Source organism: Rathayibacter sp. AY1C4 (genome assembly GCF_002932195.1).
GTDB lineage: Bacteria > Actinomycetota > Actinomycetes > Actinomycetales > Microbacteriaceae > Rathayibacter.
Map to the genome: position 1 here is coordinate 1 of NZ_PSWE01000027.1, position 50,241 is coordinate 50,241.

The following is a 50,241-nucleotide window of genomic DNA, read 5'->3' on the forward strand; positions in this document are numbered from 1 at the left end:
GTCGCTCCGCTGGCCTTCGCCGTGATCGAGGCGCGGGAGCCGGCTCCGGAGCCGGGGGATCGGGCGTCGGCTCCTGGGTCGGCTCGGGCGCACTGGTCGGCCGGGGAGCTGCGGGAGGCGCGGGGCGCGGGGGAGGAGCGAATCCGCTGCCCGGCTCCGGGACGAGCGGCTCGCGCGCCTCGATCACGGCGAAGGCCAGCGGAGCGACCGCGGCTCCCGAGGCGAGAGCGCTCCGGAGCTGCTCGACCGCGTCGGTCAGCACCGCCCGCCGGGACGTCGATCCGCGACCGGAGGCGAGGGTCGACGTGGCGAGGCCGAGCACGCGCTCGGCCAGCGCCGTCCGCTGCTCCCCGGCCGCGGTCGTCGCGGTGGTGATGGCGTCGGCCGAGACTCCCTCGAGCGCTGCGTTCAGGGATCCGATCGCCACCAGCAGATCGGTGCGGGCCGCGCCCGCGACGGTGCCGTCGGTCGCGGTGAGGAGCGCGAGCGAGTCGTTCCGCAGCGCGAGGCCGGCCTCGCGCGCGGCGGTGTAGGCCGGAGGCGCGGCGACGTCGATGGACGTCTCGCGGAGAGTCGGGGTCGCCTGCGTGCCCTCCGCGGAGGGCGTGCATCCGGTGAGCGCGCCGGCGGCGACGAGCAGGGCGATCGCGGCCGTGGCGCCCCGGAGGAGCGGGCGCGCACCCCCGCGCCGCTCGGCTCGCCCTCGACTCCGCATCACTGCACCCTAATCGGGGGACGGCCGCCGTGGGCGCCGGTCAGCGGGGCGGTTCGCGCATCCGAGACCCGGGTCGGCCGCACCTCCGGGCCGCACCGGCGGCGCTCGACCGGTGGGAAGGGGGGCCGGCGCACGCCCGTCGAGGGCGGGGGACGGCGCGCGCGGAACGGCGGGGCGCCCGCCGCCGCGCCGCCTAGCATGGGGCGGGTGACCGACCAGCAGGAGCCTCCCGTCCGCCTCCGCCCCGAGATCCTGGCGCTCCCCGCCTACAAGCAGGGCCGCGCGGCCGCCGCCGACGCCTTCAAGCTCTCCTCCAACGAGAACCCGTTCGACCCGCTGCCCTCCGTGCTCGCGCGGGTCCGCGAGGTGGACGACTTCAACCGGTACCCGGACGCGGCGGCGACCGCCCTGCGCACAGCGCTCGCCGCGGAGTACGGCGTCCCGATCGAGGAGGTGATCGTCGGAGCCGGCTCCGTCGCGGTCATCGCCCAGCTCATCACCGCGGCGGCGGGCCCGGGCGACGAGGTCGTCTACGCCTGGCGCTCGTTCGAGGCGTACCCCTCGCTCGTCACGACCGCGGGCGCCACCAGCGTGCGCGTGCCGCTCCGCGCCGACGACACCCACGACCTCGACGCCATGGCGCAGGCCGTCACCGAGCGCACCCGCCTGCTGATCGTCTGCAGCCCCAACAACCCCACCGGCACCGTCGCCACCGCCGACGACGTCGAGGCGCTCCTCGAGCGCGTCCCGGGAGACGTCCTCGTACTCCTCGACGAGGCGTACGCCGAGTTCGTCGACGACGAGCGGGCCGTGGACGGCACCCGCCTGCTCGGCCGCTACCCCAACCTCGTGATCGCTCGCACCTTCTCCAAGGCGTACGGCCTCGCCGGCCTCCGCGTCGGCTACGCGATCGGCCACGCGCGGATCCTCGACGCCGCCCGCTCCACCGCCATCCCGCTCTCGGTCACCCGGTTCGCCGAGACCGCGGCGGTCGCCTCCCTCGAGCACCGCGAGGAGCTCCTCGAGCGCGTCCACCGCATCACCCGCCTCCGCGACGACCTCTGGCGGGCGCTGCTCGATCAGGGCTGGACGATCCCGGAGTCGCAGGCGAACTTCCTCTGGTTCGACACCCGCGAGGACACGGCGCGGGCCGCCGAGGTCTTCGAGCGCGCGGGAGTCGTGGTCCGCGCGTTCCCGCCGGAGGGGATCCGCGTCTCCGTCGGCGAGGCGCGCTCTGTCGACAAGCTCCTCAGCGCGGCGGCCGAGATTGTGGCTTCCCTCCCCGAGGGCCACCCCGCGAGACGGATAGGTTAGTCGGGTGGTAGCCACCAGCACGGAGTCGCCGACTGTCCAGTTCCTCTCCGCGGACGGGCGGTTCTCGCCGACCCCCGCGGCCGAGCAGTACGCCTCCTACCTCGACGGGGTGGACGAGGCGCAGCACCGCTCCTTCTACCGCGAGATGGCGGTGGTCCGCCGCTTCGACACCGAGGCCGCGAACCTGCAGCGCCAGGGCCAGCTCGGACTGTGGGTCCCGAGCCACGGCCAGGAGGCGGCGCAGGTCGGCTCCGCGTTCGCGATGCGCCCGCAGGACCACGTGTTCCCCTCCTACCGCGAGCACGTCGTCGGCAAGATCCGCGGCATCGACCTGCTCGGCGTCCTCGCGCTCCTGCGCGGCACGACGCACGGGGGCTGGGACCCGACCGACCCGACGAACGGGAACTTCCACCTCTACACGCTGGTGCTCGGCTCGCAGGCCCTGCACGCGACCGGCTACGCGATGGGCCTCACCTTCGACGGAGCGACCGGCACGGGCGACCCCGAGAAGGACGCGGCCGTCGTCGTCTACTTCGGCGACGGCGCCTCCAGCCAGGGCGACGTCAGCGAGGCGATGGTCTTCGCCGCGAGCTACCAGGCTCCCGAGGTCTTCTTCCTCCAGAACAACCACTACGCGATCTCGGTCCCCGTGGCCACGCAGTCGCGCAGCCCCCTCTACCTCCGCTCCTCCGGCTTCGGCATCCCCGGCGTGCAGATCGACGGCAACGACGTGCTCGCGAGCTACGCGGTCACCGCCAAGCACCTGCAGGACGCGCGCTCCGGCGGCGGTCCCCAGTTCATCGAGGCGCTGACCTACCGGATCGGCGCGCACACCTCGAGCGACGACCCGACGAAGTACCGCACCGACGACGAGCTCGCCTCGTGGGTCGCGAAGGATCCGATCACCCGCTTCGCCGCGTTCCTGCGGAGCGAGGGCGTGGAGCAGTCCTTCTTCGACGAGGTCGACGAGGAGGCGAAGGACTTCGCGTCCGACATCCGCCGCCGCCTCCTCGCCCTCGAGGTCCCACCCACGGGCGTCATGTTCGACCACGTCTACTCGGAGCCGCACGTGCTCGTCGAGGAGCAGAAGGCGTGGCTGCAGCGCTACGAAGAATCGTTCGGAGGCGAGTGATGACGATCGACACCAGCACGACGGCCGCGCAGCCGCCCCTCACCGGGTCGCAGCTCGAGTCCATGTCCATGGCCAAGGCGCTCAACGCCGGCCTCCGCCGAGCGATGACGCAGGACGACCGCGTCCTCCTGATGGGCGAGGACATCGGCCCCCTGGGCGGCGTCTTCCGCATCACCGAGGGCCTGCACGCCGAGTTCGGGGCGAAGCGCGTGCTCGACACGCCGCTCGCCGAGTCCGGCATCGTCGGCACTGCGATCGGGCTCGCGATGCGCGGCTTCCGCCCGGTCTGCGAGATCCAGTTCGACGGGTTCATCTACCCGGCGTTCGACCAGATCACCTCGCAGCTGGCCAAGATGACCAACCGCCACGAGGGCGCGATCACCATGCCCGTCGTCATCCGCGTGCCCTACGGCGGGCACATCGGAGCGGTCGAGCACCACCAGGAGAGCAACGAGGCGTACTTCGCGCACACCGCGGGCCTGCGCGCGGTCAGCCCGTCGACTCCCAACGACGCCTACTGGATGATCCAGGAGGCCATCGCCTCGGACGACCCCGTCATGTTCTTCGAGCCCAAGAGCCGCTACTGGCCCAAGGGCGACGTCGACCTCAGCGGGTCCGCCGCGCCGCTGCACGCCAGCCGCGTCGTCCGCCAGGGCACCGAGGTCACGCTGGTCGGCTGGGGCCCGATGGTCGCCGTCCTCCTCCAGGCCGCCGAGCTCGCGGGCGAGGAGGGCACGAGCGTCGAGGTCGTCGACCTGCGCTCGCTCTCCCCGATCGACTGGGAGCCGCTGCTCGCGTCTGTCCGCAGGACCGGCCGGCTCGTCGTCGCGCAGGAGGCGTCCGCGAACGTGAGCCTCGGCTCCGAGATCGCGGCGACCGTCACCGAGCGCGCCTTCTTCTCGCTGGAGGCGCCGGTCCTCCGGGTCGCCGGCTTCGACACCCCCTTCCCGCCCGCCAAGGTCGAGAAGCTCTTCCTCCCCGACGTCGACCGCGTGCTCGAGGCCGTCGACCGCTCGCTCGCGTACTGACGCGCGCGACATCCGCCCGCACGAGCCCACAGGAGTCCCCCCGATGACAGAGCAGTTCCTCCTCCCCGACGTCGGCGAGGGTCTCACCGAGGCCGAGATCGTGGCCTGGAAGGTCAAGGTCGGCGACGAGGTGGCCGTCAACCAGGTCCTCGTCGAGATCGAGACCGCCAAGTCGCTCGTCGAGCTCCCCTCGCCGTTCAGCGGCACCGTGGTCGACGTGCTCGTTGACGAGGGCCAGACGGTCGACGTCGGCACCGCGATCATCACCGTCCAGGCCGGAGCCGGCTCGATCGGCTCCGAGGTGCCCGCGATCCCGGCCCGCCTCCGTGCCGGCCGCCGCCGCGCTCCCCGTCATCGCGAAGCCGCCGATCCGCAAGCTCGCGAAGGACCTCGACGTCGACCTCCTCGAGGTGCAGGCCACCGGCCTCGCCGGCGAGGTCACCCGCGACGACGTCATCCGCCACGCCTCCCAGGCCAGCGTCTTCCGCAACATCCAGACCCCCGCCTGGGGCGACGACCGCGAGGAGCGCATCCCCGTGCGCGGCGTCCGCAAGGCGATCGCCGCCGCGATGTCGACGAGCGCGTTCACCGCGCCCCACGTCAGCGTCTTCGTCGACGTCGACGCGACCCGCACCATGGAGTTCGTCAAGCGCCTCAAGAACTCGCCCGACTTCGCCGGCGTCAAGGTCTCGCCGCTGCTCATCATGGCCAAGGCCATCATCTGGGCCGTTCGCCGCAACCCCACCGTCAACTCCGCCTGGACCGACACCGAGATCGTCGTCCGCCACTACGTCAACCTCGGCATCGCTGCGGCCACCCCGCGCGGACTGCTCGTCCCCAACGTCAAGGACGCCCAGTCGATGAGCCTCCTCGAACTGGCCCAGGCCCTCGAGAAGCTCACCCTCGACGCCCGCGACGGCAAGACCACCGCCGCCGACATGCAGAACGGCACCATCACCATCACCAACATCGGCGTCTTCGGGATGGACACGGGCACACCGATCCTCAACCCCGGCGAAGTCGCGATCATCGCCCTCGGCACGATCAAGCAGAAGCCCTGGGTCGTCGACGGCGAGGTCCGCCCCCGCTTCGTCACCACGGTCGGCGGCTCCTTCGACCACCGCGTCGTCGACGGCGACGTGGTCAGCCGCTTCGTCGCCGACGTCGCCAGCGTGCTGGAGGAACCGGCGCTGCTCTTGGATTGAGCGGATTCCTACTCCGTCGTCATCCGCTCCGCGGTCGGCTTTCCGAGGGGCGCGTTTCGTGGAGCGGGGAGCGTGCCGCTACGGCGAATCGCTGGAACGCGATTCGGCGGTGAGCTCGGCGGTGCTCGATCGAGCGGATTCGTCCTTCGTCGTCATCCGCTCCGCGGTCGGCTGTCCGAGGTGGGGCGTTTCGTGGAGCGGGGAGCGTACCGCTACGGCGAATCGCTGGAACGCGATTCGGCGGTCAGCTCGGCCCTGCGGGCGAGCGTGCGCTGACGTGGCTCGGCCCTGCGGGCGAGCGTGCACGGATGCGGCTCGGCCCTTCGCTGTCGAGGGAGAGCGGGTGGTCTCCGCTGAGGGTGCGGGGCACGGGCCGCGGCTGCGCCGGCGGGAGCGGGAGAGCGGGGGAACGGCAGCGGTCAGCGGGGGGCGACCGCGAAGGAGTGCAGGGCGAGGGAGTCGCTCAGGCGGGCGGCGACGCGGGCGCCGCGGACGCTGGTGCCCTGGGGGTCCAGCGGCGGGCTGACGACGGCGGCGCCGAGGCGGCCGGGAGCGGAGAGGACGAGGGCGCCCGAGACGCTCGACTTGGCGGGGACGCCGACCGCGCGCATCCAGCGGCCCGAGCCGTCGTAGACGCCGCACGTCGCCATGACCGCGACCACGTCGCGCGCGACCGAGGCCGGCACGACCCGCTCGCCGGTCCCCGGGTGCACGCCGCCGAACGCGAGCGTCGCGCCCATCGCGGCCAGGTCGCGGACGTCGACCAGCACGGCGCACGCCCGGGCGTACGCGGAGACGGCGTCGTCGGCGCTGCGGTGCAGGGTGCCCTCCGCGCGCATCAGGTGCGCGAGGGCGTGGTTCCGGTCGCCGAGCAGGTGCTCGTCGGCGGCGACGCTCTCGTCGACGGAGAGCGGGCGGCCGGCGAAGGCGGAGAGGCCGCGGAGGATCCGCTCGCTCCGGCCGTCGGCGTCGCCGCCGTCGACCAGGGCGGCGGTCAGCAGCGCTCCCGCGTTGACCATCGGGTTCGGCGGGCGCCCGGTGCCGCTCTCGAGCTTGAGGGCGTCGAAGGCCTCGCCGGTGGGCTCGATGCCGACGCGGTCGAGCGCGTCACCGCCGGTGTCGAGGAGCGCGAGCGCGAACAGGAACGGCTTGACGGCCGACTGGATGCTGAACCGCGCCTCCGCGTCGGCGCTCGCGCGGACGGACCCGTCGGGCAGGACGAGCGCGATCGCGCAGAGTCCCGGGTCGGCGTCCGCGAGCGCGGGGATGCTGTCGTCGACCTCGCCCCCGTCGTCCGGCAGCACCTCCCGGCGCAGCGCCTCGAGGTCGAAGGCCAGGGGATCGGGGAGGGGGCTCATCCGTCCACTCTGTCAGGGCGGGGAGCCCGTCGCGTCCCGGGCCTCAGACGAGCTCGAACTCCGCGTCCAGCGCGTCCAGCTCCGCGGCGAACGACGCGCGCAGACTCTCCTTCTCGTCGGCGGGCAGCCAGGAGGCCTCCGCTCCGGTGAGCGCCATCGCGCGCAGCTGCGCGGCGGTCGCACCGATCGGGCCGGCGGCGAGGCGGTACTCGTCGGCGAGCGTGGTCGGGAACATTCCGGGATCGTCGGAGCACGGCACGACCCGCAGTCCCGCGTCGAGCATCGCCCGGATGGACGCGCGCCGCCAGGGCCGCCAGGAGCGGCGCGAGGTCGTCGAGGCGACGGTGAACACGACGCCCTGCTCGCGGACGCGCTCGACGACGGCGGGGTCCTCGAGGACGAAGTAGCCGTGGTCGATCCGGTCGCAGCCCAGCAGATCGAGGCAGGTCGTCGTGTTGGCCGCGGTCGGGGCGTGCTCGGAGGAGTGGGCGGTCCGGCCCAGGCCGGCCTCCGCGGCGAGGCGGTAGGCGTCGGCGAAGCGCTCGGGCGGACCCGCCGTCTCGAGGTTGTCGAGCCCGATCCCCGCCACGTACTGGTGGGGGTGGCGGACGACCTCGCGGACCAGCTCGAGCGCCTCCTCCCCGCTGCGGCCCGCGGCCTGAGCCGAGACGGTTGCCGACGGGGCCCGCGGGACCGCGCGGCTCCGGGAGGCCGGACGCGGTCCCGCGGGTCGGACGTCGCTACGCCGTGAGCGCGACCGCCGTCCACGAGACGGGCGGGAGGGTCAGCGTCAGCACGCCGTCCTCGAGCGTCGCCGGGGCCTCGCGCAGGCGCACGCGGTTCTGGTCGTCACGCGTGTTCTTCGCGTAGGGGTCCTCGTCGAACAGGGCCACCGCCTCCGTGATGCTCGAGACTCCGAGGCCGCTGACGTCGACGGTGACCTCGATCGGCTCCGTCTGCGACCGGTTCACCAGGAAGACGGCCGCGCGGCCCTCGTCGACGGTGGCGACGGAGTCGATGAGCGGAGCGTCGCCGTGGCGGGCGGTCGAGTAGGTCCCCGCGTCGATCCGGGGGCGCAGCACCGAGCCGGAGGCCAGACGCGCGGTGGTCGAGAACGGGAAGAACGTGGTCTGGCGCCACGCGGCTCCGCCCGGCTCGGTCATGATCGGCGCGATCACGTTGACGAGCTGCGCGAGGGAGGCGGAGGTGACCCGGTCGGAGTTCTTCAGCAGCGTGATCATCAGGTTGCCGAGGACGACGGCGTCGGCGACGGAGTAGACGTCCTCGAGCAGGCGCGGGGCGTAGGCCCACTCGCGGGTGCTCTGGTCGCCCTCGGCGTCGGCCTTCTCCTTGGCCTGCCACTCCTCGAGGTACCAGACGTTCCACTCGTCGAAGGAGAGCTTGATGTCCTTCGTCTTCTTGAGCTTGAACTTCACGTGGTCCACGGTCGCCGCGACGGTGGCGATGAAGTACTCCATGTCGAGGGAGGAGGCGAGGAAGGAGCCGAGGTCTCCGTCGTACTCCTGGTAGTAGGCGTGGCACGAGACGTACTCGACGTCGTCGTACGCGTGCTCGAGGACCACGCGCTCCCACTCGCCGAAGGTCGGCATCGACGAGCTCGACGAGCCGCAGACGACCAGCTCGAGCGAGGGGTCGGCGATCTTGAGGGCCTTGGCGGTGCGGGAGGCGAGCTTGCCGTAGTCGTCGGCGCTCATGTGGCCGACCTGCCAGGGACCGTCCATCTCGTTCCCGAGGCACCACATGCGGATGTCGTAGGGCTCGGTCCCGCCGTTGGCGATGCGCTGGTCGGCGAGAGCGGTGCCGGCCGGTCCGTTGGCGTACTCGAGGACGTCGAGCGCCTCGAGGACGCCGCGGGTGCCGAGGTTGACGGCGTACATGATCTCGCTGCCGGTCAGCTCCGCCCACTTCGCGAAGTCGTCCAGCCCGACCTCGTTGGTCTCGAGCGAGTGCCAGGCCAGGTCGCGGCGGCGGGGGCGCTCGGAGCGCGGGCCGACGCCGTCCTCCCAGCGGTAGCCCGAGACGAAGTTGCCGCCGGGGTAGCGGATCGTCGTGGTGCCCAGCTCCTTGACCAGCTCGACCACGTCGAGGCGGAAGCCGTCCTCGTTCGAGGCGGGGTGGCCGGGCTCGTAGATGCCGTCGTACACGCAGCGGCCGAGGTGCTCGACGAACGAGCCGAAGAGGCGCGGAGTGACGGGTGCGACGACCGCGGCGGGGTCGAGGCTGATGCGCGCGGTGGCGGCGGTGGCGTCGGTCATGAGGGCCTTTCGGGCTTCGGGCTCCCGCAGCGGGCTCGGCGGCGAGCGGTCTTTCTAACGTTGTACACGATGGTCCGCCCCGCCTCCGCTGCTGTCAAGAGCGGCACGGGGCCCACCCGCCTCGCTGCGTGCCGCTGCCGAGGTCGGCCGACCTCCTCGCGCGTCGGCCCTCCCCGCCGCCGCTCAGCGCACCTGTGCTCGACTGGGCGGGTGCCCTCCTCCGATGCCGTCACCGACGCCTGCTCCGAGCTCGCCGACCGCGCCGACGCCCTCGCGGCGTCGCATCCCCGCCCGCGCGCGTTCCTCGCGGCCGTCGCGAAGGACGTCGCCGGCATCCGCAGCGCCCCGCTCGGCGCCCTCGACCTGGCGCACGGCGGCCGCAACCGGGTCCGGGGGAAGGGCTTCCGCCGCCCCTACGACGACGGCACCCGCGGCCAGGCCCGCCACTTCGCCGGCGTCGCGGGCGCCACGCTGTACCTCGGCGGCCCGCTCGCGCACCTGTTCCTCCGCACCGTCGGCGGCGACGTCCGCGGCTCGGCCGACGACCGGCTGACGACGCGGGCCGTGGAGTGGAGCCGGCTCCTCCGCCGCGGCGAGCTGGCCGTCGCGGACGCGGGCGCGTGGATCCGCCGCGAGATCTGCGGCAGCGGGACCTGCGCCTAGGCCCCGGCCGACGCCCGGCCGACCGACGGGTCCTCCGCGATCGGACGGCCCGCGGTCGACTCCCGGGCGACCACGGTGAACGCCGCCTCGTGGAGCGTCCCCGGGCCGGTGCGGGTGCCCTCGATCCGGGCCTGCAGCACCTCGACCGCGGTCCGCGCGATCTCGTCGCGCCCCGAGTCCACACTGGAGAGGCTGGGGGAGGAGTAGCCCGCCTCGTCGATGTCGTCGAAGCCGATCACCGCCACCTCCTCGGGGACGCGGACCCCCGCCTCCTGGAGCGCGCGGACAGCGCCGAGCGCGAGGGTGTCGTTGAGCGCGAACACGGCGTCGAAGTCGAGCCCGGAGGCGAGCACGCGGCGCATCGCCTCGGCGCCGCCGGAGCGCCGCCACGGGCCCGAGACGCCGATCATCCGCTCGTCGTAGGCGATGCCGGCCTCGGCGAGCGCGGCGCGGTAGCCCTCGAGGCGGAGCGACGCCGAGCTGACGGCGGCGTCGGGGTGGGTCCCGAGCGCCACGATCCGGCGCCGGCCGGAGGCGAGCAGGTGCGCGGTGGCAGCGTGCGCCGCCGCCGTGTTCTGCATGGTGACGTGGTCGACCAGCCCGGTGAAGATCCGCTCGCCGAGCAGCACCAGGGGGAAGCCGACCGCGAGTGCGTCCTCGTCGGCGAGGCCCAGCGGGCTGAAGAGCAGGCCGTCGGTGAGCTGCCGGCGCTCGCTCGCCAGGACGCTCCGCTCGCGCTCGGGGTCGCCGCCGGTCTGCTCGATCAGCACCGTCAGGCCGCGCTCGTCGGCGGCGCGCATCACGCTGTCGGCGAGCTCGGCGAAGTAGGGGAGGCTCAGCTCCGGCAGGGCGAGGCCGATCACGCCGGTGCGGCCGCGGCGCAGGCTCCGCGCGGAGAGGTTGGGGCGGTAGCCCAGCTGCGCGATAGCCGCCTGCACCCGGGAGCGGGTGGCCGGGCGCACGTGCGGATAGTCGTTGATCACGTTCGAGACGGTCTTGATCGAGACGTCGGCGGCGCGGGCGACGTCGTGCAGCGTGACGGCCACGGTCCTCCCTCCGCTCGGCCCTCACGCTACCCCGGGGCTCCGCTCCGGCCTGTCGCGGATCGACGCCGGGGCGGCGTGCGGGCGGGGCGCGCCGCCGGAGCAGGACGCGCCCCGCGGCCGATCAGGTGTACCAGCTGGGCTCGGGGACGGTGTCGAGCAGGGCGAAGACGCCGACCTCGCGGCGCTTGTAGGGCAGCGGATCGTGCAGGGAGTGGGTGCGGAGGTTCCGCCAGTAGAGGTCGAGTCCGACCGAGCTCGCGGAGGCGCGGGCGCCGGTCAGCTCGAAGACGCGGGTCGCCGTCGCGAGGCCGTCCTCCACGATCCGCGCCTTGGCCGCGGCGATCCGCACGGCGATCTCGCCGCGGCGCCGAGGCGTCAGCTCCTCGCGCGGAGCGTGCAGCGCGGCCGAGAGCGCGGCCCCCGTCGCGTCGATCAGCGCCTCGTCGGCCCAGAGCCGGGACTGCAGGTCGCCGTATCCCTCGAGCACGTACCACTCGTCGCCGGCGCGCTCCTTGTCGTCGCCGCCGTACGGCCAGGCCCGGGTGCGCTCGCGGGTGTACTGCGCCGCGCGCTCGAGCGCTCCCTGCGCGATGCCGAGGTAGAACTCGGCGAAGACCTGCTGGATGACGGGCACGTTGAGGGTGTTGTAGACGAGCGGACGGTAGACCTTGTCGACGAAGCCGGCCGCGGCCGCCCACGGCACGCGGACGCCGCGGATCTCGACGGAGCCGGACTCGGTGAGGCGCTGGCCGAGGCTGTCCCAGTCGCGGCCGAAGACGATCCCCTCCTGATCGGTGGGGACGATCGCGAAGAGGTGGGTGTCCGTCCCCTCGAGCACCCCCTCGAGCACGGTCAGGTCGCTGACCACGCCGCCGGTCGAGAACGACTTGCGGCCGGTGAAGACCAGCTCGTCGCCCTCCTCCCGCACGGTGAGGTCGGAGTCGCGCGGGTTCACCGCGCCTCCGTAGAGGAGGTCCCCCTCGGTCGCGAGCTGCTCGACCGCGATGATCTGCTCAGGGGTCCCCACGAGGCGGGCCGCCCAGGCCCAGAGGTAGTGGTAGCCGAGCAGCTGGCCGATCGAGCCGTCGCCGCGCGCGACGGTGCGGACGACGCGGAGGGCGGTGGTCCACTCCTGGGCACCGCCGCCGTGCTCGGCGGGCCCGAGCAGCGTGACGAGGCCGGCCGCCTTGAGCAGGGCGACCTCGGCGAAGGGGGCGGCGCCGGCGCGGTCGCGCTCGAGGGCGTCGGTCGCGAGCACGGCGGCGACCTCCTCGGCGCGGGCGAGCCAGGCGTCGGGGGAGTCGGGCCGGGGGGCGGCCGACCAGTGCTCGGCGGCGGCGCCGATCGTCGTCGCGGCGTCGGTGCCGATGGTCGTCGGTGCGGTGGTGGTCACGGTGTCCTCGTCTCGTCGGGGGCGGTGTGCAGCGACTGTGCCAGGGGCGAGGTGCCCGGAGCGAGGCGCGTGTCGCCCCGTGTCCGCGTGTGTCGGCGGATGACCGGCGGGCGCCTCCGCACGATTTTGACAATCGTTATCAATAGCCGTTAGCGTGGGGGCACCCGCCCGGCCCCTGACCCAGATCGGCTCACCGTGAAGACCCGCCTCCTCGCCCTCACCGCCCTCCTCGGCGGCACCGCGCTCGCCCTGAGCGGCTGCTCCGGAGCGGGCAGCGCCTCCGACAGCTCCTCCGCCGCCGCCGCGGGCGGGCCCGTGAAGGTCGTCGCGTCGACGAACGTCTACGGCGACCTCGTCTCGAGCATCGGCGGCGACCTGGTCGAGGTGACCAGCATCATCGACAGCCCGGACAAGGACCCGCACGAGTACGAGGCCACCGCCCGCGACCAGCTCGCTGTGTCCGGCGCGACCCTCGTGATCGAGAACGGCGGCGGCTACGACCACTTCCTCGACACCATGATCAGCGCGGCCGGCACCGAGGCCCCCGTCATCACGGCCACCGTGATCGCCGGCCTGGAGGACGTCCACGACCACGCGGAGGAGGAGGAGTCGGAGGGCGGGCACGAGCACGCGGAGTTCAACGAGCACGTCTGGTACGACCTCTCGGTGATGAAGGAGGTCGCGGGGCGGATCGGCGACGAGCTCGCCGCGCTCGACCCCGACAACGCCTCCGCCTACTCCGCCAATCTCGCCACCCTCGACGAGGGGCTCGACGCCCTGATCGCCCGCGAGGGCGGGCTGAAGGGCACGCTCTCCGGCCGCTCCATCGCGATCACCGAGCCCGTCCCGCTGTACATGACCGATGCGCTCGGCCTGACCGACGCGACTCCCGAGGCCTTCAGCGAGGCGGTCGAGGAGGGCACCGACGTCCCCGCGACCACGCTCCAGGAGACGCTGGCGCTGTTCTCCGGCGAGGCCGTCGACGCGCTGATCTACAACGAGCAGACCGAGGGCGCGCAGACGGACGCGGTGCTCGACGCCGCGAAGGCCGCCGGGATCCCGGCCGTCCCCGTCACCGAGACGCTGCCCGAGGGCGACGACTACACCGGCTGGATGACCGCCAACCTCGACGCGATCGAGGGAGCCCTCTCCCAGTGAGCCACGACTCCCCGACCAGGCCCGTCTCCCCGGAGGCGGGCCCTTCGGCGTCCGTGCTGCGGCTGCGCGGCGCCGGCCTCCGCTTCGGCGACCGCGAGCTGTGGAGCGGCGTCGACCTCGACGTGCGCGCCGGCGAGTTCGTCGCGGTGCTCGGCGCGAACGGCTCCGGCAAGACGAGCCTCCTGCGCGCGGTGCTCGGCCAGCAGCAGCTGAGCGCGGGGGAGCTGCAGGTGCTCGGCGAGCCCGTGCACCGCGGCAACCGGCGCATCGGCTACATCCCGCAGCAGAAGCTCGCCGACGAGGGCACTCCGCTGCGCGCCCGCGATCTGCTCGGGCTCGGGATCGACGGCCACCGGTTCGGCCTGCCCCTGCCCTCCCGCTCCCGGCGCGCGGCCGTCGACGCGCTGCTCGAGGCCGTCGGCGCCACCGCCTTCGCCGACGCCCCCATCGGCAGCCTGTCCGGCGGCGAGCAGCAGCGCGTCCGCGTCGGCCAGGCGCTCGCGGGCGACCCGGCGCTCCTGCTCTGCGACGAGCCGCTGATCGCGCTCGATCTCGCCCACCAGCGGGCGGTCAGCGAGCTGATCGACCGGCACCGCCGCGAGCGGAACCTCGGCGTCCTCTTCGTCACGCACGACGTCAATCCGGTGCTCGGCATGGTGGACCGCGTGCTCTACCTCGCCGGCGGCCGGTTCCGGATCGGCACCCCCGACGAGGTCCTGCGCTCGGAGGTGCTCAGCGAGCTCTACGACGCACCCGTCGACGTGATCCGCGCCCGGGGCCGGGTCATCGTGGTCGGCGCACCCGACCACTCGCACGTGCACGAGCACGAGGAGGGGCAGTCGTGACGGACGTCTGGTCGCAGATCTTCGACTTCTCGGACTACGGAGCGCTGCTGTCGCTGCTGACGAACTCGGTGATCGCCGGCGCGGTCCTCGGAGTGGTCGGCGGGCTCATCGGCGTCTTCGTGATGTCGCGCGACATGGCCTTCGCGGTCCACGGCATCAGCGAGCTCTCGTTCGCGGGGGCGTCCGCGGGGCTGCTGCTGGGCGTCGGCGTCGTCGAGGGATCGATCGTCGGCTCGCTGATCGCGGCCGTCCTGATCGGCGTGCTCGGCTCGCGCGCCCGCGACCGCAACTCGATCATCGCGGTGCTGATGCCGTTCGGACTCGGCATCGGCATCCTCTGCCTGGCCCTCTACCCGGGCCGCAGCGCGAACAAGTTCGGCCTGCTCACGGGTCAGATCGTCGCGGTCGACGACCCGCAGCTCGGGTGGCTGATCGGCATCTCGGTGGTCGTCCTCGTCGGTCTCGCGCTGATCTGGCGCCCCCTCACCTTCGCGAGCGTCGACGCCGACGTGGCGGCCGCGCGCGGCATCCCCACCCGGGCGCTCTCGATCGCGTTCATGCTCCTGCTCGGCCTCGCTGTCGCCGTCTCGGTGCAGATCGTCGGCTCGCTGCTCGTGCTCGCGATCCTGGTGACGCCGGCGGCCGCGGCGCTGCGCCTGTCCGCCTCGCCGGTGGTCGTGCCGCTGCTGAGCGTGCTCTTCGCCGTCGGCGCGCTGGTGGGCGGGATCCTGCTCGCGCTGGGCGGATCGATCCCGATCAGCCCCTACGTGACGACGATCTCGTTCGCGATCTACGCGGTCTGCCGGATCATCGGCCGCAAGGGCATCCGGCGCTCCCGGCTGGCCGTCGGCGGGGGGCGGTAGCGTGGCCCGGGTCGTGCGGAGTGGAGGTGGTCCAGTGGTCAAGCGCAACACGTGGCAGCGCGAGGCGGTGCGCGAGGCCCTCGGGCGTCGCGAGGACTTCGTCAGCGCCCAGGGCCTGCACAGTGCGCTGCACGCCTCCGGCTCGCCGATCGGGCTCGCGACGGTCTACCGCGCGCTCTCGGACCTGGCCGTGGAGGGCGAGGCCGACTCGCTGCAGTCGCCCGAGGGCGAGAGCCTCTACCGCGCCTGCACGCCGGGGACGCACCACCACCACCTGATCTGCCGCCGCTGCGGGCTGACGGTCGAGATCGCGGCCGACGAGGTCGAGGAGTGGGCGCGCTCGGTCGCGTCGCAGAACGGATTCACGGACGCGCACCACGTCGTGGACGTCTTCGGGCTCTGCGCGGCCTGCACCGCGGAGCTCGCCGAGGCCTGACGCCGGTCCGGCCGGGAGCCCGTCCGCGGGCGACCCTGGCCCGGCGTTCGGCTCAGGCCGGGAGGAACACGCCGATCGACCGGTCCTTGACCACGGAGCCGGCGGGCAGCACCCGTCCGCTCATCGCGAGGTAGACGCCCGGCGGCAGCAGCTGCACGGCGGCCACCGCGGTGCCGAGGTTGAACGCGGCGTCGCTGTCGAGCATCCGTGCGGGCTGCATCGCGCCGGTGAGGACGACCACCCGATCGCGGACGACGCCGAGGGCCTCGGCCGTCGCGGTCATCGTGTCGGTGCCGTGGGTGAGGACGATCCGGTCCTCCTCGGCGGCGAGCACCCGCTCGCGGATGAGGGCCCGATCGGCGTCGTCGAGCTCGAGGCTGTCCTTGGCGAGGACCTCCTCGACGCGGAACTCGAGCGTGGTGAGCACCGGGGCGAGCAGGCGCGGCACCATCGGGGCGCCGATCTCGAGCTCGCCCGCGAGCGAGTACTCCTTGTCGACGGTGCCACCGGTGGTGAGGACGAGGATGCGGTCAGTCACGCGATAAGACTAGGCGCCGCCTCCGACACCGGCACGTTCGTGCGCAGTGGCCGCGCCACGGCGGCGGCGGCGGCCCGCATCGGGAACGATGGAGCGCATGACATCCTCCTCCCCGTCCCTCCTCCGCACCGGCGCCAAGGTGCTCCTCGGCTCCGCCCTCCTCTTCGCGGGGGTGAGCCACCTCACCCGCAAGCGGGAGGAGTTCCAGGCGCAGGTGCCCGAGTGGGTGCCGCTGGACAAGGACGCGGTCGTGCTCGCCTCGGGCGTGGTCGAGATCGGCCTGGGCGCCTCGCTGGTGCTCGCGCGCCGACGGGCGCCGCTGGTCGGAGCCGCGGCCGCCGCCTTCTTCACCGCGATCTTCCCGGGCAACGTCTCGCAGTGGGTGACGCGGACGAGCGCCTTCGGCCTCGACACCGACCGCAAGCGCGCCGTGCGCCTCGCGTTCCAGCCGCTGCTGGTGGCCTGGGCGCTCTGGTCGACCCGGCGTCCGCGGGGCTGATCCCACTCGGCGGGCGGCACGGAACCGGCCGCGAGCGCGTGCCGTCCGCCGCCGGCCGCGGAGGATTCCCTTCAGACGTCGTGCTGCGCCTCGGCCAGCAGCGGCGCGAGCAGCTCCTCGATCCGGCGCCGCGCCCCCTCGGCGTCACCCGCGGCGATCGCCTCGACCAGCTCGGCGTGCTGGCGGGCGTGCACGTCCTCCTCGCCGACGACGTCCTCCTCCAGCACCGACTCGAACATGCCGGTGAGGCCGTCGTAGAGCTCGACGAACAGGTCGTTGTGGGTCGCGACGACGACGGCCCGGTGCAGCGCGGTGTCCGCGGCGATCCGCTCGGCGAGCTCCGGCGCCTCCCACGAGCGGGCCCGGCGGGCCAGCAGGGCGCGGAGGGCGGCGACGTCCTCCCCGGTGCGGCGCTCGGCCGCCAGCGCGGCCGTCGCCCCGTCGATCGCGAACCGCAGCTCGAGGCCCTCCCGGCGGGCGGCGCTCGGGATGCGGCGGCGCAGCGACTCGGCGAGCTGCGAGCGCGCGGTGACGAACGTGCCGCGCCCCTGCTCCCGCCGCACGAGGCCCGCCTGCACGAGGGCCTGGACGGCCTCGCGGACGGAGTTGCGTCCGGCGCCGGTCCAGCGGGCGAGCTCGGCCTCCACCGGGATCCGCTCGCCGACGGCCCAGCGGCCGGAGCGGATCTCCTCGTGGAACAGCGCCGTGACGTGGTCGATCACGCTCTCGCGCTGGAACGGCGCCGCGGGGCTAGACTCGCCAGGATTCATCCCATCATCCTATCTCTCGGGGACTCCATGACCGCAGCACCGACGCTCCGCGCCACCGCCCTCCTGGCCCTCGCCGCCATCGCGATCACCGCGCTGAACCTCCGCACCGCCGTCACCGGCTTCAGCCCGCTGCTCGACACGATCGGCGCCGATCTCGGCTTCGGGCCCTCGCTCTACGGGGCGCTGGGGACGATCGTCACCGCCTCCTTCGCCGTCTTCGGCTTCGTCGCCGCGGCCGTCTCGCGCCGGATCGGCCTGGAGCGCACGCTCGCGATCGCGACGCTGGTGACCACACTGGGCATCGCCCTCCGCGCGCTCAGCCCGAGCCCGGTCGCTCTGGTGCTCTCGACCGTCGTCGCCTTCGCGGGCGTGGGCACCACGAACGTGCTCATCGTGCCGATCGTGAAGCGGTACTTCGCCGAGCGGATCAAGACGGTCAGCTCGCTCTACCTGGCGCTGCTGCAGGTGGGCCAGTTCGTCGCTCCGCTGGTCGCGGTGCCGCTGGCCTCGACGGCGGGGTGGCGCTGGGCGATCGGGATCTGGGCCGTGATGACGGCCGCGGCCTGCCTGCTCTGGGCGGCGCTCGCGGCCCGCGGAGGAGGCGGGGCGGCTCCGGCCGCCGCCGGCGGCCGCGTGGACGGGGCCTGGCGCACGCCGCTGCTCTGGGCGATGGTGCTGATGCTCGGGATGACCGGTCTGCACACCTACGGGATCATCACCTGGCTGCCGACGATCCTCGTCGACGCGGGCGCGGATCCGGCGCAGGGCGGTGCGCTGCTGGCGCTGTTCTCGGTGTTCGGCCTCGCCGCCGCCTTCGTGGTGCCGCCGCTGACGCTGGGGATGCGCAACCCGGTCGTGGTCGTGGTGGTGTGCTGCGCGCTGCTCGCCGTCGGATACGCCGGCCTCGTCGTCGCTCCGCTGGAGGGTGCCGTGGCGTGGGTGGTCTGCCTCGGGCTCGGCGTCAGCACGTTCCCGATGACGCTGACGCTCGTGAACGCGCGGACGCGGACGACCACCGGCTCCTCGACCCTCTCCGGCGCCACGCAGGGGCTCGGCTACGGGCTCGCCTGCCTCGGTCCGCTGCTGATCGGCGTGCTCTACGAGGCGCAGGGGGACTGGAGCGGCGCGTACGCGCTGCTGTTCGCCGGAGTGGCGGTGCTGCTGGTCAGCGGGATCGTCGCGTGCCGTCCGCGGTTCCTCGAGGACGAGGCGGCGCTCCGCCGGGCCTGAGCGGCGGCGCTCAGCGCGACGCGGCCGGAGCGAGCGCGGAGACGATCCGCCCCAGCCCGAAGCGCCAGGCGCTCTCCACATCGCCGCCGAGGGTGAAGGCGCCGGTGATCTCCATCCCGATGAACCCCGTCGCCCAGGCGGTCAGCATGCGCGCCGCCTCGAGGGCGTCCTCCTCGCCCGCCAGCTGCGCGGCGAGGTCCAGGAGGCGGGCGCTCGCCGCGTCGCGGTACTCCTGGGTGGCGACGGGCATGCCGGGAGCGGGGGCCGTCACGAGGAGGAACGCGGCCGGCCGGTCTCTGGCCGGAGCTCCTGGCCGAGCTGCGCGCGATGGGCCGCACCCTCGACGACGTGCGCGGCGTCGTGCTGACCCACGGCGACTCCGACCACGTGGGCTTCGCCGAGCGCCTGCGCCGCGATCACGGCGTGCCGGTCCACGTGCACGCCGCCGACGCCGAGCGGGCGAAGGGCGGGGCGAAGCCGAGGACCGCGACACCGCGGCTGCGCGTCCTGCCGCTCCTCGGCTTCGCGGCCTACGCGCTGCGGAAGGGCATCGCGAAGGTCCCGCCGCTCACCGAGGTCGTCGAGGTGCACGACGGGCAGACGCTCGACCTGCCGGGCGCTCCCCGCGTGATCGCGCTCCCGGGTCACTCCCCGGGGAGCATCGCCGTGCACGTGCCGCTGGCCGACGCGGTCTTCGTCGGCGACGGGCTGACCACCCGCCACGTGCTCACCGGCCGCACGGGTCCGCAGCCCGCGCCCTTCACCGACGAGCCGGAGCAGGCGCTCGCGTCGCTCCGGGCGCTCCTGCCCACCGGGGCGCGCTGGGTGGTGCCGGGTCACGGAGCGCCGTGGAGCGGCGGGATCGAGGCGGCGGTCCGGCTGGTCGAGAGCGCCTGAGGCACGGAGCCGCTCAGGAGGCGGGGACGAGCTTCCAGCGGTCGGCGAGGATCTCGAGGCCCTTGTCGAAGGTCGCCGACCACGCCGTGACGTCGTGGGCGCTGTCCGGCACCTCGAGGTAGGTGGCGCTCATGCCGGCGGCGACGGCCGCGGCGTAGACGGTCTTCGCCCCGGGGAGGAACGAGGTGTCCTCGGCGCCGACTCCGAAGATCGCGACGGTGCCGGTGTAGGGGGCGTTCGCCGCGAGGACGTTCACCGGCTTCGCGGTCTCGTAGGCGGCCTGGTCGCCGCCGAACCCCTGCGCGACCGTCGCCGCCTCGCTGCCGAGGGTCGGCGCGAGCTCGCCCGAGGCGTCGACGATGTTGCCGAAGAGCGACGGGTGGCCGGCGCCGAGCTGGATCGAGCAGGTCCCGCCCTGCGAGAGGCCGCCGATCGCCCAGTGCTGCGCGTCGCCGAGCACCGGCAGGTTGGCGCGGATCCAGTTCGGGACGTCGACGGTGAGGTAGGTGGCGGACTTCCCGAGCGGCGAGTCGACGCACATCGGGTTCCTGTCCGGATCGCCCAGCTGGTCGGGCGACACGACGATCGGCGCGAGGCCGGCGTGAGCGGCGGCGTAGGCGTCGAGGGTCTGCTGGAACTTCTCGGTCGAGAGCGGATCGGAGGGCGACCCCGGCTGCCCCGAGAGCATGATCATCACCGGCAGCAGCGGCGGTGCCGCGGTGAGGGCCGCGGGCGGGAGGTAGACCACGGCGTCGCGGGCCGGGAAGCCCGACGCGGTGGCGGGGATGGCGACCGTCGAGACCGAGCCGACGGCGGGCATCCCGGCCGGGGCGGTCCAGGTCGCGAGGTCCGAGTGCGGTCCGTCCGCGGCGGCGACCGGCACTGAGGAGTCGGAGTACGCGCTGATCCCGAGCGCGCTGCGCACCGTGGGGTACTGGCCGAAGTCGATGTTGACGGTCATCGCGGCCGCCGCGACGACGAGCACTCCGGCCGCGAGCGATGCGAGAACCCCCCGCGCGCGGCGGCGGGCGATCGCGTGCCCGAGGACGACCAGGGCGACGCCCAGCCCGCCGATCCCGAGGCCGATCGCGACCCGGGTGACCGGCGTGAAGTCGACGCCGAACGGGCCGTCGGGCCCGTCGACGAGGGCGGCCAGGGCGGCACCGCCGATCAGGCCCAGGAGGAGGACCGCGACGGCGATCCCGCCGCGTCGGGAGCGCCCGCGGCGGGGAGCGCGGACGTGGGCGGCGAGCAGGAGGAGGAGCGCTCCGATCGCGAGCACGTAGACGGCGACGACGAGGGGGCCGGAGACGAGGCTCAGGTCGAGGAGAGAGGTCATGCGTCGATCCGGTCGGAGGGTGCTCGGGCGGGCGTCAGTCTGGCGGCGGTCTCTGGAGGAGAGCCGGGAGCTGTCGGGAGCGATTCTCCTCCCCGGGCGCGGATCCACCGAGCTCTCCACCGATCGGGCGCAACCCCGCGCGCCGCGCCGCCGCTCCCGCCTAGCGTGGGACTCCCGACGCACACCGCGCCCTCACGAAGGAGCCCGCACCATGACGCAGCACCCCCGCCTCGAGACCTCCTCCCGCGAGGCCCGCGCATGAGCCGCGGAGTCGCCGTCGTCACGGGCGGCACGGCCGGGCTCGGACGCGCCACGGTCCGCGAGCTCGCCTCCCGCGGCTGGGACGTCGCCGTGCTGGCGCGCGGCGAGGACGGACTGGCGGCCACGGTCGCCGAGATCGAGCAGAAGGGCCGGCGCGGGCTGGGCATCCCGACCGACGTGGCCGACCGCGAGGCCGTCGAGTCGGCGGCCGACCGGGTCGAGGCCGAGCTCGGCCCGATCGAGCTGTGGGTCAACGACGCGATGGTCGGCGTCTTCGGCGAGTTCCTCTCGACCGAGCCCGCCGACTTCGAGCGCGCCGTGGGCGTCAACTTCTTCGGCTTCGTCAACGGCACCCGCGCAGCCCTCTCCCGGATGACCCCGCGCGACCGCGGGCACGTCATCCAGGTCGGCTCCGCCCTCGCGCACCGGGGCATCCCGCTTCAGGCCGCGTACTGCGCCTCCAAGTTCGGCGCCCGAGGCTTCAGCGAGGCCGTCACCGCGGAGCTGCTGCACGCGAAGAGCCGCGTGCGCCTGTCCGAGGTCGACATGCCGGCGCTCAACACCATCCAGTTCAACTGGGTGAAGTCGCAGCTGCCGCACCACCCGCAGCCCGTGCCGCCGATCTACGAGCCCGAGGTGGGCGCGATCGCGATCGCCGACGTGGCCGACAAGCCGCGCCGCCGCACCTGGGTCGGCGAGCCGACCGCGGGCACCATCCTCGGCGACCGCTTCGCCGGGCGCTTCATGGACTGGTACCTCGCCCGCAGCGCCTTCGACGGTCAGCAGGCCCCCGACAAGACGGAGCCGATGCTGCCGAACAACGTCTACGAGCCGGTCCCCGGCGATCACGGCGCCCGCGGCCTCTTCAGCGACCGCGCGCACACCATGACGCCCCAGATCTGGATGATCCGCCACCGCGCCCTGAGCTACGCGGGGGCCGCCGCGGCCCTCGCCGCCGGCGCCGCGGGCGTCGTCTCGGCCCTGCGGAGGAAGTGACCGTGGTCGACGCCGTCGTCATCGGGGCGGGGCCCAACGGCCTCGCCGCCGCGGTCACGCTCGCGCGGGCCGGGCTCTCGGTCACCGTGCTCGAGCGCAACGAGACGATCGGCGGCGGCGCGCGCACGGCGGAGCTGACGCTGCCCGGCTTCCACCACGACGTCTGCTCGGCGGTGCACCCGATGGCGCTCGCGTCCGGCTTCTTCCGCGCCTTCGGGCTCGACCGGCGCATCGAGCTGGTCGTCCCCGAGATCTCGTACGCGCATCCTCTCGACGGCGGCCGCGCGGGCATCGCCTACCGCGACCTCGACCGCACGGTCGAGGCGCTGGGGCGCGACGGAGCGGCGTGGCGCGCCCTGATGGGACCTCTCTCCGAGCGGGCCGACCGCGTCGCGGGCTTCACCAACGACGCGCTGCTGCGGATCCCGACGGACCCGAGCGTGCTGATCCGCTTCGGACTGCGGGTGCTCGAGCAGGGCACCCCGGTGTGGAATCTGCGCTTCCGCGAGGACGTCGCCCCGGCGATGTTCTCCGGGGTCGCCGCGCACTCGATCCGCCCGATGCCGAGCCCGTCGACGGCCGCGGCCGCCCTGGCGCTCGGCGCCTACGCCCACGCGCGCGGCTGGCCGGTGCCGATCGGAGGCAGCCAGTCGATCGTCGACGCGCTCGCCGACGACCTCCGGGCGCACGGCGGCACCATCGAGACCGGCGTCGAGGTGACCTCGCTCTCCGAGCTGCCCCCGGCCCGCGCCGTGCTCGTCGACGGCACGCCGACGGCGCTGCTCGCGATGGCGGGGGACCGGCTGCCCCCGGCGTACGCCGCGGCCCTCCAGCGCTTCCGCTACGGCAACGGCGTGGCCAAGGTCGACTTCGCCCTCGACGGGCCGGTGCCGTGGACGAACCCGGAGCTCGCCGGCGCAGGCACGTTGCACGTGGGAGGCAGCCGCGCCGAGATCGCGGCCGCCGAGCGCGACGTGAAGCGCGGCCGGCACAGCCGCAGCCCCTACGTGCTGGTGGCGCAGCCCTCGATCGTCGATCCGACCCGGGCGCCCGAGGGCAAGCACGTCCTCTGGGCGTACACGCACGTCCCCCGGTACTCGCCCGCCGACCAGCAGGAGGCGATCACCGCCCAGATCGAGCGCTTCGCCCCCGGGTTCCGCGACCGCGTGATCGGCGCCTCCTCGATGACCGCCCGCGACATGCAGGCCTACAACCCGAACTACCTGGGCGGCGACATCGCCGCCGGCGCCGCGAGCGTCGCGCAGCTGCTCTCGCGCCCGGTCCCCACGACCGACCCGTGGCGGACGCCCGCGAAGGGGCTCTACCTCTGCTCCTCGTCCACCCCGCCCGGGCCGGGCGTGCACGGCATGGCCGGCTGGCACGCCGCCCGCAGCGCGCTGCGGCACGAGTTCGGGGTGCGCGAGTCGCCCGACCTGTCGCCGGAGGCGCGCCCGGCCTGAGCCGCCGCTGTTGCGCTGCGCCCGTCGCCGCCCCCGGCCTGCCAGGCTGAGGGACGGCGCCGCCACGCGCCCCACCACCACTCGAAGGAGCCCGCGATGTCCCGCACCACCCGCGTCGTCCACTGCCCGCCCGAGTCCGTCTTCGCGGTGCTCGCCTCCGGCTGGCTGTTCCCGAGCTGGGTCGTCGGCGCGTCGCGGATGCGGAAGGTCGACGCCGACTTCCCGCACGTGGGCTCGCAGCTGCACCACTCCTTCGGCCTCTGGCCGCTCGTGATCGACGACCGCACCACGGTCCTCGAGTGGGACCCGCCGCGCCGGATGGTCATCCAGGCCGCCGGCTGGCCGCTCGGCGAGGCCCGGGTGCGCGTCGAGGTCGAGCCGCACGCGCGCGGCGCGAAGGTGCGGATGCACGAGGCGCCCGTGAAGGGCCCGGGCACGCTCGTCCCGAAGCCGCTGATGCACTCGTTCCTCTGGATCCGCAACCGCGAGGCCGTGCGCCGGCTCGCCCACATGGCCGAGGCGGGAGCCGCGGGCCGCACGCTCGCGCCCGCCTCGCTCCCCTCGCCCGCCGACCGCGCCGGGATCGACCGGCCGAAGCACGTCTGGGCGCGCCTGACCGGAGCGATCGGGTCGATCGCGGTCGGAACGCTCGTGGTCCGCGGCGTCCTCGCGGCCGTGCGGCGCGCCCGGAGCTGACGGGCCCGGACCCGACGGCGCCCGGAGTCGGCGGCGCCCCGGAGACGACGGCGCCCGGGTCGGACGCCGCTCGGCTCGGACGCCGCCCGGGTCAGACGATCCGCTCGACCAGCCGCACGTGCTGCACCGCGACGCGCTTCGGCTCGCCCGCGAAGGCGGCGTCGCGCTCGGGCGAGGCCAGGTACGCCCGCTCGACCTCGGCGAACGCGTCGGCGTCGCCGGCCGTGCTGACCGCCCAGACGAACTCGTTCACCTCGCGGTCGGCGTAGGCGAACTCGATCCGGAAGCCGTGGGCCTCGCGCGCCGGCACGATCCGCTCGGGGAACCAGGCGAGGAAGTCGTCCATCACCGCGTCCATCAGCTCGTAGCGTCGGAGTTGGATCGTCCTGGTCTCGGCTGCAGCGCTCATGCTGCGACGGTACCCGCCCGGCGGCCGCGCCGTCGCCGCGCTACGCTCGCCGCCGACAGCCCCACGCCGAGGAGGACAGCACGGACCCCCGCCACCGCTCCCTCGCGCTGCTCGTCGCCGGCTGCTTCTTCATTAAGAACCTCGACGCCACGATCGTGACGACCGCCGCGCCCGCGATCGCCGCCGACCTGGGCGTCGACTCCGCCGCGGTCTCGATCACCGTCACCGCGTTCCTCCTCACCGTCGCCGTCCTCATCCCGGCCTCGGGCTGGCTCAGCGAGCGCTTCGGCGTGCGCCGCGTCTTCACCAGCGCGATCGCCGTCTTCACCCTCGCCTCCCTGCTCTGCGCGCTCAGCCCCACGCTGCCGCTTCTGGTCGGCGCCCGGGTCCTGCAGGGCGTCGGCGGCGCGCTGATGGTGCCGGTCGGCCGGCTCGCGGTGCTGCGGGCGACTCCGCGGGAGGGGATCATCCACGCCATCGCGATCCTGGTCTGGCCGGGACTGGTCGCCCCCGTGATCGCGCCGTTCCTCGGCGGGCTGCTCACGACCGTCGCCTCCTGGCACTGGATCTTCCTGATCAACCTGCCCCTCGGGGTCGTCGCGTTCGCGATCGCGCGCCGGATCGTCCCCGCCACCTCCGAGAGCGCGCCGCCCCCGCTCGACGTCACGGGGCTGGTGCTCGTCGCGGTCGGGCTCGGCGCGCTGGTCGGAGCGGCGGGGCTCCTCACCGGCTCCGAGCTCGACGGGCGGGCGGTGGCGCCGCTGCTCGTCGGCGCGGTCGTGACGGCTCTCGCCGTGCGGCACCTGCGCCGCGCCGAGCATCCGCTCGTGCGGCTCGACGCCTTCCGCTTCCGCACCTTCCGGGTCGCCAACGCGAGCGGATCGCTCTACCGGGCGACTGTGAACGCGGTGCCGTTCCTGCTCCCGCTGCTGTTCCAGGACGCGTTCGGCTGGAGCCCGGTGCAGGCCGGCTCCGTGGTGCTGGCGCTCTTCGCCGGCAACCTGGCGATCAAGCCGGCCACGACTCCGCTGTTGCGGCGCCTCGGCTTCCGCGGGGTGCTGGTCGCGGCGAGCGCGGTCGGGGCGGCGTGCATGGCGGCGATGGCGTTCCTCGAGCCGGCGACTCCGGTGGCGCTCGTGGTGGCGCTGCTGGTGCTGAGCGGAGTGGCCCGCTCGGCGGGCTTCACGGCCTACAACACCGTCACGTTCGCCGAGGTCCCGCAGGAGGGGATGTCGGGCGCGAACACCCTCAACGCCACCACGCAGCAGATCGCGGCCGGACTCGGAGTCGCGGCGGGCGCGGTGGCGCTCGCCGTCGGCACCGCGATCGGGCCCGGCCTCGTCCCCTACCGCGTCGCCTTCCTCGCCCTCGCGGTGCTGACCCTCGTGCCGCTCGCCGCCGCCGCCCGGCTCCCGCGCGACTCCGGGAGCGCCCTCACCGCCTGACCCGCGCGCGCGTCAGGCGAGGCCGAGCGCGATCCCGTCGAGGATGTCGTGCGCGGTCGAGCGGACCCGGTCGACGCCCGGCGACGCCTCGTGGACCGCGCGGAGGACCTCTCCCCAGACCAGCGCGCCGGCCGCCAGCACGTCCTCGCGCCCCGGGCGCACCCAGGGGAGGGCCGCCGTCCCCTCCGGAGACAGCGCGGCGAGCTCGTCGCAGGCGGCGAGGACGTCGGAGAGGGGGAGGGACGTCTCGAGCGCAGCGCGGTCGGTGGTGCGGAGGACGTGCGCGGTGATCGTGAGCACGGTCGCGGCGACGCCGACGACGCTCCGGGCCTGCGAGAGGTCGACGGAGGAGGCGGCCAGCGCGGCGCCCACGTCCGCCCGCATCGCCGCGCGCTCGCCCTCCGTCGGTTCGGCGGCCCGGCGGTGGCGCTCGGTCAGGCGGACGCTGCCGACGTCCATCGAGTGCGCCTGCTCCGGCTCCGCTCCGCCGAGCACGAGCTCGGTCGAGCCGCCGCCGAGGTCGACGACCAGCACGGGCCGGGCGGAGTCGACGGCCGAGACCGCGCCGCGGAAGGAGAGCCGCGCCTCCTCCTCGCCGGAGATCGTCTCCGGGGTGACGCCGAGGATCCGCTCGACGGCGGCGAGGAAGTCCTCGCGGTCGGCGGCGTCGCGGGTGGCCGAGGTGGCGACGAAGCGGAGGCGCTCGGCGCCGGCCTCCTGCGCGGCGGCCGCGTACTCGCGGGTGACGGCGAGGGTCCGTTCGAGCGCGGCCGGGTCGAAGCGGCCGGTGCGGTCGACCCCGCGGCCCAGCCGCACGAGCTCGGTGCGGCGCTGGACGTCCCGGAGGCGCCCGCCCTCCACATCGGCGATCAGCAGGCGGAGGGAGTTGGTGCCGCAGTCGAGCGCCGCGACGCGCGTGGGGGAGGACATCCGCCCATTCTGCCCGCGCGGCCGGGGCCGGAGGCGGGCGATAGCCTGGGGGAGAGACGAAGGAGCCGCCCGTGCACGAACACCACGTCCGCGTCCACCGCAGCGACGAGGAGCTCCCGCGACACGGGCAGCTCGCCCACGCGATCGCCGAGGTCGCCGCCGATCCGGTCGAGATCGACGACGAGGTCGCCGAGATGGTGGTCAACCGGGTCATCGACAACGCCGCCGTCGCCACCGCGTCGCTCCTGCGCCGCCCGGTCGTCGCCGCCCGCGCGCAGGCTCTCGCGCACCCCGCCTCCATCGGCGGCCAGGGCTCGGTCGTCCTCGGCGTCGACCCGGCCCGCCGGGTCTCGCCCGAGTGGGCGGCCTGGGCCAACGGGGTCGCCGTGCGCGAGCTCGACTACCACGACACGTTCCTGGCGGCCGAGTACTCGCACCCGGGCGACAACATCCCTCCGCTGATCGCCGTCGCCCAGCACGCGGGCATCGGCGGGGCGCAGCTCGTCCGCGGCATCGTCACCGGATACGAGGTCCAGGTCGACCTGGTGCGCGCAATCAGCCTGCACCGGCACAAGATCGACCACGTCGCGCACCTCGGCCCCTCGGCCGCCGCCGGGATCGGCACGCTGCTCGGCCTCGACGTCGCGACGATCGAGCAGGCCGTCGCGCAGGCCCTGCACACGACGACCGCCACGCGGCAGTCGCGCAAGGGCGAGATCTCGAGCTGGAAGGCGTACGCGCCGGCCTTCGCGGGGAAGATGGCGATCGAGGCGGTCGACCGGGCGATGCGCGGCGAGACCAGCCCGTCGCCGATCTACGAGGGCGAGGACGGCGTCATCGCCTGGATGCTCGACGGCGCCGACGCGAGCTACGACGTCCCGCTGCCCGACCGCGGCGAGGCCAAGCGCGCGATCCTCGACACGTACACGAAGGAGCACTCGGCCGAGTACCAGGCGCAGGCGCTGATCGACCTCGCCCGCCGCCTGCACCGCACGCACCCCGAGGCCGCCGATCCCGAGCGCGTCGAGCGGATCGTCCTGCACACCTCGCACCACACGCACTTCGTGATCGGCTCGGGCGCGAACGACCCGCAGAAGTACGACCCGGCCGCGTCCCGCGAGACGCTGGACCACTCCGTGCCGTACATCTTCACGGTGGCGCTGCAGGACGGCGCCTGGCACCACGTGCACAGCTACGCCCCCGAGCGGGCCGCCCGCGCCGACACCATCGCGCTCTGGCACCGGGTCACGACGCAGGAGGACGCGGAGTGGACGCGCCGCTACCACTCCACCGATCCGGGCGAGAAGGCGTTCGGCGCCCGCGTCGAGATCCTGATGACGGACGGCACGACGATCGTCGACGAGATCGCGGTGGCGGACGCGCACCCGCTGGGCGCGCACCCGTTCAGCCGCGAGCAGTACGTGTCGAAGTTCCGCACGCTCGCCGCCGACGTGCTCGAGAAGTCCGAGATCGAGCGCTTCCTCGACCTCGCGCAGCGCCTGCCCGAGCTGACCCCGGAGGAGGTCGGCCGCCTCAGCGTGATCGCCGCTCCCGGCGTCCTCGCCTCGATCGAACCCCCGCGCGGCCTGTTCTGATCCCGCCGCGGGAGGGTCGTCCGCACGCACGGTGACGCGCGCACGGACGGCCTCCCGCGGCGGGGAGCGCCGTCGTCAGGCGGTCTGCTCGGCGACCCAGTCCTGGATCTCGGCGATGAAGCGCCGGCGCGAGAAGACCCGGCTCCGGGCCCGGAAGGCGTCGACGTCGAGCGCGAGCGCACGGCGCAGCAGGTCGCTCCAGTCGGGATCGCCCTCGAGGTCCGCGATGACGCCCCCGCCGGCGAGGGACACGCTCTCGCGCACTCCGCCGATGTCGGTCCCGATGACCGGCGTCCCGCAGGCCATCGCCTCGACGGGCATGATCCCGAAGTCCTCGACCGCGGGGAAGACGTACACGAGCGCCTGCGCGTAGAGCGCGCGGATCAGCTGGTCGGAGGGCGAGATGACGAAGGTCACGTCGGCCCGGATCTCCTCGGCGTAGGCGCGGAGCCGCGCCTCCCAGGGGCCGTGCCCGGCGATGACGACCGGCAGCCCGGTGCGGGCTCCGGCGTCCATGACCTTCTCGAGGCGCTTGTAGGGGACGAACCGCGAGGCGCCCAGGATGAACGGCCGGGCGAGCGAGTCGAGGAGGCGCAGCTCGTCGTCGTCGAGCGGGGAGCGCCAGTCGGTGATCGTCGAGAGCAGCTCGGTGTTCACCGGCGGGTAGATGACCCTCGACGGCTGGTGCCACGCGTCGCGCACCCGCTGCCCGGTGAAGAGGCTGTTCACCGCGATGGAGGAGGCCTCGGCGGCGCGGAGGCGGTCGATCGGCTTGAGGAGCAGGCTCGCGGTGCGGGCGGCGAGGCTGCTGCCGCGGCCGTCGCGGTCGGGCTCCCAGATGTAGCGGGCCGGGGTGTGCGCGTAGACGAGCTTGCGGGTCGGTCCGCTGGTGCGGACGTGGTGGGCGAAGAGGTGCGAGCTGACCAGCACCCACTCGCGGGAGGCGCCGACCGGGAGCCTCCACGTGGGCAGCATCGCCGGCAGAGCGAGGACCTTGTGGCGGCGCAGCGGCGTGCGCGCCAGCCAGGACTCCGAGACGGGCCTGCCGACGACCTCGGCGCAGTCGCTCCAGAGGACGCGGACGTCGGCGTCGGCGAAGGCCTCGGTCATCGCCTCGAGCACGCGCTCGGCGCCTCCGCGGCGCTCGACCCACTCGTGCACGATCAGGCCGGGACCGACCGGGGGGACGGATCGGGAACGGGTGGTCGCGTCGATGACGGCAGTGATGATGGGCCCCTTCCCCCGGGCGTGCGGTGAGGATCGGGCGGCCATCCGGAGACGGGAGCGGCTCCGAATGCTTATCCGTCGTCGGTGACCGATCAGCAGTGCAGTAGAAGCTAAGCGGCTCGTGGAGAAGGAATCGAAAGGCGAGTACGAGTCGTCGCAGAACGACGGGGAAAGAAGAGTCCGATGATCCGGATAAGCCGCGAGTGGAATGGCGAGGATCGTCTGGAGTTCGTCGCGGAGGTGCTATTCCCTCGGAGATCACAACGATGGAGAAGAGTCGCGGAGAAGAAGAAGTCACTCTTTCAGTGACGCCGTGCCGGAAGGATCAGGAGACGCCGATGCGCTGCAGGGTCTGCCACCGCCACTGGTCGCGGACGCCCTCGCGCACGGTGCGCACCGCCCGCCAGCCCAGCTCCCGCTCGGCGCGTGCCGGGTCGGCCCAGCTCGCGGCGAGGTCGCCCGGCCGGCGCCCCACGGCCCGCCACCGGACCGTCTCCCCGCTCGCCCGCTCGACCTCGTCGATCAGCTCGAGGACGCTCGTCGGCGAGCCCGTGCCGAGGTTGTAGACGCGGTGCCCGGGCCGCGCGCGCTCGAGCGCCGCGACGTGCCCGGCCGCGAGATCGCAGACGTGGATGTAGTCGCGCAGCCCCGTGCCGTCGGGGGTCGGGTAGTCGTCGCCGAGGACGTCGACGCACCGGGAGGGGTCGCCCGCGGCCCGCGTCAGCACGGGCAGGAGGCTCCCCGGCGCCGTGGCCGGATCCTCGCCGATCCGCCCCGACGGGTGCGCGCCGATGGGATTGAAGTAGCGGAGGCTGACCGCGCGCAGGAGGGGATCGGCGCGCGCGGCGTCGCCGAGGATCTCCTCGATGACGCGCTTGGTCGCGCCGTAGGGGCTCGCCGCGCTGAGCCCGGCGGGGGAGTCCTCCCCGACCGGCATCGCGCCGCCCGGGCTGTAGACGGCCGCCGAGCTCGAGAACACGACGGTGCGGATCCCCGCCTCCGCTGCGACCGAGAACGCCGCGGTGGCGAGCCCGACGTTGACCGTCCAGTACTCGACGGGCCGCCGCACCGAGTCGCCGACCGACTTGAGCCCGGCGAGCAGGACCAGGGCGTCGACCGGGCCGTGGGCGGCGAGGAAGCGGGTCAGTGCGGCCGTGTCGCGCGCGTCGGCGATCAGGCGGGGGACCACCGAGCCGGTCAGCTCCTCCACCGTGTCGAGGGTCCGCTCGCTCGCGTGCGAGAGGTCGTCCACGACCAGCACCTCGTGGCCGCTCTCGAGGAGCGCGACGGCGGTGTGGCTCCCGATGTAGCCCGCTCCGCCCACCAGAAGGACTCGCATGCGGGGGAGCCTAGATCGGCTCCCGCACGGCGTTGGCGCCGCTGTCGGGCCCGCGGATCCGTCGATCCGCGCCGCCGTCACCCGTGCGCGGGACGCCCTCTGCCGCGGTCGTAGCCCGCGATCGCTGCGGACTCGACGGCGAGCGCGACCAGCTTCTCGCCGACCGGGCGGGGCACCACTCCGAGCGCGGCGTCCGCGAATCCCGCGACCAGTGCCGTCCGCCGCTCGCTCCCGTCGCGGGCCAGGAGGCGCACGGCTGCGTCCCACGCGCCGGCTGCGGGCACCGCCTCCCGCACCTGCTCGGGGTGCAGCCGCTCGAAGGTGCGGCGGGCCGCCCCCGAGAGGAACGCGCGCCGGCTGCGGACCGCCGCCGAGACGGAGGCGCCGTGGTGCAGGGCCTCGGCGCCGGGCTCGATCCGCACCGGCACTCCCAGGCGGTGCAGCCGGTAGCCCCAGTCGACGTCCTCCCAGCCGTACTCGCGGTAGTCGGTGCTGTAGCCGCCGACCCGGTCGTACGTCGCCCGCGTCACCGAGACGTTGCCGCCCCAGTAGCGCCAGGAGGCGTCGGAACCCGCCGCGTAGGCGCCGCGGCGGAAGCGCTCGCCGGCGGGCCGGCCGTAGGCGCGGGAGTAGGCGGTGCCCGGGTCGACGTCGGGGCAGAGGCCGACGACGCCGATGACCGCGTCCCGGTGGGCCGCGACGTGCGCGGCGGCCCAGCCCGGGCCGGGCTCGAGGTCGTCGTCGCAGCGGATCAGCACGTCGCCCCGCGCGGCGTCGAAGCCGGCGGTGAGCGCGGCGGAGCGCCCCCGGTTCTCGGGGAGCACGACGCGGCGCACGGGCACGGGGGAGGCGTCGAGGGCGGGCTCGCTGGCATCGACGACGCCGTCGAGGACCACGACCACGTCGAGGTCGCGGTGGGTCTGAGCCGCGAGGGCGGCGAGGAGGCGGGGCAGGCGGGCCGCCCCCGCGTAGCTGGGGACGACGACGCTCGCGACACTCATCGGGACTCCTCGCCGCGCGGGCTGCTCTCGACCAGGAGCAGCTCCTCCAGCCCGCTCAGCACGCGCGCCAGGTCGTCGGCGATGGCGCCGGGATCGGTGGTGTGGAGGCGGGCGAGCCGGTCGGCCAGGCCGGAGAAGTCCTGCGGCTCGTCGTCGAGCGCGCGCCAGGTCGCGGCCACGCTCTCGCGCAGCGCGTAGGGGCTGCCCATCGGGGAGACGTCCAGCGGGAGCACCAGGACGCGCCCGTTCAGATCGACGGAGGCCGTGTCCGGGCGGCGCCGCCAGAGAAGGAGCCGGGGGTCCTCTGCCATCTTCTCCGCGTCCTCTCCGCTGATCACCGCCAGTGCGAGTAGAAATCCGCCAGCGCCTCTTATCGCGACGCCTCTCTCGCTATGTTTGCCGCCGACGCGCCAAGGGGTGCACGTCGAGCGACAGCACCGGAGGGCCGCCAATGTCGGAGTCTAATCCGCTCGCATCCAGCGATATCAGCGATAAGAGCGAGAAGAAGAGCGCGAATTCCGCGGGCGTCTTCGCACGGCGGACGGTCGTGGCCGGAGCGGTCTGGTCGGTGCCCGCGGTGATGCTGGCGCAGTCCGCCTCCGCTGTCTCGATCAGCTGCTTCCCGGTGGGGACGGTCTTCCAGGCGGTCGCCCGCGGACGCCTCCTCAGCGGCTTCCTCGGCGGCGTGAACCTCGACACCGTCGCCGGTGTCGCGGGCGTGACGGCGATCGCTCCCGACCAGGGCAATCCGGCCGTCGTGACCGGCGGCGTCAACGCCACGGTGCTGAACGGCATCGCCGTGAACGCGACCGGGCTGACCGGCACGCTCTCCTCCCTCCTCACGCTGGCGGCTCCCGCCGGCGTCGGCACCCTCAACCAGTACGCGGAGGCGAGCACCACCGGCACCGTCCGCGGAGCCTCCGGTGCGATCACCAATGCCGGCCAGCTGGCGCTGACCCCGACGTCGGGGAGCTACCCCGACTTCGGCACCGTCAACCTGCAGGCGATCCTCGCCGCCGTCGGCGGGCCTGGTCTGTCTGACCTCCTGACCAACGTTGCCGGGCTCACTCTGCAGATCGGCGCCGTCACCGGACGCGCAGCTCTTCAGTCGGCCTGCGTGCCCGGGTCGGACAACCTGCAGCGCGACTACCAGATCACCAGGCTGAACCTGGTGCTCACGTCGACGGCGCTGACAGCTCTCGTCACTCAAGTGACGACCGCCCTGACGACGATCGGCAATATCGGTCTTGTCACCGTCGACACCGCCGCCATCCTCGCGGGGAACCTGCCGGGTGGAGGTCAGCCGATCCAGGCGAGCCTCGGGACGACTCCGGCGACACTGACCATCGATCTCGCCTCCCTCCTCGGGCCGGCTCCCGGGCAGCCCGGGAACACGCAGTTCGGCTCCTACTCCGCCTTCCTCAACAACCTCCCGCCGAACTCGACGCTCCTCGTGGACAGCGGACTCGGCGTTCCGGCGGCGGCCCTGACCGCCTTCACGACGTCGCTGGTCACCGTGCTCACACAGCGGCTGCGCGAGAACATCAGGATCCTCGGGATCCCGCTGAACGGCGCTGGCGTGCTCGCCAGCGTCTTGACCCTGGTCCTGAACGTGCTGAACCCGCTGCTCGCGGCCCTGCCCGCTCTTGTCGGAGCCGTTGTCACCACCGCGATCACCCCGGTCTTCGCCGCGCTGCGGGACGTCATCCAGATCGACGTCAACGCGCAGAACCGCTCGACCAACCCGACCGGGCCCGCCGCCCTCGAGGCGCTCCCCGTCGGCCGCTACGACGTCGCGGCGCTCTACATCCGCGCGGTGGGGCTCGTGAACCTGCTCGACCTGTTCATCGCCCGCGGCTCCGTCGGGCCGAACGTCCGCACGGGCTAGCCGCGCTCGGCGCCGTCAGGCGCCGCGGACCACGAGGCCGTGCTCGACCATCGCGTCGAGCACGGCCTCGACGTGCGCCCGGGGGTCGCCCGCGGGCGGGACGCCGTGCTCGGCGACGACGGCCCCGGTCAGCGCGTCGACCGTCGCGGGCGTCCCGAGAGCACGCCACAGCACCGGGCCGATCCCGGTGAGCGTCTCGACCCGCTCGTCGAGGAGGCAGCTGACCACTCCGTCGCGCTCGACCCACTCGACGCCGGCGGCGCGCGCGAGCAGACCCGGGCCGGGCGCCGCCGCATCGGCCTCGGGCGCGTCGGCGACGACCGGCGACGCCTCCCCGAGGCGCTCCAGGAGCGGCAGCACCGTCTCCGCCTCGCGGTAGTGGAGCACCCGGGCCCCGCCGACGGAGTCGAGCAGCCCCGCGAGGTGGTGCAGCGCCGCGGGCAGCCGTGCGAAGTGGCTCAGCTCGGGCAGCAGCACCGAGAGCGCCTCGTCGAAGGCGATCGGCTCGAGCCGGGGCTCCGCCGGGCCGGACGGGTCGCGGGCGATCAGGAGCAGGGCGGCCAGGCGCAGCGGAGCGTCCGGCAGCGGCTGCAGGCCCATCGCGGCGGGGGAGCGGTGCCGCTTCCAGTCGCCGCCGTCGAGGAGGGCGACGGGCTTCCGGAACGGCAGCACCCGCCCGTCGCGGCGGACGGCGAGCGTCTCGTCGGTCACGTACCCGTACCGCCGAGCGGCGAGGCTCACGAGGGTCGACTTCCCGGCACCGGGCCGGCCGACGAACGCGACGACGCGGCCGTCGGTCAGGGCGACCGCCGAGGCGTGCACGCTGAGCAGCCGGCCCTCGCAGGCGTCGGCCGCCGCGAGGGTGAGCGCGGCGCCGATGTGCTCGGCGAGGGCGTCCTCGGTCGGCTGCGCGATCACTCCGGGCTCCCCGACCGGCTCGGTCAGCGACACCCGGTACTCGGAGCCCGGGCGATCGGCGTCGTCGTCCACGTCGTTCCACGACTCCTCCACCTCCGCCACGAAGCGGTCGGGGACGGTGTCGTCGAAGGTGAAGCGCACGCCGAGCCCGAAGGGGGCGCGGATCAGCCGGCGGGTCATGTCAGGTCCTGTCCGTCCGTCGGAGGTGGTCCCACGCGAGCGGAGCCGTGCGGGCGCCGCGTCGCAGCCGCCGCCACCAGCCGGCCGCCACGTCGATCCGGCGCGGGCCGATGGCGGGGTCGGCGGCGCGCAGGGCGTGGGGAGCGGGGAAGACGGCGCGGGCGAGGAGCAGCGGCCGCTGCCGCCAGCCGGCCGCGCGCACGGCCTGCACCCACCCCGCGGAGGCGTGGGGCGAGCTCGCGTTGATCCGCCACGCCCGCAGCTCGGCCGCGGGCACCTCCCCGGCGCGCGCGCGGATGCCGAGCGCATCGAGGAAGGGCTGCGCGGTCTGGACGGCGCCGAGCTCCTCCGCCGCCGCCCGGAGCGGAGCGTGCAGCTGCGCGCGGGCGGCCACCGCCTCGACGAGCAGGTCGTAGTCGGAGGGCCGCGTGAGGCGCGGGTCGGTGATCTGCCAGGCGTCGCGGAGCGCGTGCAGCGCCAGCACGAGCGCCGAGTCGGCGACGCTCGCGGTCGCCACCGGACGGCCGGCCAGCTCCACGATCCGGTGCCGGCTCCACAGCGCCTCGAAGGCGTCGCGCGGCGGCACGAGGAATCCCGGCCACCGCCAGTGCACGTCGATGTCGACCGGCCACGCGGCGTGCCGGTAGGAGCGCGAGTGCTTGGCCGCGAGCGTCGGTCCGTCCGGCCAGGGCCGCTCGGTCCAGCCGTCGGCGGCCAGGAGAGCCAGGATCCGGGGCAGGTCGTCGGGGGCGACCAGCAGGTCGACGTCGCCGGAGGCGCGGGGCGGCCGGAGCCGGTCGGCGGCGGCGGTCGGTCCCTTGAGCACGAGTGCGCGCAGGCCCGCCGCGTCGGCCCGCCGGTGGACGAACGCCGACACCAGCGGCACGGCCTCGTCGGCCCAGAGAACGCCCACGAGCTCCATCCGGTCAGTATTCCAGCGCTCCCGCGGCCCGCGGAGCCCGGCCGGGCCCGGTGGAGCCGGGCGCTCGTCTCGGTGAGGATGGGCGCGCGGGCCGCGGGGGCGCCGCGCGGAGGCGGCGGGGCGGCGGATGATCCACGGGGGAGCGGGCGGCGCCGGGCGGCCTCCGGTGGCGCTCGCGACCAACAACGGCGACATCGGCGGCGGCGAGGTGATGCTGCTGAGCATCGCGGAGGCGCTGGAGGCGCTCGAGGTCCCTGTCGTGGTCGTCGGCCCCTCGGAGCCGCGTGCGCTCGTCGCCGCCGCCCTCGCCGCCGGCCACCGGGTCGTCGAGCTCGAGGCCGCGGGCAGACCCGCCTGGATGCGCGCGCTGCGGCGCTGGGACGCCTCCTCCCGCGAGGGCGTGCTGTGGTGCAACGGTCTGGTGCCGGCCGTCGCGACGGCAGGGCGTCCGCGGCGGATCGTGCACCTGCACCAGCGCCCGTCAGGCCTGCAGCGGCTGCTCGCGCCCATCGCCCGCCGCGGCGCCCTGGCGACCCTCGTCCCCTCGCGCTACCTGGCGGGGATCGTCCCCGGGTCGACCGTGCTGCCGAACTGGAGCCGCCGCGTCGACCTGCCGGAGGCGCGGCCGCGGGAGGACGGGACGACCGTCCTCGGCTTCCTCGGGCGTCCCTCGCTCGCGAAGGGGGTGCGGGTCCTCACCGAGGCGCTGGCGCTGCTGGAGGCGGGGGAACCGGGCGCGTATCGCCTGGTGCTGGCGGGCGAGCCCCGGTTCGTGGCGGAGCGGGAGCGTCGCGAGGTGGAGGCGGCCCTCGCTCCGGTCGCCGCTCTGGTGGACCGGCCGGGGTGGATCGAGCCCGGCGACCTCTTCTCGCGGATCGACCTCCTGGTGGTGCCGTCGGTGCAGCCGGAGTCGTTCGGCCTGGTCGTGACGGAGGCGATGTCGGCCGGCGTCCCCGTGGTCGTGAGCGACGCCGGTGCGCTCCCCGAGGTCGTCGGCCCGTCGATCGGCGCCACGTTCCGAGCCGGGGATCCGAGGGCTCTGGCCGAGCTGATCAGAGCCCGGAAGAAGAGAGGACTATCGGAGTCGCGGGAGAGGGATCGTGCCCGCTGGAACGATTCCTACTCGCCGTCCTCCGGGAAGTCGGCTATCGACGGACTTCTGGCGCGGATGGCCCTCTCCGATGATTCCTGATCCTCCCGCCAGGAGACCGATCCGCTTTCCGGGGAATGCCGCGGGGAGCCTCTCCTCCTCCCTCGGGAAAGGACGACGATGACCCGCGAACCGGAAGTCCTCAGAGTGCTCGGACTGTTCCTCAAGCACCCGACCCTGCGCCTGGCTCCGGGCGAGCCCTTCGCCCGCGGGAGGCTGCCGTACCGGGCCGACCTCCTCCGGGACGACTCGACGCGGCTCCTCGTCCCCGGTCACGCGTCTCGGCCCGCGCACGTGAAGCTCCGCGACGTCGTGGAGCACCGCACGGGGCTGAACGTGGACACGCAGCTGCGCGCACTCCGGGCGGTCCGCTCGGCCGACGCGGTGCTCTGCGTGCTCGAGCCGGAGGCGGGCCTCCCCGCCCGGCTCCGGCGCGCGCGGCTCGGGCCGTACGGCCGCACGCCGCTCGTGGTCCTCTCCTGCTGGTGGGCGGAGGAGCTGCTCACCGGCTCGCCGGAGCGGCGCCGACAGGTGGTCCGGCTGCTCCAGGGCGTGGACCGGCTCGTCGTGCTCAGCGAGAACCAGCGCGAGGTCTTCGCCCGGCACGGCGTCGACGAGCGGCGGATCGCACCGGTGCTCTTCGGGGTCGACTCCGACTACTACCGGCCCGTTCCGCCGCGTCCGAAGCGGTTCGAGGTGCTCGCCGTCGGGGTCGACCGCGGGCGCGACTTCGACTCGCTGGTCGCCGCCGCCGAGCGCCTGCCGCACCGGCGGTTCGACATCGTGACCACTCCTGCACGGCGGCCGTCGCGAGTGCTGCCGGCCAACGTCGTCCTGCACGATCCTGTCCCGGTCGGCCGGCACCGCGACAACCTGCGCGACGCCGAGCTCGTCGTCGTCACCAGCCACGACCTCGCCTACCCGACGGGCCAGAGCGTCCTGCTGGAGGCCTCCGGCTGCGGGACCTGCACGGCGGTCACCGCGAGCGCCGCGATGACCGGCTACGTCCGCGACGGCGAGACGTCCTTCGCGCTGCCCCTGCACGACCCGGCGGGGATCGCGGCGGTGCTGGAGGCGGTGCTGAGCGACGACGGGAAGAGGGCCGAGGTCGCCAGCGCGGGCCGGGAGCGGGTGCTGGCCGAGCTGAACGCGCGGCACATGTGGGCGGGCGTCCGCGCGGTACTCCGCGACGCGGTCCGCGAGCGCGGCCGCGCCTGAGCGGCGGTCGGCCGGGGCCGCACCAGGCGAGCTCCGCCCCACCGGGAAGCGCCCGCCGACCAGGACCTGCGCGCCCCGGATCCGCGGATACGCGCCGGATCGGGTGGACGCGGGAGGCGCTACTCCGGCGGCAGAGCGCGGACGCGGGCGGACCGCTCCGCGAGCAGAGCGAGACCCGCGCCGACGACGACGAACGAGATCGGGGCGAAGAACACCTCGCCGAGCTGCGTCGCACACAGCAGCACCAGGATGCTCGCCGCGCCGACCGCGTGCCCCGGGCGGCTCCCGGCCCCGGCGGCCGTCGTCGCGAAGCCGGCCACGAGCACGGTGCCGACGACGCCGACGAGCAGCACGACGCCGCCCTCGGCCATCAGCGCCAGGTAGGAGTTGTGGAAGAACCAGTCGATCCCGTCGACCCGCGCGGTCGCCTCGCCGAGCCCGGAGCCGGTCCACGGCGAGAGCGCCACCTTGTCGACCGAGGCGTCGAGGATGCGGGCGCGCAGGGCGTCGGAGCCGGCCCGCTCCACCCCGTAGCCGCCGGCCGTCGCCAGGTTCCGCTCGGCCCAGAGGAACAGCAGGACGAGGCCGCCGCCGAGGAGCGCGTGGAAGAGCAGGCGCAGGTACGGCGCCGCGACGAGCCACACGAGCGCGCAGGCGTAGGCCGCCATCGACGTGCGGGAGTCGGTGGCGACGACCGCGGCGGCCCCGAGCGCGAGCACGCCGACCCGCAGCCACAGCCGCGAGCTGAGCGCCGAGACCAGCAGCGCCGCCGCTCCGTAGACGAGACCGGCCACGTTCTTGTCCTGCAGGTAGCCGGTCAGAGCGCCCTGGTAGCTGTCCGGGGCGAGTCCCGCGACGAACAGCACGGCGTTCAGCGACAGCGCCGCGGCGAGTCCTTTGAGCCCCGAGACCACGTCGATCCGCCCGCTCGCGAGGAAGCCCGCGGCGAGCATGACGAGCGCGATGTTCGCCGCCCGGCGCAGGGCGTCGAGGCCGTCGAAGGACGAGCCGGCGAGGACGAAGGCGAGCAGGGCGAGGCACAGCCACGGGTACCAGGCGGCCCGTCCGAGACGGCGGGTGGGCCGCCGGAAGAGGCTGACGAGGACCAGGGCGGCCAGCGCCGTCTGGGCCAGCGGGACGCTCCCCGGGAGGAAGGGGGTGGGGAGCCGGTAGACCAGGAGGCCCATCAGGACGGCATCGAGTATCCGAGCGGAATGTGCTATCGGAAAGGCCTCGTGAACGAGCGGGGAACGCCTCTCGACGACGCTCTCTCCCCCTGGCGCGGACATGTCGTCATCCTCGCAGAAAGGGCCTCCCGAGGGGTCGGGGACCGCCTAGGGAAAGGCGCTCCGCATTGCTAGCGTGACCGAAACCTCAGCATCGTCGTGCGGCGCATGCGCGGCACGCAGAAAGGTGCGCAGTGACTGTCGTCGATCTCATCGCATTCATCCGGCGGAACTGGCGGACCCTCGTGGGCGCCGTGCTCGTCGGAGCTCTGGCGATGGCCGCCTTCTCGTTCCTCACTCCGAAGGTCTACGAGTCGAGCTCGGCCGGATTCGTGATCGCCGCGAGCGACGGCAGCTCGGCCGATGCGATCAGCGGGTCGCAGACCGCGGTGACCCGGGCGAACGCCTACCTGCCGCTGATCTCGAGCAGCGCCGTCTCCGAGCGGATCGAGGCCGACCCGGAGGCGAACCCCGGCGGAGAGGCCCTGAGCGGCCGCCTCACCGCGAGGGTCGCTCCGGGCAGCACCCTGATCGAGGTCACCGCCGCGGCCGGGACCGCGCAGAACGCCGCAGCCCTGGCCAACGGGGCGCTCGCGGCGCTGGCGGCCGTCATCACCGACATCGAGACGCAGTCCACCGCCGACCGCACACCGCAGATCACCGTCGTCCCGCTCGAGAACGCGGAGCCGCCCGCCGCCCCGACGAGCCCCGACTGGGTGCGGAACATCCTGCTCGGCGCCCTGGGCGGCCTGGTGCTCGGCTTCGGTCTCGCCTTCCTCCGCCGGGCCCTCGACATCCGCGTGCGGACCGTCGACGACCTCACCGAGCTCTTCGGCGTCGGCGTCCTCGGGCGCATCCCCAAGGCCGGACGCCCGGGCCGGACCGGCGGCCGCCGCGGCACCGACGCGCTCACCGCGGAGGCGTTCCGCTCGCTCCGGACGGGCCTGCGCTTCTCCAGCGTCGACGAGGAGACGCGCAGCGTCGTGATCACCAGCGCCAACCAGGCCGAGGGCAAGTCCACGATCGCCGCCGGACTGGCCCGCGTCACCGCGGAGTCCGGGCAGCGCACCCTCCTGGTCGACGCGGACCTCCGCCGGCCCTCCGTGGCGCGGATGCTGGACATCGACGGCGCCATCGGCCTCAGCGAGGTCCTCAGCCACCAGATCCCTGTGGACGACGCGATCCGCCCCACCGGTACCGCGGGGCTCTACGCCCTCCCGGCCGGGCACATCCCGCCGAACCCGTCCGAGATGCTCGGCTCCGAGGCGATGCGCGCCCTGGTCGCGCGCCTCTCGAAGGACTACTTCGTCATCATCGACGCGCCGCCCGTGCTGCCCGTCACCGACGCCTCCATCGTCGCGACCGTCGTCGACGGCGTCGTCTTCGTCGTCGCCTCGAACCAGACGCACCGGCCCGAGGTGGTCGCCGCCCGGCGGATCGTCCAGCAGGTCCGCGCCCGCGTGCTCGGCACCGTGCTCAACATGGTCACCGCCCGTGACGGCGACACCGGGTACTACTACTACGACCGCAAGAACGCGTACTACGCCGAGCCGCAGCCGGCGACGGGGCGCAAGCGCGCGGCGGCGGCACCGCGCCGGTCCGAGCTCGCCCCGGTGGAGTCGCGGGCCCTGCCTCCGCAGACGTCCCGCCGGGCGGCTCGATGAGCGGGCGCCTGCTCCTGCTCTGCCATGCGAACGTGGCCCGGTCGCCCTCGGCCGAGCTGATCGCGGCGCGCCTGCTCGGCGCCGGCTCCGACTGGCGGGTCGAGAGCGCGGGAACGCACGCGGAGGCCGGCCGCGGGCTCGACCCCGAGCTCAGCGATGCGCTGCGGGCCCGCGGACTCTCCACGGCCGGGCACCGCGCGCGCCAGGCCGACGGCCGGATGCTCGCCGGCACCGATCCCGTGCTGGTGTTCGAGGCGGGCCAGCGGGAGTGGGTCACCCGCCACTTCCCGGCCGCCGCGCGCCGCACCACCACGGTCCGCCGGGCGGCGCGGCTGGCGGGAGCCGCCCCCGGCGTCCCGCTCCTGCGGCTGCTCGCCGACGACACCGCCCCCTACGGCGCCGAGGACGACTTCGCCGACCCGTTCGGGCGCGGACCGGACGTCGCCGCGGCGGCCGTCGAGGACATCGACGCCCTGCTCCGGGTGATCCTCCCCGCTCTCGGTGCTCTGCCCGTCGGCGCGGAGCCCCCGGCCGCCACCGTCCGGAGCACCCGCCGCTCGCTCCGCCGGGACCGCGCCGCCGAGACGGTCGCGAGGTGACCGCCGAGGGGGTGAGCGTCGTGATCCCGCACTACGGCGACCCCGCGCCCGCGCTCGCCCTCGTCGAGCGGCTCCGCAGCCAGGAGTCGCCCCCCGCCCTCGAGATCGTCGTCGTCGACGACGCCTCCCCGGTCCCGTTCCCGGCCGGGATCGACGGAGTGGAGGTCGTGCGGCGCGAGCGGAACGGCGGCTTCGGCGCCGCGGTGAACACGGGCGCCGCCCGGGCGCGCCACCCGCTGCTCCTGGTGCTCAACAGCGACCTCGTCGTCGGACCCTCCTTCCTCCGCGACCTGCTCGAGGCGGGACGGCCGTGGCTGCCCGCGGTCGTCGCTCCGGACCTCGTCGACGCGGGCGGGGAGCGGCAGTGGGTCGGCCGGCGCTTCCCGCGGCTGCGCCACTACGTCGTGGAGTGGCTCACTCCGCTCGCGCGCTGGCGCCCGCGGCTGCACGCCGCCGTCGGCCACGACACCCGGTGCGCCCCGGGCGCGACGGTGCCGGTGGACTGGGTGGTGGGCGCCGTGATGCTGCTGCCGGTGGCCGAGTTCCGCGCGGTCGGCGGGTTCGACGAGTCCTTCCACATGAACTGCGAGGAGGTCGACCTCCAGCGCCGGCTGCGCGAGCGCGGCGTGCCCTCGGTCTTCGCCGGCTCCGTCGTCGCCGAGCACACGGGAGGCGGCTCCTCCGACCCCGCGCGCCGGCTGATCTGGCTGGTCGCCTCGCGCCTGCGCTACGCCCGCAAGTGGGGCGGGCGCCCCGCCGCCCTCGCCGCGGCCCTGCGCGCCGCCTCCGCCGTGAACCTCGCCGCCAACGCGGTGCGTGCCGCCGCCGGCAGCGACGTGCGCCCGCTGGCCGTCCTCCGGCGCGAGCTCCGGCTCGTCGCCGCCGCCGAGGCGGCGTCCCGGTGAGCGGGCCCGTGCTCGTGGTGAGCCCGGTCTTCCACGGCTACTGGGAGGCGCTCGAATCGGCGCTGGCCCACCTGGGCGACGACGTGGTCGTCCACCGCTACGACGCCGCGACCGGGCTGGGCCACGTGCGCGACGCACTCGGCCACCGGCTCCCCGGGGGCCGGCTCCGGCGCTCGTCGATGCGCGCCGAGACCGACCGCGCGATCGCGGCGCTGCGGGCCGTCCGGCCCCGGGCCGTCCTCGTGGTGAAGGGCGACTCCCTCGGCGACGCCTGGTGGGAGGAGATCGGCCGCGCCGGCGTCCCCGTGGTGCTCTGGCTCTACGACGAGCTCCGCAACATGGGGCACCCCGTCGACCGTCTGCGCTCCCTCGCCGGGGAGGCGGTGTCGATCGTCAGCTACTCCGTCGCCGACGTCGCCGAGCTCGTCCGCGCGGGGGTTCCGGCCGGGCACCTGCCCGACGCCTTCGACTCCCTCCTCTCCTTCCGCCCCCGCCCCTCCTCCGCGGTGACCTTCGTCGGCGCCCGCTACCCCGAGCGCGAGCGCGTGCTGCGGGAGCTCGCGGCCGGCGGGGTCGCGGTCGAGGCGTACGGGCGGCAGTGGTCGCGCCATCCCTGGGACGTGGCGCGCACCGGCCGCTGGCGCTCGGCCGGCGTCCCCGCCCGCCGCGACGTCCCGCGGGCGGGCTACTACGGAGTGATGGCCGGCTCGACCGCGACCCTGGCGCTGCACGGCGCGGGCCACGGCGGGCTCTCGATGCGCGCCTTCGAGGCGCCGGGCGTCGGGGCGCTGACCCTGATCGACCGGCCCGAGGTGGCGGAGTTCTACGAGGTGGGCAGCGAGGTGCTCGTCTTCGAGGAGCGCGACCAGCTCGTCGAGCACGTGCGGCGGGCGGGCGCGGACCCCTCGTGGGCGCGGCGCATCCGCGAGGCGGGCGCGCGCCGCACCGGCGCCGAGCACACCTTCGTGCACCGGATGCGGGAGGTGAGGGCCCTGTGGCGCTGACGCACCCGACCGACCTGGAGGCCTGGCGCCGCTGGCAGCGCGGCCGCGACCCGCTGCGCACCGCCCGGGCGGCGCTGCGGGGCTCCGAGCCGACCCGCCTGGTGCTGCACGTGCGCGGCGACCGGCCCGCGGTCCTGCTCGCGGTGGAGGCGTCGACGGCGAGCGCCCTCGCCTCGACCGCGGCCTCGCTCGCTCCTCTCGGCGGGGCTCCCGCGGCGGTCCTCGCTCCCTCCGGAGCCGGCGACGCGCTGTCCGGGCTGCTGCCGGGCCGCTGGAGGGCGCACCCGGTCGACCCGGAGGCGGACCCGCCCGCCGAGCTGCGGGGCCTCCGCGCCGTGATCGCCACCGGCCACTTCCTCGCGGCGGGAGCGGCCGCCCACCGCTGGTCCGGAATCCTCGGCGCCCGCTTCCTGGTCGTGCAGCACGGCCTGCTCACCCCCTCCGCCCCGCCGCTCCCGCCCGGAGCGACGCTGCTGGCGTTCTCGGAGGAGGACGCGGCCTTCTGGACCTCCGGCCGCAGCGACGTGGAGACCGAGGTCGTCGGCAGCCAGCTGCTCTGGACCGCGTCGCGCCGCCCGCGCCCCGAGCGGCTCGAGGAGCGGCCCCTGTTCCTCGGCCAGCTGCACGGCGCGGAGCTGCCCCGGCGGACGGCCGCGGCCACCGCCTCCCGCTTCTGCCGCGAGGCGGGCGCCGACTACCGCCCCCACCCCGCCGAGGTCGACCGCCGCTCGCGCTGGCAGCACGCGCGGTGGGAGCGCCGCGGCATCCGGGTGCTCCGCGGCGGCGACCTCGCCGCGCAGGCCCGGCCGGTCGCCTCGATCTTCTCGACCGGGGTCCTCGAGGCCGCGGCCGCCGGGATCCCCGCGTGGGTCGTCTGCGAGGACCCGCCCGCCTGGGTGCTCGAGTTCTGGAGCCGGTACCGGCTCGCGCGCTGGGGCGGGGAGACGCCGACCGCGGCTCCGCCCGTCCCGTCCGTCGAGCCGGCCGTCGCCGTCGCCCGCCGGGCACTCGCCATCGCCGAAGGAGGCACCCCGTGACCGTTCTCTGCGTCATCCCCGTGCGCGGGGGCTCGAAGGGCGTCCCGCGCAAGAACGCCCGCCCCGTCGCGGGCCGCCCGCTGGTGGTCTGGAGCATCGAGCAGGCGCTCGCCGCCGGTCTCGACGTGCTCGTGTCGACCGACGACCCCGAGCTGGCCGCGATCGCGGAGGGGGCGGGAGCGGACGTGCCGTTCCTCCGGCCCGCCGAGCTGGCGCGCGACGAGACGGCGACCGAGCCCGTCGTGCTCCACGCGATCGAGCACCGGGCCGCGCTGGGGCGCCGCCCGGACGCGGTGATGCTCCTCCAGGCGACCTCGCCGATCCGGCTCCCGGGCACCCTCGCCCGCGCGCTCGAGCAGTTCGCCTCGACGGGGGTCGACTCGCTGGTGGGCGTCGTCCCGCAGACGCCGTTCCTCTGGCGGCTGCAGGAGGGCGCCTCCGTGCCGCAGTACGACGTCACGGCCCGGCCGCGGCGCCAGGACCTCGCCGAGGCCGACTTCTTCTACCGCGAGACCGGGTCCCTCTACCTCACCCGCACCGAGGTCTACGAGCGCGAGCGCAACCGGATCGGCGGCCGGGTCGGCCTGTTCGTCATGGACGAGGCGGAGGGCGGGGACATCGACACCGAGGCGGACCTCGCGGTGGTCGAGCAGACCCTCCTCGGCCTGTCGGCGGGAGGCGGCGCATGATCATCGACCGGCACCTCGCCCCGTTCATCGTCTTCGCCGAGGACCCGGTGCTCACCGCGCTGGCCAAGATCAACGCGAACAAGCAGCGGATCGTCTTCTGCGTCGACGGGCACGGGATCCTCCGCGGGTCGGTGTCCGACGGCGACTTCCGCCGCTGGATCATCGCGAACCCGACGGCCTCCCTCGACGTCCCGGCCCTCGCCGTCGCGAACACCGCCGTCCGCACGGCGGGAGCGGACGAGCCGGCCACCGCGATCGCCGCCCGGCTCGGCCGCGACGGGATCAGCCACCTCCCGCTCGTCGACGATCGCGGGCACCTCGTCGCGATCGCGGTCGAGGGCGACCGGGCGCTGCGGATCGGCCGCCACGAGGTGGGCGACGGCCACCCGGCCTTCCTGATCGCGGAGATCGGCAACAACCACAACGGCTCGGTCGATCTGGCGCGGCGGCTGGTCGACCTCGCGGTCGAGGCGGGCGCCGACGCGGTGAAGTTCCAGCTGCGCGACCTCGACTCCCTCTACCGGCGCGCCGGCGGGGCCACCGCGGGGGAGGACCTCGGCGCCCAGTACACGATCGACCTCCTGCGCCGCTTCTCGCTGCCCGCCGAGCCGCTCCTCCGGGTCTTCGACCACGCGGCCGAGGCCGGGATCGACGTCCTCTGCACCCCGTGGGACGCCCCGAGCGTGCAGGCCCTCGTCGACTACGGGATCCCGGGCCTCAAGATCGCCTCGGCGGACCTCACCAACCACGGCCTGATCGAGGACGCCGGCACCCGGGGGCTGCCCCTGCTGCTCAGCACCGGGATGTCCCGCGAGTCCGAGATCCTCGAGTCGGTCGCGCTGCTGCGCTCGCTCGGCACCTCCTTCGCCCTGCTGCACACCCAGTCGACGTACCCGGCGCCCTACCGCGACCTCAACCTCGCCTACCTCGACCGGCTCGCCGAGATCGGCGGCGGCGTCGTCGGCTACTCCGGCCACGAGCGGGGCTGGCACGTCCCCGTCGCCGCGGTCGCCCGCGGGGCCCGCATCGTCGAGAAGCACTTCACGGTCGACCGGGGGATGGAGGGCAACGACCACACGGTGTCCCTGCTCCCGGACGAGTTCCGCCGCATGGTCGGCGAGATCCGCGACATCGAGGACTCGCTCGGCACGCGCGACGCCCGATCGGTCTCGACGGGGGAGTCGATGAACCGCGTCTCGCTCGCGAAGTCGCTGGTCGCCTCCCGCGACCTGTCGATCGGGGACGTGGTGCGCGCCGCCGACGTCGTCGTCCGCAGCCCCGGCCGGGGCCTCCAGCCCAACGAGCTGCCGCAGCTGCTCGGCCGCGCCCTCCACCGCGACGTCGAGGAGGGCGGGTTCTTCTTCGCCGGCGACCTGCGCGAGAGCACGCCGTCCGGCCGGCCGTTCCGGTTCCGCCGCCCCTGGGGCCTGCCGGTGCGGTACCACGACCACGCGGCGCTCGCCGCGGAGTCGAACGCCGACTTCCTCGAGTTCCACTTCTCGTACCGCGACCTCGAGATCGAGCCGGACGACGTGTTCACCCGCCGCCTCGACTCCGGCTTCACCACCCACCTGCCGGACCTGTTCGCGGGCGACTTCCTCGTCGACCTCGCCTCCTTCGACGATGACGTGTGGGAGCGCTCGATCGCGGAGGTGCAGCGCACCGTCGAGACCACCCGGAGCCTCGCGCGCTGGTTCCGCCAGGAGGAGGACCCGATGATGGTCGTCACGATGGGCGGCTTCACCCGGCACGCGCACGTGGCTCCGGATCAGCGCGCTCCCCTCTACGAGCGCGTCGCCGACGCCGTCGAGCGGATCGACGCGAGCGGCGTCCGCGTGCTGGCGCAGACCCTCCCGCCCTACCCGTGGCTCATGGGCGGGCAGCAGTTCCACAACCTCTTCGTGGACCCGCGCGACACCGCCGAGTTCGCGGCCGCGACCGGCACGCCGCTCTGCCTCGACGCCTCGCACACCAAGCTCGCAGCGAACCACCTCGGGCTCGCCTTCTCGGAGGCGGTGACGCTGCTCGCTCCGCTCAGCGCGCACCTGCACCTCGTCGACGCGACGGGTGTCGACGGCGAGGGGGTGCAGATCGGCGAGGGCGAGATCGACTGGCCGGACTTCGCGGCGTCGCTCGACGAGCTGGCGCCCGGGGTGCCGTTCATCCCCGAGATCTGGCAGGGGCACGTGAACAGCGGCGAGGGCTTCTGGACCGCGCTCGAGCGGCTGGAGGAGTGGCTGTGACCCCGCTCGCGCTCTGGGCGGTGCCGGTCGGCGAGTTCGGCGGGGTGGCCCGCCACGTCCTCGACGCCGCCCGGCACGGGATCCCCGGCCACCGCCTCGTCGTGCTCTGCCCGGAGGGAGCACTCGCCGAGCGGCTGCGGGAGCAGGGCTCGGCCGTGACGACCGGGCGCTTCGGAGCGTCCGCCGGCGCCGCCGCCTCCGTGGCGACCCTGCGCGCGACCGCGGCGGCTCTCCGCCCGGCGGTCGTCCACTCCCACCTCGCCCACGCCGACCTCGTGACCGCGGCGACCCCGCTGCCCCGCGGGGTCCGCCGCGTCACGACGGAGCACGGCATCGCCGGGCCCGACGTCTACCACCGCACCGCACTGCGGGCGCGGACGACCGCGGCGGCGCACCACGCGCGGCTGCGGTCGTTCCACGGCGCGATCGCCGTCTCGGAGGCCACCCGCCGCACCATGATCGAGAAGTGGCGGCCGAGCCTGCCGGTGCAGGTCGTGCTGAACGGAGTCGACGCCGCGCCCCGCGACCGCGAGCCGGGGGAGCCCGGGTCGCTCCGGGTCCTCTCGCTCGCGCGCCTGGCGCCGGAGAAGCGCCTGGACGCGCTGCTCGAGGCCTTCGCGGTGCTGCGCCGGCGCGTCCCCGGCGCCACGCTGACCGTCGCCGGCGAGGGTCCGCTCGACGGCACCCTGCGCGCCCGGGCCGAGCGGCTCGGCCTCGGCGACGCCGTGTCGTTCCCCGGCTTCGCCGATCCGGAGGCGGCGCTCGCCGCGGCGGACGTCGTCGCCCAGCTCTCGGTCTGGGAGAACTGCTCCTACACGCTGCTCGACGCGGCCGCCCGCGGGATCGGCGTGGTCGCCTCCGCGGTGGGCGGGAACCCCGAGATCGTCGAGCGGGACTCGCTGGTCGACGCCGACGACCCGGAGGCGGTGGCCGCGGCGCTGGAGCGGCAGGCGTCGAGGGCCGCGGCTCCTCGCGCCGTGCGGGACGTCGCCGCCATGTGCGGCGGGATCGCCGCCGTGTACGAGGGGGTGGCGGCGTGAGCGGCGGGTCCCTGCGGCCGGGGCTGCGCACCCTCCTCTCGCTGGCCGGCGCCGCCTCTCCGGGCTGGATCACCGCCGCCGTCGCGGGCTCCCTCGCGCTCGCGGTCCTCGACACCCTGGGCGTCGCCGCGATGGTGCCGCTCATGGCGCTGCTCACCGGGACCGACACCACCACGGGCGCGCTCGGCGTCCTCTCCGGCGTCCTCGGCTCGACGGACGTCCAGACCCTCCTCCCGATCATCGCCGGCTTCGTCGCGGTCGTCTTCGTGCTCAAGAGCGCCGGGACGATCGTCTTCCGGTGGTGGCTGCTCGGCCGCACCACGCGGATATCGGCCGACGCTGCGACGGAGCTGCTCCGGCGGTACGTCCTCGCGCCCTACGCCGTCCACCGCTCCCGGCGCCTCGCCGAGGTGTACCGGACCATCAACGACGCCAGCGCGCAGGCGGCCGGCGTGCTGCTCGGCGTGATCGGCATCGCCTCCGACCTGCTGGTGCTCGTCGCGATCGTGGCGATCCTGCTGGTCGCCTCGCCGGTCGCGACCCTGTTCGCGGCCGTCTTCTTCGCGGTGCTGCTCGGCGGCGTCCAGGCGCTCCTGCGGCGGCGGCAGGGCCGGATCGGCGAGGAGATGGCGGAGGCGGCGCTGGAGTCGTGGCAGTTCCTGCTCCCCTCGCTCGACGGGTTCCGCGAGGCGCGCCTCACGTCGAGCGCGGCGAGCCTGGTCGCCGGCTTCAGCGGGGCCAAGCGCCGCAGCGCCCAGGCTCTGCGCTCCCTCTCGCTCGTCTCGGAGCTGCCGAAGTACCTGCTCGAGATCGGCTTCGTCGTCGCCGTCGTGGGCGTCTCGGGGATCCTCGTCGCCACCGGCTCCGGCGCCGAGGCGCTCTCCGTCCTGGGCGTCTTCGCGGCCGCCTCCCTCCGCGCCCTGCCGACCCTCAACCGCGTCTCGGCCACCTTCGCGATCGTGCGCAGCGGGCAGGCGGGCCTGCGGATCGTCTCCGAGGCGGCCGAGGAGCTCGCCTCCGAGGGGGCGCACGACGAGACGCCCGGGCCGGGCGGCCGCTACTCCGGCGACATCGCGCTCGAGCACGTCACCTACCGCTACGCCGACTCCGACGTGGACGTCGTGCGGGACGTCTCCCTGGTGATCCAGCGGAACGCCACGACCGCCTTCGTCGGATCCAGCGGCGCCGGCAAGAGCACCCTCCTCGACCTGGTCCTCGGCCTGCTCCCGCCCACGAGCGGCCGGATCCTCTGCGGCGGGCGGCCGATCGACGAGGATCCGGCGGCCTGGTACGCGGGGCTCGGCGTGGTGCCGCAGGACGTGTTCCTCCTGGACGCGACCGTCGCCGCGAACGTCGCCTTCGGGGTGCCGGCGGCCGAGGTCGACCACGGGCGCGTGCGCGAGGTGCTGCGGACGGCGCAGCTCGAGGAGTTCGTCGGCGGGCTGCCGCAGGGTCTGGACACCCGCGTGGGCGAGCGCGGCGTCCGCCTCTCCG

The 50,241-nt window shown here is 74.6% G+C and carries 45 protein-coding genes and 3 pseudogenes; 29 read left to right on the forward strand and 19 right to left on the reverse strand.

Annotated elements, in window-relative coordinates:
• Positions 1–715 (reverse strand): annotated as a pseudogene (locus C5C99_RS13100) (hypothetical protein); the annotation flags it as partial.
• Between the two features lie 198 nt (positions 716–913).
• Between C5C99_RS13100 and hisC the strand changes: the two are divergent.
• The 4 genes and pseudogenes from hisC (at position 914) to C5C99_RS13120 (ending at position 5,394) form a co-directional block, all read left to right on the forward strand.
• Positions 914–2,029, forward strand: coding sequence for a histidinol-phosphate transaminase (hisC, locus tag C5C99_RS13105; protein WP_104226632.1), 1,116 nt, complete (start codon positions 914–916; stop codon positions 2,027–2,029).
• A 4-nt stretch (positions 2,030–2,033) separates the two neighbouring features.
• Positions 2,034–3,161 carry a thiamine pyrophosphate-dependent dehydrogenase E1 component subunit alpha gene (locus tag C5C99_RS13110; protein WP_104247992.1) on the forward strand — a complete coding sequence of 376 codons (1,128 nt, stop codon included), beginning with the start codon at positions 2,034–2,036 and terminating at the stop codon, positions 3,159–3,161.
• A gap of 62 nt (positions 3,162–3,223) precedes the next feature.
• Positions 3,224–4,189 carry an alpha-ketoacid dehydrogenase subunit beta gene (locus C5C99_RS13115; RefSeq protein ID WP_181027250.1) on the forward strand — a complete coding sequence of 322 codons (966 nt, stop codon included), beginning with the start codon at positions 3,224–3,226 and terminating at the stop codon, positions 4,187–4,189.
• A gap of 43 nt (positions 4,190–4,232) precedes the next feature.
• A pseudogene (locus C5C99_RS13120) lies at positions 4,233–5,394 on the forward strand (dihydrolipoamide acetyltransferase family protein).
• 419 nt (positions 5,395–5,813) lie between these two features.
• Here C5C99_RS13120 and glsA read toward each other — a convergent pair.
• The 3 genes and pseudogenes from glsA to C5C99_RS13135 all read right to left on the reverse strand — a co-directional run bounded on the left by glsA (position 5,814) and on the right by C5C99_RS13135 (position 9,028).
• Positions 5,814–6,752, reverse strand: coding sequence for a glutaminase A (glsA, locus tag C5C99_RS13125; RefSeq protein ID WP_104340214.1), 939 nt, complete (start codon positions 6,750–6,752; stop codon positions 5,814–5,816).
• A gap of 43 nt (positions 6,753–6,795) precedes the next feature.
• A pseudogene (locus tag C5C99_RS13130) lies at positions 6,796–7,380 on the reverse strand (adenosine deaminase); the annotation flags it as partial.
• 112 nt (positions 7,381–7,492) lie between these two features.
• Positions 7,493–9,028, reverse strand: a complete 1,536-nt coding sequence (locus tag C5C99_RS13135; protein ID WP_104340216.1) for an alpha-N-arabinofuranosidase — start codon at positions 9,026–9,028, stop codon at positions 7,493–7,495.
• Positions 9,029–9,238: 210 nt separating this feature from the next.
• Between C5C99_RS13135 and C5C99_RS13140 the strand changes: the two genes are divergently transcribed.
• Positions 9,239–9,691 (forward strand): hypothetical protein, encoded by a 453-nt coding sequence (locus tag C5C99_RS13140; RefSeq protein ID WP_104224546.1) that lies wholly within the window; start codon positions 9,239–9,241, stop codon positions 9,689–9,691.
• Here C5C99_RS13140 and C5C99_RS13145 read toward each other — a convergent pair.
• Together C5C99_RS13145 and C5C99_RS13150 are read right to left on the reverse strand one after the other, a co-directional pair.
• Positions 9,688–10,737 (reverse strand): LacI family DNA-binding transcriptional regulator, encoded by a 1,050-nt coding sequence (locus C5C99_RS13145; RefSeq protein ID WP_104273589.1) that lies wholly within the window; start codon positions 10,735–10,737, stop codon positions 9,688–9,690. The two genes, C5C99_RS13140 and C5C99_RS13145, sit on opposite strands and share 4 nt — an antisense overlap.
• A 121-nt stretch (positions 10,738–10,858) precedes the next feature.
• On the reverse strand, positions 10,859–12,130 hold the full coding sequence (locus tag C5C99_RS13150) for an acyl-CoA dehydrogenase family protein (protein ID WP_258063698.1): 1,272 nt from the start codon (positions 12,128–12,130) through the stop codon (positions 10,859–10,861).
• Between the two features lie 195 nt (positions 12,131–12,325).
• Here C5C99_RS13150 and C5C99_RS13155 point away from each other — a divergent pair, with 195 nt between their 5' ends.
• Genes C5C99_RS13155 through C5C99_RS13170 form a run of 4 tightly spaced genes read left to right on the forward strand, consistent with a single transcriptional unit; the run spans position 12,326 to position 15,432 of the window.
• A complete protein-coding gene (locus tag C5C99_RS13155; RefSeq protein ID WP_104340217.1) occupies positions 12,326–13,288 on the forward strand; it encodes a metal ABC transporter solute-binding protein, Zn/Mn family in 963 nt (320 codons plus the stop codon).
• Complete coding sequence (locus C5C99_RS13160; protein ID WP_104227225.1) at positions 13,285–14,133, forward strand: metal ABC transporter ATP-binding protein; 849 nt, start codon at positions 13,285–13,287, stop codon at positions 14,131–14,133. The genes C5C99_RS13155 and C5C99_RS13160 overlap by 4 nt, the downstream gene beginning before the upstream one ends.
• On the forward strand, positions 14,130–14,996 hold the full coding sequence (locus C5C99_RS13165; RefSeq protein ID WP_104340218.1) for a metal ABC transporter permease: 867 nt from the start codon (positions 14,130–14,132) through the stop codon (positions 14,994–14,996). Before C5C99_RS13160 ends, C5C99_RS13165 begins: the two co-directional genes overlap by 4 nt.
• A 34-nt stretch (positions 14,997–15,030) precedes the next feature.
• Positions 15,031–15,432 carry a Fur family transcriptional regulator gene (locus tag C5C99_RS13170; protein ID WP_104238381.1) on the forward strand — a complete coding sequence of 134 codons (402 nt, stop codon included), beginning with the start codon at positions 15,031–15,033 and terminating at the stop codon, positions 15,430–15,432.
• Between the two features lie 52 nt (positions 15,433–15,484).
• Here the strand turns inward: C5C99_RS13170 and C5C99_RS13175 are convergent, their stop codons facing one another.
• Positions 15,485–15,970 carry an asparaginase domain-containing protein gene (locus C5C99_RS13175; protein ID WP_104224541.1) on the reverse strand — a complete coding sequence of 162 codons (486 nt, stop codon included), beginning with the start codon at positions 15,968–15,970 and terminating at the stop codon, positions 15,485–15,487.
• An 88-nt stretch (positions 15,971–16,058) separates the two neighbouring features.
• Here C5C99_RS13175 and C5C99_RS13180 point away from each other — a divergent pair, with 88 nt between their 5' ends.
• Complete coding sequence (locus C5C99_RS13180; RefSeq protein ID WP_181027249.1) at positions 16,059–16,469, forward strand: hypothetical protein; 411 nt, start codon at positions 16,059–16,061, stop codon at positions 16,467–16,469.
• Positions 16,470–16,540: 71 nt separating this feature from the next.
• Here C5C99_RS13180 and C5C99_RS13185 read toward each other — a convergent pair whose 3' ends face one another.
• Positions 16,541–17,239: a FadR/GntR family transcriptional regulator gene (locus C5C99_RS13185; protein WP_104269546.1), complete on the reverse strand. Its 699-nt coding sequence runs from the start codon at positions 17,237–17,239 to the stop codon at positions 16,541–16,543.
• Between the two features lie 27 nt (positions 17,240–17,266).
• Between C5C99_RS13185 and C5C99_RS13190 the strand changes: the two genes are divergently transcribed.
• Positions 17,267–18,469, forward strand: a complete 1,203-nt coding sequence (locus C5C99_RS13190) for an MFS transporter (protein WP_104256448.1) — start codon at positions 17,267–17,269, stop codon at positions 18,467–18,469.
• 10 nt (positions 18,470–18,479) lie between these two features.
• Here the strand turns inward: C5C99_RS13190 and C5C99_RS16825 are convergent, their stop codons facing one another.
• A complete protein-coding gene (locus C5C99_RS16825) occupies positions 18,480–18,719 on the reverse strand; it encodes a TetR-like C-terminal domain-containing protein (protein ID WP_146085512.1) in 240 nt (79 codons plus the stop codon).
• A gap of 59 nt (positions 18,720–18,778) precedes the next feature.
• Here C5C99_RS16825 and C5C99_RS13195 point away from each other — a divergent pair, with 59 nt between their 5' ends.
• On the forward strand, positions 18,779–19,366 hold the full coding sequence (locus C5C99_RS13195) for an MBL fold metallo-hydrolase (protein ID WP_258063699.1): 588 nt from the start codon (positions 18,779–18,781) through the stop codon (positions 19,364–19,366).
• Positions 19,367–19,379: 13 nt separating this feature from the next.
• Here C5C99_RS13195 and C5C99_RS13200 read toward each other — a convergent pair whose 3' ends face one another.
• Positions 19,380–20,705 (reverse strand): esterase family protein, encoded by a 1,326-nt coding sequence (locus tag C5C99_RS13200; protein WP_104315537.1) that lies wholly within the window; start codon positions 20,703–20,705, stop codon positions 19,380–19,382.
• Between the two features lie 258 nt (positions 20,706–20,963).
• On the opposite strand from C5C99_RS13200, the gene C5C99_RS13205 reads away from it, so the two are divergent.
• From C5C99_RS13205 to C5C99_RS13215, 3 genes are all read left to right on the forward strand, one after another.
• Positions 20,964–21,962 carry an SDR family oxidoreductase gene (locus tag C5C99_RS13205; RefSeq protein ID WP_104333727.1) on the forward strand — a complete coding sequence of 333 codons (999 nt, stop codon included), beginning with the start codon at positions 20,964–20,966 and terminating at the stop codon, positions 21,960–21,962.
• A gap of 2 nt (positions 21,963–21,964) precedes the next feature.
• Positions 21,965–23,422 carry a phytoene desaturase family protein gene (locus C5C99_RS13210; protein ID WP_374953736.1) on the forward strand — a complete coding sequence of 486 codons (1,458 nt, stop codon included), beginning with the start codon at positions 21,965–21,967 and terminating at the stop codon, positions 23,420–23,422.
• Between the two features lie 96 nt (positions 23,423–23,518).
• On the forward strand, positions 23,519–24,118 hold the full coding sequence (locus C5C99_RS13215; protein WP_104233566.1) for an SRPBCC domain-containing protein: 600 nt from the start codon (positions 23,519–23,521) through the stop codon (positions 24,116–24,118).
• Positions 24,119–24,209: 91 nt separating this feature from the next.
• On the opposite strand, the gene C5C99_RS13220 is transcribed toward C5C99_RS13215, so the two are convergent.
• Positions 24,210–24,527, reverse strand: coding sequence for an NIPSNAP family protein (locus tag C5C99_RS13220; protein WP_104248004.1), 318 nt, complete (start codon positions 24,525–24,527; stop codon positions 24,210–24,212).
• A gap of 155 nt (positions 24,528–24,682) precedes the next feature.
• On the opposite strand from C5C99_RS13220, the gene C5C99_RS13225 reads away from it, so the two are divergent.
• Positions 24,683–25,972 (forward strand): MFS transporter, encoded by a 1,290-nt coding sequence (locus C5C99_RS13225; protein ID WP_374953737.1) that lies wholly within the window; start codon positions 24,683–24,685, stop codon positions 25,970–25,972.
• A gap of 12 nt (positions 25,973–25,984) precedes the next feature.
• Here the strand turns inward: C5C99_RS13225 and C5C99_RS13230 are convergent, their stop codons facing one another.
• The gene (locus C5C99_RS13230; protein WP_104248006.1) at positions 25,985–26,902 is read right to left on the reverse strand and encodes an exopolyphosphatase; all 918 of its coding nucleotides are present in this window, start codon (positions 26,900–26,902) and stop codon (positions 25,985–25,987) included.
• Positions 26,903–26,973: 71 nt separating this feature from the next.
• Here C5C99_RS13230 and C5C99_RS13235 point away from each other — a divergent pair, with 71 nt between their 5' ends.
• Positions 26,974–28,497 (forward strand): MmgE/PrpD family protein, encoded by a 1,524-nt coding sequence (locus tag C5C99_RS13235; protein WP_104340221.1) that lies wholly within the window; start codon positions 26,974–26,976, stop codon positions 28,495–28,497.
• Between the two features lie 75 nt (positions 28,498–28,572).
• Here the strand turns inward: C5C99_RS13235 and C5C99_RS13240 are convergent, their stop codons facing one another.
• From C5C99_RS13240 to C5C99_RS13255, 4 genes are all read right to left on the reverse strand, one after another.
• Positions 28,573–29,769, reverse strand: a complete 1,197-nt coding sequence (locus C5C99_RS13240; RefSeq protein WP_104227213.1) for a glycosyltransferase — start codon at positions 29,767–29,769, stop codon at positions 28,573–28,575.
• A gap of 280 nt (positions 29,770–30,049) precedes the next feature.
• Positions 30,050–31,063, reverse strand: a complete 1,014-nt coding sequence (gene galE / locus C5C99_RS13245) for a UDP-glucose 4-epimerase GalE (protein ID WP_104263347.1) — start codon at positions 31,061–31,063, stop codon at positions 30,050–30,052.
• A 77-nt stretch (positions 31,064–31,140) separates the two neighbouring features.
• Complete coding sequence (locus C5C99_RS13250) at positions 31,141–32,064, reverse strand: glycosyltransferase (RefSeq protein ID WP_104309963.1); 924 nt, start codon at positions 32,062–32,064, stop codon at positions 31,141–31,143.
• Positions 32,061–32,375: a hypothetical protein gene (locus tag C5C99_RS13255; RefSeq protein ID WP_104309962.1), complete on the reverse strand. Its 315-nt coding sequence runs from the start codon at positions 32,373–32,375 to the stop codon at positions 32,061–32,063. Before C5C99_RS13255 ends, C5C99_RS13250 begins: the two co-directional genes overlap by 4 nt.
• A gap of 140 nt (positions 32,376–32,515) precedes the next feature.
• On the opposite strand from C5C99_RS13255, the gene C5C99_RS13260 reads away from it, so the two are divergent.
• Positions 32,516–33,952 (forward strand): choice-of-anchor G family protein, encoded by a 1,437-nt coding sequence (locus C5C99_RS13260; RefSeq protein ID WP_146085513.1) that lies wholly within the window; start codon positions 32,516–32,518, stop codon positions 33,950–33,952.
• Positions 33,953–33,967: 15 nt separating this feature from the next.
• Here the strand turns inward: C5C99_RS13260 and C5C99_RS13265 are convergent, their stop codons facing one another.
• Together C5C99_RS13265 and C5C99_RS17190 are read right to left on the reverse strand one after the other, a co-directional pair.
• On the reverse strand, positions 33,968–35,050 hold the full coding sequence (locus C5C99_RS13265) for a PqqD family protein (RefSeq protein WP_104340223.1): 1,083 nt from the start codon (positions 35,048–35,050) through the stop codon (positions 33,968–33,970).
• A gap of 1 nt (position 35,051) precedes the next feature.
• A complete protein-coding gene (locus C5C99_RS17190; protein ID WP_104309960.1) occupies positions 35,052–35,972 on the reverse strand; it encodes a nucleotidyltransferase family protein in 921 nt (306 codons plus the stop codon).
• A 127-nt stretch (positions 35,973–36,099) separates the two neighbouring features.
• Between C5C99_RS17190 and C5C99_RS13275 the strand changes: the two genes are divergently transcribed.
• Both C5C99_RS13275 and C5C99_RS13280 read left to right on the forward strand, forming a co-directional pair.
• Positions 36,100–37,164 (forward strand): glycosyltransferase family 4 protein, encoded by a 1,065-nt coding sequence (locus tag C5C99_RS13275; protein ID WP_104224550.1) that lies wholly within the window; start codon positions 36,100–36,102, stop codon positions 37,162–37,164.
• Positions 37,165–37,242: 78 nt separating this feature from the next.
• Positions 37,243–38,340 (forward strand): glycosyltransferase family 4 protein, encoded by a 1,098-nt coding sequence (locus C5C99_RS13280; protein ID WP_104340225.1) that lies wholly within the window; start codon positions 37,243–37,245, stop codon positions 38,338–38,340.
• Positions 38,341–38,459: 119 nt separating this feature from the next.
• Here C5C99_RS13280 and C5C99_RS13285 read toward each other — a convergent pair whose 3' ends face one another.
• Entirely contained in the window at positions 38,460–39,527 is a 1,068-nt protein-coding gene (locus C5C99_RS13285; RefSeq protein ID WP_104340226.1) for an O-antigen ligase family protein, read from the reverse strand.
• A gap of 233 nt (positions 39,528–39,760) precedes the next feature.
• Between C5C99_RS13285 and C5C99_RS13290 the strand changes: the two genes are divergently transcribed.
• The 9 genes from C5C99_RS13290 to C5C99_RS13330 form a co-directional block, all read left to right on the forward strand.
• The gene (locus tag C5C99_RS13290) at positions 39,761–41,230 is read left to right on the forward strand and encodes a polysaccharide biosynthesis tyrosine autokinase (protein WP_104247947.1); all 1,470 of its coding nucleotides are present in this window, start codon (positions 39,761–39,763) and stop codon (positions 41,228–41,230) included.
• On the forward strand, positions 41,227–41,829 hold the full coding sequence (locus tag C5C99_RS13295) for a hypothetical protein (RefSeq protein ID WP_104227202.1): 603 nt from the start codon (positions 41,227–41,229) through the stop codon (positions 41,827–41,829). The genes C5C99_RS13290 and C5C99_RS13295 overlap by 4 nt, the downstream gene beginning before the upstream one ends.
• Positions 41,826–42,734 (forward strand): glycosyltransferase family 2 protein, encoded by a 909-nt coding sequence (locus C5C99_RS13300; RefSeq protein WP_104297711.1) that lies wholly within the window; start codon positions 41,826–41,828, stop codon positions 42,732–42,734. Before C5C99_RS13295 ends, C5C99_RS13300 begins: the two co-directional genes overlap by 4 nt.
• The gene (locus tag C5C99_RS13305) at positions 42,731–43,738 is read left to right on the forward strand and encodes a glycosyltransferase (RefSeq protein WP_104263340.1); all 1,008 of its coding nucleotides are present in this window, start codon (positions 42,731–42,733) and stop codon (positions 43,736–43,738) included. The genes C5C99_RS13300 and C5C99_RS13305 overlap by 4 nt, the downstream gene beginning before the upstream one ends.
• Positions 43,729–44,775 (forward strand): hypothetical protein, encoded by a 1,047-nt coding sequence (locus tag C5C99_RS13310; protein WP_104273572.1) that lies wholly within the window; start codon positions 43,729–43,731, stop codon positions 44,773–44,775. The genes C5C99_RS13305 and C5C99_RS13310 overlap by 10 nt, the downstream gene beginning before the upstream one ends.
• Positions 44,772–45,464: a cytidylyltransferase domain-containing protein gene (locus C5C99_RS13315; RefSeq protein WP_104273571.1), complete on the forward strand. Its 693-nt coding sequence runs from the start codon at positions 44,772–44,774 to the stop codon at positions 45,462–45,464. The genes C5C99_RS13310 and C5C99_RS13315 overlap by 4 nt, the downstream gene beginning before the upstream one ends.
• Positions 45,461–47,707: an N-acetylneuraminate synthase family protein gene (locus C5C99_RS13320; RefSeq protein ID WP_104340227.1), complete on the forward strand. Its 2,247-nt coding sequence runs from the start codon at positions 45,461–45,463 to the stop codon at positions 47,705–47,707. Before C5C99_RS13315 ends, C5C99_RS13320 begins: the two co-directional genes overlap by 4 nt.
• Positions 47,704–48,747 (forward strand): glycosyltransferase family 4 protein, encoded by a 1,044-nt coding sequence (locus C5C99_RS13325; RefSeq protein WP_104340228.1) that lies wholly within the window; start codon positions 47,704–47,706, stop codon positions 48,745–48,747. The genes C5C99_RS13320 and C5C99_RS13325 overlap by 4 nt, the downstream gene beginning before the upstream one ends.
• Positions 48,744–50,241, forward strand: a 1,498-nt coding sequence (locus C5C99_RS13330; protein ID WP_146085514.1) for an ABC transporter ATP-binding protein, incomplete at its 3' end; no start/stop codon positions are given. The genes C5C99_RS13325 and C5C99_RS13330, both read left to right, overlap by 4 nt.

Coding starts and splice junctions, on each gene's coding strand:
- hisC (WP_104226632.1), top strand. CDS start 914: ATGGGGCGGGTGACCGACCAGCAGGAGCCTCCCGTCCGCCTCCGCCCC.
- C5C99_RS13115 (WP_181027250.1), top strand. CDS start 3,224: ATGTCCATGGCCAAGGCGCTCAACGCCGGCCTCCGCCGAGCGATGACG.
- glsA (WP_104340214.1), bottom strand. CDS start 6,752: ATGAGCCCCCTCCCCGATCCCCTGGCCTTCGACCTCGAGGCGCTGCGC.
- C5C99_RS13135 (WP_104340216.1), bottom strand. CDS start 9,028: ATGACCGACGCCACCGCCGCCACCGCGCGCATCAGCCTCGACCCCGCC.
- C5C99_RS13180 (WP_181027249.1), top strand. CDS start 16,059: ATGGAGCGCATGACATCCTCCTCCCCGTCCCTCCTCCGCACCGGCGCC.
- C5C99_RS13185 (WP_104269546.1), bottom strand. CDS start 17,239: ATGAATCCTGGCGAGTCTAGCCCCGCGGCGCCGTTCCAGCGCGAGAGC.
- C5C99_RS13190 (WP_104256448.1), top strand. CDS start 17,267: ATGACCGCAGCACCGACGCTCCGCGCCACCGCCCTCCTGGCCCTCGCC.
- C5C99_RS16825 (WP_146085512.1), bottom strand. CDS start 18,719: ATGCCCGTCGCCACCCAGGAGTACCGCGACGCGGCGAGCGCCCGCCTC.
- C5C99_RS13200 (WP_104315537.1), bottom strand. CDS start 20,705: ATGACCTCTCTCCTCGACCTGAGCCTCGTCTCCGGCCCCCTCGTCGTC.
- C5C99_RS13205 (WP_104333727.1), top strand. CDS start 20,964: ATGAGCCGCGGAGTCGCCGTCGTCACGGGCGGCACGGCCGGGCTCGGA.
- C5C99_RS13215 (WP_104233566.1), top strand. CDS start 23,519: ATGTCCCGCACCACCCGCGTCGTCCACTGCCCGCCCGAGTCCGTCTTC.
- C5C99_RS13220 (WP_104248004.1), bottom strand. CDS start 24,527: ATGAGCGCTGCAGCCGAGACCAGGACGATCCAACTCCGACGCTACGAG.
- C5C99_RS13230 (WP_104248006.1), bottom strand. CDS start 26,902: ATGTCCTCCCCCACGCGCGTCGCGGCGCTCGACTGCGGCACCAACTCC.
- C5C99_RS13240 (WP_104227213.1), bottom strand. CDS start 29,769: ATGGCCGCCCGATCCTCACCGCACGCCCGGGGGAAGGGGCCCATCATC.
- galE (WP_104263347.1), bottom strand. CDS start 31,063: ATGCGAGTCCTTCTGGTGGGCGGAGCGGGCTACATCGGGAGCCACACC.
- C5C99_RS13250 (WP_104309963.1), bottom strand. CDS start 32,064: ATGAGTGTCGCGAGCGTCGTCGTCCCCAGCTACGCGGGGGCGGCCCGC.
- C5C99_RS13255 (WP_104309962.1), bottom strand. CDS start 32,375: ATGGCAGAGGACCCCCGGCTCCTTCTCTGGCGGCGCCGCCCGGACACG.
- C5C99_RS13260 (WP_146085513.1), top strand. CDS start 32,516: ATGTCGGAGTCTAATCCGCTCGCATCCAGCGATATCAGCGATAAGAGC.
- C5C99_RS13265 (WP_104340223.1), bottom strand. CDS start 35,050: ATGACCCGCCGGCTGATCCGCGCCCCCTTCGGGCTCGGCGTGCGCTTC.
- C5C99_RS17190 (WP_104309960.1), bottom strand. CDS start 35,972: ATGGAGCTCGTGGGCGTTCTCTGGGCCGACGAGGCCGTGCCGCTGGTG.
- C5C99_RS13275 (WP_104224550.1), top strand. CDS start 36,100: ATGATCCACGGGGGAGCGGGCGGCGCCGGGCGGCCTCCGGTGGCGCTC.
- C5C99_RS13280 (WP_104340225.1), top strand. CDS start 37,243: ATGACCCGCGAACCGGAAGTCCTCAGAGTGCTCGGACTGTTCCTCAAG.
- C5C99_RS13285 (WP_104340226.1), bottom strand. CDS start 39,527: ATGGGCCTCCTGGTCTACCGGCTCCCCACCCCCTTCCTCCCGGGGAGC.
- C5C99_RS13295 (WP_104227202.1), top strand. CDS start 41,227: ATGAGCGGGCGCCTGCTCCTGCTCTGCCATGCGAACGTGGCCCGGTCG.
- C5C99_RS13320 (WP_104340227.1), top strand. CDS start 45,461: ATGATCATCGACCGGCACCTCGCCCCGTTCATCGTCTTCGCCGAGGAC.